The following is a 57,671-nucleotide window of genomic DNA, read 5'->3' on the forward strand; positions in this document are numbered from 1 at the left end:
CAGGCGCTACCGCAACCGCAACTCCAACGAGATCGAGAGCCCAGCCCAGGGTGGCAAGGCGATGCCGCACGCAGCGGCGCAGGTCGAGTTCATCGACCGCCACCCACACCTGATCGACAACACCATGAAGTGGCTCGTGCGCACGGTCACCGCCGCCGTGCTGGCCATGATGATTCCCGGCCTCTACACGGTCGTTGCCAGCCAGTACCCGCACCTGTGGCCGCTGTGGTTCCCGGCCTACTTCGGCATGGTGGGCTACATGCTGCGCGTGGGCGAGCAGGTCGGCGAAGCCCGCCACATCAAGTGGGTGCGGTACGCCGCATACTTCCTGATCCTCTCCGGGTGGTACGTCGCGCTAGGGACCGAACTGCACGGCTGGTCTCCGAATCGCACATTCTGCTGGGTCTTCGTGGTGGAGGTGCCGGTTCTCGCCCAGTTCGCCCTATTGAAGATCATGTTCTACCTGTACGCCCGGGAGAGGGCACGCCGTAGACGGCTCGCGGCAGCGTACGGTGATGCGGCCTGGGAGGCAGGGGCTGAGGGCTGAGGTCCGGCGTACGGCTCGGTCACTGTGTGCCGATGCTGATACCTGCCGCCATGGTTCACCCGCCGTTGGGGCGGGTGATCTCCGCGAGCAGTGCCGGGCCGGTCCACTGGCGGGCCTTGCCGGGGGGCTGTGTCTCCGCGTCCTGGACCAGGCTGATGAGCCGGCGGCTGGCCGGGGCGGGCAGGCCGTGCCGTTCGGCGAGGGAGAGGACTTCGCCCTGGAGGGAGTCGATCTCGGTGGGGCGCCCGCGCTGCAGGTCCTCCCACATCGAGGAGCGGGCCTGGCCGTCGATCCGCAGGGTGTTGCCGGCCACGCGCTGGAACAGGGAGTCGGGCAGCCGCAGGACGCGCGGCATCCAGGCGGCGGGGACCGGGCCGAGCTGGGCCGGCTCGATACCCGCGCCCCGGAACGCCGCGAGTGCCTCCTGCTGACACAGCGCCAGGCAACTGCGGTAGGCACGCTGTCCGAGCTGCTCGCGCAACGGCAGCCCGGACAGGGCGTTGACCGCGTTGTTGAGGTTCATCAGCAGCTTGGCGGCCTGCACGGTCGGCATGTCCCGGCGCAGCTCCAGCTTCAGACCGGCGGCCCGCGCCGCCTGGGCCAGGGTGTCGGCGCGGGGAGCGTCCTGGAGCATGAGCTGCCCGCCGCTGCCCTGGTGGAAGGAGGCCGTCCCGGTGCGCACCACGTTGTAGGGGACCATACCGGCGAGGACCACCTGGTTCGGCAGCGCGGCGCGCAGGACCCGCGGGTTGTGCAGGCCGTTCTGGAAGCTGACCACCACTGTCTCCGGAGTCAGGTGCGCGGCCAGCGCGAGGGCGGCGTCCGCCGTGTCACCGGACTTGACGCACACCAGCACGTAATCCGCGCCGGCCGCGGCCGCCGCGTCGGTGGCCAGCCCCACCCCTACGGCCTGGTGGCGCGCGGTGCCGGGCCCGGTCAGGGTCAGCCCGGCCTGCTCGATGGCGGCCATCGCGGCGGGGCGGCCGATCAAGGTGACGTCGGCGACCTGGGACAGCATGCCGCCCAGGTGGCAGCCGATGCTGCCGGCGCCGAGCACGGCGATGCGAAGGCGGGGGGTGGGGGTGCTGGACACGGTGGCTCCTGCGGGTGGTCCGGTCAGTGGAACAGGTCGGGGTCGGAGGCGGTGATCTGGTCCCACAGCGGGCGGGCCTGGAACCAGCCCGCGAGGTGGCTGCCGACCTGCTCACGGGTGATCAGCGCGGTCTCCCGGTCGATGAGTTGGGGCGTGCCCGCGGCCATCGCGAGCAGTTGGGCCTGGCAGGAGCGTTCCATGGTGATGAACCACCACACGGCCTCGGCCACCGACTCGCCGACGGTCAGCAGTCCGTGGTTCTTCAGGATGGCAGCCTTTGCGCCGCCGAGCGCGTCGGCGATCCGCTTGCCCTCCTCGATCTCGTTGGCCACGCCGCGGTAGTCGCTGTACAGGGCGTGGTCCTCGAAGAAGGCGCAGGCGTCCTGGGTGATCGGGTCCAGCAGGATGCCCAGGCTGGAGAACGCCTTGCCGTGCAGCGAGTGCGCGTGGGCTGCGGCAATGGCGTCCGGGCGTGCGGCGTGCACCTGCGAGTGGATGACGTAGGCGGCCTTGTTCACCGGGCGGTTGCCGTACAGCAGCGTGCCCTCGTGGTCCACCAGGATCAGGTCGGAGGCCTTGATCTGGCTGAAGCTCATGCCGAACGGGTTGACCCACAGCCACTCGGGGCGCTCCGGGTCGCGGACGGTGATGTGCCCGGCCACCCCCTCGGAGAAGCCGAGCTTCCCGAACAGGCGGAAGCCGGCGGCCAGTTGCTCCTTGCGGTACTGCCGTTCGGCCTCGACCGAGTCGAAGGTCGGCGGCATCGGCACGATCAGATCCGTCGGGGCGGGCCCGAGGGCGGCGGCGAGGGCGGGCGGCAGTGCGGTGGTCATGGCGTGCTCCAGGGTGGTGGTGGCATGCGGACAGTCAAAAGATACAGAGGTGAATCCGATACGTCTATGCATCTGATACGGGTAGGTATGCAGAGCGGTAGGGTGGGGGGTTCCGGTCGCACCACACACAGGAGAGACATCCCGATGCCCAAGGGAGTGACCAAGAGGCGCCCGCGTACCCGCACCGCCCTGCTGCAGGCGGCGCTGGAGTGCTTCGCCGAGCAGGGCTTCCGCGCCGCCTCGATCGAGCAGATCTGCGAGAGCGCCGGCTACACCCGCGGAGCGTTCTACTCCAACTTCAACAGCAAGGAAGAGCTGTTCCTCGCCCTGTTCGACGCGCACAGCGAACAACTCCTCGACCGGATGACCACACTGATCGACTCGACCGAACTCACCCTGCAGGGCCTGGTCGACGCCCTGGCCGACATCGAACCCGCCGAACGCGACTGGTACCTGGTCACCACCGAGTTCACCCTGCACGCCATCCGCGACCCGCAGGCCGCCGCGGCCCTGGCCCAGCACGACGCACAACTGCGCGCCGCCCTCGCCCGCGGTCTGACCCACTGCCTGGCCAGGGCAGGCCGCACCCTCACCGTGGACGCGGACGAACTCGCCCGGCTGCTCATCGCCGTCCGCGAGGGCGGACTGGCCCAGAGCTACGTGGAACCGGAGCAGCTGCCCCCCGGCCAGCTCGAACGCCGTTTCCTCCCAGGCGTGTTGACCGCATTCACCACCGAGGGGTGACCCGGAGGGACCACGCCGCCAGCCCGGTTCCTTCGGTGAGGGCAGCGTCATTGGTCCCGCCGGGAGTGGTGACCTGGTTGCACAGGTCGGACGGTGATGCGCCTGTGGCGTAGGAGGGTCGCCCGCCAGGCGCATTCCTTTGACTCGCTGGTCGTTGGACCGGTTGGGTGACCGGGACCGGGGTGCCGCATGGTGGTCACGGTGAGGGTGTCACTGCGCTCTGTAGTCCTCCAGACCGAAGCCGCCCTGCCCAAAAGCTGCCTAGGAAACGCTCAGCGTCCTACGGCCCAGGCGCAGCCGCGGGTGCGTCCGAGCAACTGGACCTGGGCATCTTCACCGACACGGCATGAGCCCCGGGCGGTGAGCTTGTCCGAGGCCATATGCCTGTGCATGGCGGTGAAGCTGGCCACGGCCCCCAAAAAGCAGGTGTGTTACGCCTGCTTCTTGGATGCCGTCGGTTCCCGCACGGCGTCGTAGAGCGCTGGCAGGCCCGACTCGGACGCCAGCTCGCCTAGGACGCGGTGCAGGGTTGCGCGGTCGGCTGCAGCCAGGTCCGCGAACATCGTCGCGTCCAGACCCTCCAGACCGGTGTTGGCTCGGGCAAGCAGGTCGGACCCGGCCGCAGTGATCTCGACGACGTACCTGCGCCGGTCCTGCCGGTCCCGCGCACGCGCCAGGTACCCGGTGTTCTCCAGGAAGTCCAGGCTGCTCGCCATCGTGGCGGGGTCGATGCGCAAGTACGCGCCGAGACCCAGCTGTGGCTGGGGGCCGTTGTCCGCGAGCGCCTGCAGAATGCTGTAGTGACGAACCCTGAGCCCCAGGGCGTCCAGTCGGTCCTCGCTCAACCGGAAGGCCACCTGGCCCAACTTGAGCAGCAGGCAGACCGTGTGGTCCGCCACCGACCCGGGCACCAAGGAAACCTCGGGCACCGTTCACCCACTTCACCGTTTGAGGTACGTACGATTTCGCTTGCCATCGTATGCGAGGTGCAGTCCGACGACGGCACGCTCGGGCCGACGATCCACATGTTCGACAGGACCGGCAGGGTCATGGGCACCTGCCCGATCCCCTGGCGGTCAAAGCTGTCTGACGAGGTTGGGATTAGACGCGGGCAGGCCCAGGGTAAGCCTCAAGTCTCTGTCTATTTGACAAGGAAAAATGTCATCTTGACAGCTAGGGGTGGCTGAGGAAGAGTGGCGCTCGATACCGATGCAACAGGTGTGTTCATGCGCCCGCCGTACTGACCAGGGGACGGTCTTCACCCGTGGGAGGTTGGCCGCTCCATGAGCAGGCTCAGCTCTGAGACCTCGCCCTATCTGCTTCAGCATGCGGCCAATCCGGTGGATTGGTGGCCCTGGGGCAAGGAGGCGATGGCGGAGGCGGTCAGGCGGGATGTACCCGTCCTGTTGTCAATCGGTTATTCGTCATGCCATTGGTGCCAGTGCAGGTGTAAAGGCCGGTAGTCCTGACCTGGACCTATGTCAAGAGGTGACAGCATGAGTACCGAACGTGATGAACTTGACGCGGAGATCGAAGCCTGGGCCGCAGCGCAGGTGGCGGAGTCACCTTCGTGGACGGCGGAGAAGTGGGAGAGCATCCTCGCCGGGTTGAGGCCGAGCAAGTCGGAGTAGCGCTAGGGGCTTTGAGGGCCTGGTCGGGGTGGTTCCGGCGTACCCGATCAGGCTGCCGCCAGTGCATGCTCAGAAGCAGTAGCGTCTCGCTCGCCTGCCATGCATCGACCTCACTTACCTGGAGCCAGCCGAGCGGGAACGGCTGTGGGGCCTGGACACGCCCGTGGAGTACAGCCACGCGCTCACCGAGCAGCTCGGCGGCCAGATCGCGGCGGGCCTGGCCATCACCGGCTTCGCCAAGGCGCCGCACCACTCGGACGCCACCGCAAGCTGCCTCTCCGGCTACTTCGCCACGAGAATGGTGAAGGCGGGCGCCGGTCATTGACCTCCGGCTACGCGATCCGTGCTAGGGACCGCAGGCGTGTTCATACTCTGCCCTAACGATCAAGGACAGCCGGAGTCGCAGTGCCTCATGAGGGCTCAGAGCCTGTCGGTCCCGACGGCCAGCAGCTGGATGGGACTCCAGGGAGTTGATCGGCCCTTGCCCAGTTCCCGGCAGGCTGAGACCCAGGTGCGAATCGCTGAAGCGCCGAGCGGGTCCGGTCGGGCGCCCTATCGATCGGCGCCTTCCGGCTTTGCCCGCTCCCATCCGCCTCCTCGGAGTCTGGCTCTCAGGCGCTGGGCCTGGCCGCTGTGGCCCGCAGGCGGGGCGCAGTTCTCTGGTCGTTCCCTGCTGTTCTTTGGGGAGGGCGGCATTGTCAGACCCGGCCGCTAGCCTTGGTCGGGGGTTCGCAGGAGGGAATGAGCGTTGGCCGGATTCCAGATCAATCATCGCGAGATCGACAACATGGTCCGCGAGATCAAGAAGAGTTTCGAACAGGCGTCTCGACGCCATCAGATCCGAGTTCCGGTTGGGGCTGACATTCCCGGCGGGTCCGGCGCGGACGAGGATCCGTACTTGCCGAAGGCACTGCTGTGGCTGGACGGGCAGGCATCAATGCAACCGGGGGCCCTGCAGGACATGAAGGAGTTCGCCGTCGGTGAGGGACTGCCCGACGAGGAGGCCAGTGGACTTGCCCTTCAACTGGAGCAGCACGGCTTCGTCCAGATCGCTCGTAGTCTCGCCGACGACACGGACGTCTATCTGACGGACGAAGGTCGTGTGGAGGTCCGGCGGCTGCGGAAGCTGGCCGGTGATCGTGTCGCGCGCGCCAACCACTCCTGCGACGGATTGCTGCGCTGGCTGCATGACCGGGACACCCCTGTTGAACCCGGGTACTTCGCCGACTCCCCGACCGCGTACTTCGCTGGCACAGCCCTCACCTCCCGAGAGATCGCTACTTCTGTCGCGGAGCTTGTCCGAGCCGGTCTCGCGGCAGAAGAGGTCGATCAAGCGAATGCCGACTCGTACCGCCTGAGCATTACCGCGGCCGGCGCGGACTGTGTCCGCAGCGGCCACACCGTTAGGAGTTACATGGACAGCAAGAGCACCGGATCAACCACGAACAACTATCACGGCAGTTCCGTCGTCCACGGGGCAGTCAGCGGCGGTGTCATTTCCACCGGCCACCACAACGCGATCAACGTGGGTAACGGGATTGATGCCCAGGCTCTCGCCGCTCTGGTGCAGGGCCTGCGCGACGCTGCACCGCAGCTTGGCCTTGAACCTGTCGATGCCGAAGACTACGCGGTCGAGGTCGAAGCCTTGGAGCGAGACGGTAGTGACGCTGTACAGGGTGGGCGAATCTGGCGGAGGATCACACGCCTGGCCGGGCCAGCGTTCACGACTGCCCTCGCTGCTGGTGCCGGTGAGCAGCTCGTTGAACTCGGTAGCAGGCTCTACAGCTGATCCAGAGAACCAGCAGTACGCCCTCAGGAGTCCGTCGCTGATCTGGAGGAGATGCTGCGTGCCTAGCGGGAGGTGACGCCGGGCGTGGCGGCGGACGACCCGGTCTGGGCGGGCCATCTGCCCGGACCGGTCGCGGGGCAGCTCGGCTGGGTGCACTCGACCTTGTTGGAGTCCTTCAGCCGCCAGATGGTTGCTGGCAGCCCGTCCGCCCAGGTTGCTGTGGAGGCGGCTGACCTGCTGGATCAGATGCGAGTGCGGCTCGGTGACGCCGTCCTCGGCTACGTTCGGCGCGCTGCGCGGTAGCGGTCTTCGCCGCAGGCGGGGTCCTCCCGCGGACTACCTGAACCGATACCGCGGTACCGCTCCCAGCTGGAAGTTCAGCCTGCGGTGCTGGGGGTGCGGGGTCGGCGCGAACCTACGGTGGGGATGTGGCCGGCGGTAGAGCCGTCGCCAGCACTCTCCCCCTGAGGTGTGCCGCACCGGAACCCGAGGACGCATCCCATGATCGAAATTCAGCAGCTGGTCAAGCGCTACGGCGCCAAGACGGCCGTCGACGGCCTCGACTTCACGGTGAAGCCCGGTGTGGTGACGGGTTTCCTGGGGCCCAACGGGGCGGGGAAGTCCACCACGATGCGCATGATCATCGGTTTGGACGCCCCGACCAGTGGATCGGTCACGGTCAACGGCCGCCGCTACGCGGAGCACCGTGCGCCGCTGCTGGAGGTGGGCGCCCTGCTGGAGGCCAGGTCCATCCACCCGGGCCGCTCCGCCTACAACCACCTCAACGCCCTGGCCCTGACCCACGGCATCCCGCGCCGCCGGGTTGACGAGGTCATCGAGATCACCGGTCTGACCAAGGTCGCCAAGAAGCGCGCCGGGGCATTCTCGCTGGGCATGGGCCAGCGCCTGGGGATCGCCGCGGCGCTGCTGGGCGACCCGCAGACGATCATGCTGGACGAGCCCGTCAACGGGCTGGACCCCGAGGGCGTGCTGTGGGTGCGCAACCTGCTCACCGGCCTCGCCGCTGAGGGCCGCACCGTCTTCATCTCCTCCCATCTGATGAGCGAGATGGCGCAGACCGCGACGAACCTGATCGTGGTCGGGCGAGGCAGGCTGCTGGCCGACACCACGGTCGAGCAGTTCGTGCGGGACGCCGGCGGCGACCGTGTCAAGGTCGTGTGCGAGGACCCGGCCCGGCTGCGCGAGCTGCTGGCCGGCCCCGACGTGGAGGTCACCGGCGCCCCCGGCTCCCGGGAGCTGACCGTCTCCGGTCTGACGACACACCACATCGGGACCACGGCCTTCGCGTACGGGATCCCGATCTACGAACTTACCCGGCAGTCGGTGTCCTTGGAGGAGGCGTTCATGTCGATGACCGAAGACTCCGTGGAGTACCACGGCACCACCGCCCCTGCGTCCCTGAGGAGCGCCGCATGAGCACCCTGACCGTTCGTCCCGCAGTCTCCCTGGACAGCTCGTCCTGCAAGGTGACCGGCCTGCGCGTGCTGCGCGCGGAGTGGGCCAAGATGTGGTCCCTTCGGTCCACCTGGATCACCCTGGGCGTGGCGTTGGTTCTGCTGCTGCTGGCCGGGACGCTTGCGGCTGCGAACTACTCGCCGACCGGGGGCACCGTCCGCGGGCCCGGAGCCGACGCCAAAGACGCGGTCGCGCTCGCACTGAGCGGCATCGACTTCGCGCAGTTGGCCATCGGCGTGCTCGGGGTGCTGATCGCGGCCGGCGAGTACTCGACCGGCATGATCCGCTCCACCCTGGCGGCGGTGCCGAGCCGACTGCCCGTGCTGTGGTCCAAGGCCGCCTGCTACGGAGCCGTCGCGGCAGTGGTGGCCACCGTCGGCGCGCTCGCCGCCTTCCTGGCCGGCGCACACTCCTTGAGCGGCGACGCGATCTCGCTGAGCCTGTCCTCCGACGGCGTGTTGCGCAGCCTGCTGGGTGCCGGGCTGTACCTGGGCCTGGTCGGCGTCTTCGCCGTCGCTCTGGGCACCCTGGTGCGTTCGGTCGCCGGCGGCATCGGGCTGCTGGTCGCCACGCTGATGCTACTGCCGGTCCTGACCGGCCTGCTGCCCTCCGGCCTGGGCGACGACATCAGCCCCTATCTCCCGGGCAACGCGGGAAGCTCGGTCTTCGCGCTGCACCAGGCGAGCAACACCCTCAGCCCCGGCGCCGGACTCGCGGTCTTCGCCGGCTGGGTCGTGCTGGCGCTGGCCGGGGCGGCGTGGCGGCTCAAGCGCTCCGACACGTAGGCCGGATCCGCTGTGCTGTTGCAACCCTGGACCCCTGCGGCCGCCCTACAGTGGCCGCGGGGGCCTTTGCGCAGGAACGGCCCGCCCTCGAAAGAACAGGTGCCAGGAACGTGAGGCATGGCAGCAGCGTCGGGCCCGAGGAGCTGTTTCCGCCCGAGTTCGAGCAGATGTGGCAGAGTCCACTGGCTCGTCGGCTGGTGCGCACCGCTCGACGGGTGCACCTGGGCAGCCGGAGCCACGCGCTGCCCCTGGACGCCGCCCTGGCTCTGGTGGCACTGGCGGCCGGCCTGGCCGGGGTCATCGTCCTTGACCGCGGCGGCCAGACCGTCGGGCCCGCGGAGACTGTGCTGCTGGTGGGGAGTGTCCTCGGCCAGGCGGTGCCGCTCGTATGGCGGCGGCGGGCCGCGCTGCCGGTTCTCGCAGTAGTCATGGTCTCCAGCACCGTGCAGTGGTGGATCAACCAACCCCAGCGAAGCGTCGTGGCCGTGCTGATCGCGATGTACTCGGCCTCCCGTTACGCGCGGCTGCGGTGGCTGCCATGGTCCATCCCGTTCCTTGCGGCGGCGCTGTCCGTGCCCGCGTTCCGGGTTGTCCCGTTCAGGGAGCACGTCTACTACAGCCTGTTCTTCCTGTACGCCACCGGCGTCGCGGCGGTCGCGCTGGGCTTGGTGGTTCGAGTGCGGCAGGCCCAGCTGGACGCTCTTGCCGACCGTGCCGCCCGGCTGGAGGTGGAGCGAGAACAGAGGGTCCAGCTGGCGACCCTCGCCGAACGCTCCCGCGTCTCCCGGGAGATGCACGACATCATCGGACACAACCTCGCTGTGATGATCGGCCTCGCCGACGGGGCGGCCTTTGCCGCCGCCAACGACCCCGCGCGCGGAGCCGAGGTCCTCCCGGTCATCGCCAGCACCGGTCGTCAGGCGCTCAGCGAACTGCGCCGCACCCTCAGCGCCCTGAACGAGCACCCCGACGATTCCGCAGACGGCCCCGCCCCCGGCTTCGAACTCGCGCCCCAGCCCGGCCTGGCGGACCTGGCCCCGCTACTGGAGCGCATCGGGGCGGCCGGGCCGCAGATCACCCACCGCACGGTCGGCGACCTCACCACGCTCGCCCCCGGAGTCCAGCTGACGGTCTACCGCATCGTCCAGGAGGCCCTGACGAACAGCCTCAAGCACGCCGGGCCGACGACCGGCATCCAGGTAGTGCTGCGCGTCCTCGGAGGGGTTGTCGATGTGCGCGTTCAAGACAGCGGCCGCCCCGAGGAAGCGTCAGCCGCTCCGCGATCCGGGCACGCGGAACAGGGCCTGGTGGGCATCCATGAGCGGGCCGTGCTCGCCGGCGGCACCGCGTCCGCCGGGCCGACCCGCGAAGGAGGCTGGCTCGTCCACGCCGTCGTGCCCCTGACCACACCGCCCACCCGGGAGGAAGACCAGCCGTGACTACCGTGCTCATCGTCGACGACCAGCCGCTGCAACGGCTGGGCTTTCGCATGCTGTTGGAGAACAACCCCGACACCAGCGTCGTTGGGGAGGCGTCCCACGGAGCCGAAGCCGTTCGGCAGACAGCCGAGCTGCGCCCCGATGTGGTGCTGATGGACATCCGGATGCCCGGCATGGACGGCATCGAGGCCACCCGGCTCATCGTGGCCTCGGGCAGCCGCTCGAAGGTGCTGGTCCTGACGACCTTCGACGGGGACGCCTACGCCTACAACGCCCTACGCGCTGGGGCGAGCGGATTCCTGCTCAAGGACGCCCTACCGCAGGATCTCCTGGCCGGGATCCGCGCCGTAGCCGCTGGGGACTCTGTCGCCGCGCCGGCTTTGACCCGGCGCCTGCTGGCCGCCTTCGTCCAACAGCCCCCGCCCGGCAGCGAAACGGACGATGAAACGCTGGCGGACCCACGGCTGGAGGTCCTGACCAAACGCGAGCACGAAGTCCTGGAAGCTCTGGCCCAGGGGCAGACCAACAGCGAGATCGCCGAACGCCTGGTCCTCTCGGAGTCGACCATCAAGACGCATGTCAGCCGGATCCTCGGGAAGATCGGGGCCCGGGACCGCGTCCACGCCGTGATCATCGCCTACGAGACCGGGCTGGTCCGACCGGACGTCCCGCCGCACAACTGACCCACGCCGAGCAACTCGGGCTTTCCCCCTAGTGGCCAGGTGATGCCCAACAGCGCCCCCGCGCATCCCCTGTGTCGCTACACCCTGGTCCGCCCGGGGTGGTGTTCGCCGACGCCGAGTCGCAGATTGTGCGCGTCGAGGTCAAGTGGGCCTGGAGTCCGGCCAGATCACGCGCCGACACCAGGTTCTCTCGCCGACCGGATGCGGCCCTTGGGGAGGAATTTCGTTTGCAGGACCGGCCCGGCCCATCCGGCCAGTGCGCCCATCAGCAACGCCGCTGTGATCGTCCACAGGACGTTGTCGCTCACCCCGGCCCGTATGCCGCCCATCTGCATGCCGAACAGGCCAAGGCTGAGATGGACCTGGCCGGCGGCCATCCACGCTACCGCTCCCAGAACGGCAGCGGTGGTCACACTGAACTTGATCGGCAGCCCGAGGGGACCGGCGAGGAGATCCTGGCGGGGCTTGCGCGGGCGGGTCGTCGAGCCGGTGCGAGCCGCGACCGCGGCGCAGCCCAGGAGTGCAACGAGGGCAACCGCGAGGGCGGCCAGCCACAGCGGCCATCCGGCTGTGGTCAGGGAGTCCAGGTGCAGGGTGCGGTCGTGCTGCCCTGCGAACGGGCTGCCTCCCGTGCCGCCCATCATGCCAGCCATCGGGTTGCCGCCCTGGGGGCTGGCGGGGTGCGTGCTGGCTGTCCACGGGGAGCCGAGGCCGAGCGTCAGGAGCACGATCACGGCGTTCGGAGCGAGCAGCAGAGCGGCTCCAGCCGCGGTCTGCACCCGGCCGCCGGCCACGATTCCGACGAGGGTGAAGACGAGCAACGGAGCGGCTCCCAGGATGAGAAGGGTGCGCAGCAGAGCGGAAAGCCCAGGCGCCCAGTGGGGTCGGAGCCGGTCCAGTAGACCGCCCAGTTGCAGCCTGACGCGGCGGCTGATCAGACATCCCACGGTGAGAACGACTGTCAACCACAGGACGCTGCCGAACATGGCCGATACCGGGTCCACGTGGTAGCCCACGGCGAGGCCGTTCGCTCCGCTGCCGAGGAGGCCGCTGAGGGGGCTTCCGCCACCGGTAGTTCCTGTTGCGGAACCACCGGCGCCCAGTCCGCTCATCGCCGACTTGGGGAGCTTGAGCGTGCCCGAAGCGAGGCCGGCGACGATGGTGAGGCTGATGCTCGCCGCGGTCACTGTCCCTGCGATGCGCACCGCCAGCTCATTTTCGCTGAGCTGAGGTAGCCGCCGGGAGAACACGAACCAGAGCACGAGTGTGCCGAGCAGCGTCACTCCCAGCGGCATCAGGTCGACGGCTCCGCTCACCGTCGGGCTCATCCCCCCGCCGAACATGCCCCCCATCCCGGTGGCCTGTGAAGCTGTGCTCGACGCGGTGGAGTGAGCGCTAACGGCGCCTCCGACGGCCATGGCGGTCACGGCCAGGGCAAGGGACCGGGTCGAGCCCACAGATCCCGCGTTGACCAGGGACAGGGCGAGGGCGGAGAGGAACAACATGGCGGTGACCGCGCACAAGGACGCGGCCGCGCCCTCCAGGGCGCTGCGCCACAACAGGGCCGGGGCCGGCCTGCGGCGTGGGGGTGTGCGGCGCGCCTGGGACCGGGGGCGGGGTCGGGAGGCTGGAGTGCCTGCAGGGTGAGGACGGGATGCGGCGGGGGACATGGAGGGCACTCCGCTTCGAGGGGTACTGGGCGGCTTTCAACGGTCGTGAGGGCGGCGGGGCCCGGTGCGTTGCCGGGCCCCGCCGCGGGCCTCTTGGCTGAGGCGGTTGGGCCGGCTGCCGAGGTCGCGTCCGGCAGAGAAGCAGGGGGCTCCTTGCCGGACGCGACGTCGTAGGTGCGCGTCGGTGGTCAGCTGTGCGCGGGCTCGGCCTCGGGGGCTGGTGTCGCCTGGCGGTGGACCAGCTTGGAGGGCCACCAGTTCCATCGGCCCAGCAGCAGCACGGCGGAGGGCACCAGCAGGGTGCGGACCAGGAAGGTGTCCATGAGGATGCCGAGCGCCAGCCCGGTGCCGACGTCGCGCAGCTGGTTGTTGCCGTTGTTGGCGCCGTTGATGGCCAGGACCGCGAACGTGCCGGCCAGGACCAGTCCGGCGGAGGTGACGGTGGTGCCGGTGGCGTTCAGGGCCTTGCGTACGGCCTCGCGCAGCGGGAGGTGGTGGGCCTCCTCGCGGATGCGGGTCATCACCAGGATGTTGTAGTCCTCGCCGAGGGCGAGCAGGAAGACGAACATCAGGAAGGGGAGGATGAAGACCAGGCCGCCGGAGTGGTCGAGCTTGATGAACAGCAGCACCGCCAGGCCCAGCGAGGAGAAGTAGGACAGTGCGACCGACGCGATCAGGTAGAGCGGGGCCACGAGGCTGCGCATGACCAGGATCAGCAGCAGGCCGATGACGGCGATGGCGATCGGGATGACGCTTCCCAGGTCGTTGCTGGAGGTGTCGCTGACGTCGTAGAGGCCGGCCGCCTGTCCGAGGACACCGCTGTCGGTGGCACCGATCTTCTGGGCGACGGCGGTGGTCTTCGCGCGGAGGTCGGGGACGGCGTTCATGGCTGCCGAGGTGTCCGGGGAGCCGGCGGTCAGTTCCACGCGGAACTGGACGGTCGTGCCGTCAGGGCTGACGTACTGGGCGGTGGAGCGGTACGCCTGGTACTGGGCCACGGTGAACTTGCCGTCGATCAGCGCGGCCCCCGTGCCCGTGCCGCCTGCGGCCTTCGTTCCCGCTCCGGCCTTCGTGTGGGCGGGTGAGCTGTTGCCGCCGGCCGGGTTCGCCGCTGCCGAGCGGGTTGGGAGCGGGGGTGTGGGGGAGAGTTTGTCCGCGGGGCCGAGCGCGGTGTGCATGTCGGTGTAGTCGGCGGCGGTCAGGTTGACGCCGTTGGGGGAGAGCGGTCCGGTGACGTTCTTGAACTGCGAGGCCGACTGCAGCTGCTGCTGGGCGTCGGCGAGCGCGGTGGTGTCCGCCCAGGCGGATTGCGGCAGTTGGAAGACCAGCATGGTCGGGTTGGCCGTGGTCCGTGGGAAGTGCTCGGTGAGCAGAGCCTGGCCTTGGGCGGAGTCGGTGCCGGCGGGCGCGCTGGTGCCGCCGCTGAAGCCTGCGGGGGTGTAGCCGGTGGAGGCGGCCGCGAGGGCGCCGAAGAAGGCGAGGCCGATGCAGAGGGTCGCCACCGGGCGCTGCACGATGCTCCCCGAGATCCGGCCCCACAGGCCTGTCTTGGGGATGCCGGGCCGGATCCGGCTGGGCCAGAACACCGCCCGGCCCAGGATCGCCAGTAGCGCGGGCAGCAGGGTCAGCCCGGCGAGCAGCATCAGGCCGATGCCGATGGCGAGCGGGATGCCGAGGTTGGAGTAGACCCCGAAGCTGGCTGCCAGCAGTGACAGCAGGGCGGCGATCACCGTGCCCGCGGAGAAGGTGATGGACTCGCCGACCTTCTCCACCGCCGAGACCACGGCCTCCTTGGGCGCGGTGCCGGCGCGCAGCTCCTCGCGGACTCGGAAGACCAGGAAGAGCCCGTAGTCGGTGCCGGCTCCCAGGACCAGGACCACCAGCAGCACCGAGGCGAGCGAGGAGATGCTCAGGCCGTGTACCGCCGCTTCCGCGATCAGCGGGCCGGACATCAGCACGACCAGCAGCGCGGGCAGCAGGGTGACCAGCGGGGCCAGAACGGCCCGGAACACGAAGGCGAGTACGACGATGATCAGCAGCAGGGACAGGCCCTGGGTCTGGCTGCTGCTGTTGCCGGACTGCTTGCTGTTGTCCACGTCGGTGGCCACGGGGCCAGCCAGGTGCGCCTGCAGGCCGCTGGGCAGGGAGGTCGCCGACACCGCGGACCGCAGGTCTGCGACGATCGTGGTCTCCTCCTGCTGCTTCTGCCCCCCGGTGGCGGAGAGGTTGGCCAGCACCTGGAGCTGTTCGGCCTTACCGTCCGCGGACCTGCCGGTGTCCTTGACCTGGTGGACCGACGGCTCCTTACCCAGCTTCTGCTGGAGGCCGGCGATGGCGCTCTCGTCCGCTGCGGTCAGCTGGCCGTCGCGGGCCACGATCACGGTGATCGAGGTCAGGTTGCTGGGCTGGAGGTTCGAGGCGAGTGTGGCGGCGTGCTGGCTGGGGGCGTTGGCGGGCAGGAAGCTGGTGTTGTCGTTCTGGGTGACGCTGGACAGCGACGGCAGCAGGTGGACCACCGCGATGGCCGCGCCGACCCACAGGGCCACCAGCGGCCATCGGAACCGGACCGAGAACCGGCCGATCGCGCGGAAGACGGAATGCAAGGTGTTTCTCCTCGTCGTGAATCCCCCAGGGCGGGGCGTCGCCGCTGCGGTCGCGGCGGTACGCCTGCACGCCCGCGCAACCGGACGGACCAAGGAGGCGGAGCGCAGGCGTGCAGGCTGTGCTCAACCCTGCCCGGGCGCTGACGGGGCCCGCGTCCCGCTCAGGTCGGTTTGCCCGTACCGCGACCGCGGTATCGGGTCCTGTCACGCGCTACCCCCACCGTGGTGCCGTGACCGGTACCACGGCATGAGGCCCGGGGCTCGCCGGCCGTTTAGCGTGGGTGCCATGGACGGTTCCACCCGCAGGCCACTTGCTCCCCCCGCCGCTGGCTGCGCCCGGCAGCGAAGCCGGGACATCGCCGGGGCGGCGGGAGTCGCCTGCCTGCTCCTGGTCAGTGCCCTCGCCGCGAAGGCCACCGGTGGAGCCGAAGCCCTCGGCCCGACCCGTCAGGCGACGCACCTGACCGGGTGGCTGCTGGCCGTCATCCTGGTCACCTGCGTCGCGCTGCCCTGGCGGCGGCGCCGACCGCTGACTGTGGTCGCCGTGACCACCGCTGGCGCGGCCGTCTACCTGGCGGGACGCGGCTCTCCGCCCACCCTGCTGATCGCCCCCATGATCGCCCTCTACCACCTCGCGGCCACCTTCGACCGCCGCAGCGCCCTGCTCTACGGGCTGCCGGCGGTGGCCGTCCTAGTGGGCTCGGTCGGGCTGCTGCGTCCCGGTGTCTGGTACGACCCGATCATCCTGGCGGTGACCGCGCTGACGCTGCTGGCCCTCGCCGCAGGGGACGCCACGCGTAGCCGTCGGGCCGTGCTGGCCGCGGCCCAGGAGCGGGCCCACCGCGCCGAACACGAGCGGGACCTGGAGTCACGCCGCCTACTCATCGAGGAGCGGCTGCGGATCTCCCGCGACCTGCACGACCAGGTCGGCCACCAACTGGCCCTGATCCACGTGCACGCCGGAGCGGCCGACTACGTCCTGGACGAGCAGCCCGCCCAGGTCCGCGCCTCCCTCGCGCACATCCGCTACGCGGCCAAGACCGCGCTTGAGGAGCTCAAGGACACCGTCGGCCTGCTCCGGGAGCCCACCGACGGCATCCGGCCCACCGAGCCCACGGTCGGTCTCGACGCCCTCGACGAGCTTGTGGAGACCTTTCAGGCATCCGGCCTGCCGGTGGAGTGCCGCCGCGAGGGCCGGCCGGGACCGCTGGCATCGGCTGCGGACGTGACGGCCTACCGAATCGTCCAGGAGGCGCTGACCAACGTGTGCAAGCACGCCGGGTCCGTCCGCACCACCATCGGCCTGACCTACGAGCCCGGACGGCTGCGCATCGTCGTCGACAACGAGGGCCAGCGGCTCGGGCCGCTGAGCGACCAGAGTGACGAGGGACGTGGCCACGGCCTGCGCGGCATGCGTGAACGCACGCAGATCATCGGCGGCAGCCTCGACGCCGGCCCCCGCGACGCAGGCGGGTTCCGCGTCAGCGCCACGCTCCCGCTCTCCCCGGCGCCCGACCCGGCCGAGCAGTTCGCGTCGGCCGGGGGCCGCTCATGAGCATCCGCGTGCTGCTGGCCGACGACCAGGCCCTACTGCGGGCCGGTTTCAAAGTCCTCATCGACGCCACTGCGGGCATGGATGTCGTCGCCGAGGCCGCCAACGGCCACGAGGCCGTCCGGCTCACCCGGCAGAGCAGGCCGGATGTGGTCCTGATGGACATCCGCATGCCCGAACTGGACGGGATCGCCGCCACCCGCATGATCACCGGGGACCCGGACCTGGCCGACGTCCACGTCCTGGTCCTGACCACCTTCGAGACCGACGATTACGTCTACCAGGCCCTGCGCAGCGGAGCGAGCGGCTTCCTGGGCAAGAGCGTAGGACACCGCGAACTCATCGACGGCATCCACACCGTCGCCCTGGGCGACGCGCTGCTGACACCGGTCGCGCTCAGATCGCTCATCACCCGGCTGCTGCCCCGACAGGAGCTGCAACAGACCCCGCACCCGGCCTTGGAGCGTCTGGCGACGCTCACCGAACGCGAGCGCCAGATCCTGGTCCTGGTCGCCGCGGGCCTGTCCAACGACGACATCGCCACCCGACTCGACGTCAGTCCGCAGACCGCCAAGACGCACGTGAACCGGGCCATGGCCAAGCTCCAGGCCCACGACCGCGCCCAACTCGTGGTCATCGCCTACGAGACCGGACTGGTTCGGCCCACGCACCTCACGCAGTGAGGTGCGTGCCGCACCTGGCGGACGTGCACCGCCCGCGGTACGCCGCAGAGTCCGGCATACCGCGGGCGCGGTATGCGGGTGGCGACCGGAGGTGGACGCGCGCGGCATCGGTGGCGGGCAGGCTGGTGCGCAATTCGCAGTTCCATTCCTCCACAGCGTCACCAACACACCCTGTTCGGGAATTCCCACAGGAATTGAGCCCGTCGCTCTTTCTGGCATGCCGGAAAACCGCCCGGTCGGTGACGCCCTGACGACATGGCCAATAAGCGCCAGTCACAGCCGTTGCCCCGAAAAGTCAGCCGTCCCTACCGTCCTCCGGTACCGGTGCACGACGTGTACCGCGTCCCCCCACGGAGGTTCCACACGTGCGTGCAAGAAGAACCCTGCGCGCAGTGGCCACAGCCGCTGCCGCACTGGCAGCGCTCATAGTGCCGCTGTCATCCGCAACTCCCGCCGCAGCCACCCCCGCGGCTGGTTCCCCGTACTCGGCAGCCCAAGGCCAGACCCCGGCGCAGACCACTGCCGACCAAGGCATCACCCAGCACCCTGTGCGCAACGCGTGCGACACCGCGCCGAAGACCGGATTCGCACGCTGCTTCGCCGAGGTCCGCACCGACGTCAAGGGACACATCGGCCCGTCGGCCGCCACGGACAGCGTCGCCGGCTACGGCCCGGCCGATCTGGTCAGCGCCTACAAGCTGCCCTCGTCATCGACGGCCGGCACCGGGCAGACGGTCGCGGTCGTGGACGCCTACGACGACCCGAACGCCGCCGCGGACCTGGCCACCTACCGGTCCCAGTACGGCCTGCCTCCCTGCACGACGGACAGCGGCTGCTTCACCAAGGTCGCGCAGGACGGCAGCAAGCACTACCCGGCCCCGAACTCCGGTTGGGCGATGGAGATCTCCCTGGACCTGGACATGGTCTCGGCCACCTGCCCGAACTGCCACATCCTGCTGGTCGAGGCGAACGACAGCTGGCTGCCGAGCCTGGGCGCCGCCGTCGACGAGGCCGTGGCACTGGGCGCCAAGTACGTGTCCAACAGCTACGGAGGCAACGAGGACCCCGCGGAGGTCACCGCGGAGAACAGCTACTACAACCACCCGGGCATCGCGCTCACCGTGAGCAGCGGCGACAACGCCTACGGCGTCGAATACCCGGCCGCCTCGCAGTACGTGACCGCGGTCGGCGGCACCTCGCTGACCCCCGACACCTCGGCCGCCCGGGGCTGGCACGAATCAGCCTGGTCAGGCAGCGGCAGCGGATGCTCTGAATACGTGACCAAGCCCTCTTGGCAGAAGGACACCGGCTGTCCCGGCAGGACCGTGGCGGACGTGTCGGCCGTCGCAGACCCGAACACCGGCGTGGCGATCTACGACAGCTTCTACACCAGCGGCTGGGCCGTCGTGGGCGGAACCAGCGTCTCCGCCCCGATCGTCGCGGGAGCCTACGCGCTGGCGGGAACCCCCGTCGCCGGCACCTACCCCGCCTCCTACCCGTACGCGAACACCAAGGCCCTGTTCGACGTCACCGGTGGCACCAACGGCACCTGCACCCCGGCCTACCTGTGCACCGCGGGCGCCGGCTACGACGGTCCGACCGGCCTGGGCACCCCCAACGGCGTCGCCGCGCTCACCACCGGGCCGCACGGCAGCGTCACCGGGACGGTCACCAACGCGGCCACAGGCAAACCGATCACTGGCGCGGTGGTCGACGCGGGGCAGCAGTCCGCGGTCACCGACGCCGCCGGAAAGTACACCCTCACCCTGCCAGCGGGCAGCTACAGCCTGACGGTCAAGGACTTCGGGTACGCCACCTCGACCGTCGGCGGCGTGGTGGTCAAGAACGGCGCGGCCACCACTCGGAACATCACGGTCAGCGCCGTCAAGAGCACCACGCTGACCGGCAAGGTCACCGACGGATCCGGGCACGGCTGGCCGCTGTCAGCCAAGGTGAGCGTCCAGGGCACCCCGGCCTCCACCTACACCGACCCGGCGACCGGCCGCTACACCCTGACCCTCCCGGACAACGCCGCCTACAAGATCGTCGTGGATCCGGCCTACACCGGCTACCAGCAGACGACCACGGACGTGACGGTCGGTACTGCCGGCGTGGCAAGGGACATCAGCGTGCCGGTGGACGCGTACACGTGCAGCGCCGCGGGCTACCAGTTGTCCTACGACGGGGCCACGCAGACCTTCGACTCCACCTCGACGCCGTCCGGCTGGTCGGTGGCCAACGCGGCCGGCACCACCTATGGCTGGGAGTTCGACAACCCGGAGAAGAACCAGAACAACACCGGCGGATCAGGAAACTTCGCGATCGCCACCAGCCTCAACTACGGCCCCGCCGGCAATGAGGACACCGAGTTGACCACACCGGTGACCGACCTGAGCAAGGACTCCTCGCCCTACCTGCAGTTCGACTCCAACCTGCTCGGCGGCTTCTACGACCAGCAGTCAGCCGACCTCAGCGTGGACGGCGGCGCCACCTGGACCAGCGTGTGGTCCAAGACCGGCGACGCAGGCGCCCCGGGCCCGAACCAGGTGGTGATCCCGCTGCCAACGGCCGCAGGCAAGAGCCAGGTGCAGGTCAGGTTCCACTACTACAGCATCAATGGCGTGTACTGGGAGCTCGACAACGTGTTCCTGGGCAACCGGACGTGCACCCCGACGGCGGGCGGCCTGGCCGAGGGAACCGTGCACGACGGCAACACCGGGGCCGGCGTCAACGGCGCCACCGTGACGGCCGCCGGACAGAGCACGACCACCGGAGCCGGACCCGCGGCCGGATCGTTCTCCCTGTTCCTCCCGGCCACCGGCAGCCAGAAATTCACCGCCGCGAAGACGAACTACGTCACCGGCAAGGCGACCGGCACCCTGGCCGCGGACAAGGCGACCTCGGTCAGCCTCACGATGCAGGCCGGACGCCTGACCGTCTCCGGACCGGTCACCGCCACGGTCGCCATGGGCGGCACCACCACCAAGACGATCAAGCTCACCGACACCGGCAAAACCCCGGTCCACGTCAAGCTCTACCAGGCGCCCGGCTCCGTCACCGTCCTCGGTGCCAAGCCCGACGTGGAGGGCGCGCCGGTCCAACGCATCAACGGGACGTTCAGCCCGCTGCCCGCATCCCGCCTCAAGAAGACCCCCGCCGCGTCAGCATCCGCGGCGCAGCCCTACAACGCGCCGTGGGTCCCGGTCGGCAACTACCCCACCACCATCATGGACAACGCGGTGGCCACCGACCCGGCCACCGGGCTGGTGTACTCCGTCGGCGGCTACGACGGCATGTTCATCACCGACACCGCCTACCTGTACAACCCGGCCACCAAGGCATGGAAGACCCTCCCGCCGATGCCGCACACCAGGGAGGCCGCCCAGACCGCGTTCATCAACGGGAAGCTGTACGTCGTCGGCGGCTGGAGCGTGGTCGGCGGCTGGGACATCCACACCATCACCGTCCCCCAGGTCGACATCTACGACCCGTCCACCAACACCTGGTCCACCGGCGCGAACAACCCCAAGCCCTACGCCGGCGCGGCGGCCGCGGTGGTGGGCGCCAAGCTGTATGTCTTCGGCGGCTGCGACCCAGACAACTGCGGCCACACCGACGTGCAGGTCTACGACCCGCTGTCGAACAAGTGGGGCAGCGCGGCCAGCTACCCCGAGTCCATCGCCTGGGAGGGATGCGGCCCCATCAGCGGCCAGATCTACTGCGCAGGCGGCTCGAACACCACCGCGGACACCCCGGACGCCTACGTCTACAAGCCCGCCACCGACAGCTGGTCGGCCATCGCCCCGCTGCCCATGGACCTGTGGGCGATGAACTACACCGCGGCCGACGGCAAACTGCTGCTGTCCGGCGGTGTGACCAACGGATTCTCGACCGTCACCAACCAGGGCTACGCCTACGACGCCGCCCTGGGCGAATGGACGGCCCTGCCGAACGCGAACACCACCGTCTACCGCGGCGGCGGCGCGTGCGGCTTCTACCGGATCGGCGGCTCCCTGGGCGGCATGGCCCCGGTGAACACCGCACAGCAACTCCCCGGCTATGCCGACTGCGGGACCTCCCAGGTCTCGTGGCTGACGCAGAGCAAGGACGGCTTCACCGTCAACCCAGGCGCGTCCGTCACGGTCACCCTCAAGCTGAACGCAGCCGGCAAGTCGGTGTCCCAACCGGGCGCCTACACGGCGCAGCTGCTCGTCACCGACGACACGCCCTACGCCGGCCAGCGAGTCAAGGTGACGATGAACGCCACCCCGCCCAAGACCTGGGGCAAGATCACCGGCACCATCACCGGACTCGCCTGCGCCGGAACCACGCCCCTGACAGGAGCCACCGTCCAGATCACCTCCGGAACGACCAGCTACACCCTCAAGACGGACGCCAACGGGACGTACGCTCTCTGGCTCCCCGCCAGCAAGAACCCGCTGACCGTCATCGCCTCGCGAGACGGCTGGCAGCCGCAGGCTGCCAGCCTCACCGTCCGGCAACAGCAGACCCTCGTCAAGAACCTCGCCTTGAAGCCGAACGTGGCGTGCTGACGAGCAAGCCCACCACCGCATGAACCGGTGGCCGAGGCGCACTCCAGCGCCCCGGCCACCGGCAGCACAGCACTCTGGACCGGGAACCCGGGCGAGGGGACGCATGAACAAGCCGTCGCTGCTTTCTCCGCTGGCACATGGAAGTTGGATCATGCTCGAAGCTCTGGGACTGAGCACGGCAGAGGAGGCCGCATACTCCTGGCTCCTGGACCGGGGCCCCACCGCGGAGGAGGAGTTCATCGAGCGGCCCACCGGTCTCGGGCCCACCGACGGCGAAGACGGTACCCTCGCGACGCTGGTGGCGAAGGGGCTGGTGACCCGCCTCCCCGGGATTCCCCGACAGGTCACAGCCTCCCCACCTGAGATCACACTCGAACATCTCGCCCACGCACGCGAGACAGAACTGCACCGGGCCAGGCGAGCGATCGTCGACCTGCAGAACCGCTACCGGCTCAGCTCGGCCAGGGACTCCTCCCATGAACTGGTCGAGATCCTGCACGGCTCCGAGGCCATCGCCAGCAGAGCAGAGGTCATGGTGAGCAGCACGCGCACGGAGTTCTTCGGCATCGACGCACCACCGCACCACGCCAACACCTCAGTGCCGAACCCCCACGAGCTCCAACTGCTCGCCCAGGGCGTCAGATGCCGGTCCATCTACGACAGCAGGAGCCTGGAAATACCTGGCTACCTGGAGGTCGTCGAAGAAATGATCAGCTCCGGCGAAGAGGCCCGAGTGATTGACCGTGCCCCATTGAAGCTCGCGATCTCCGACCGCACCTTCGCCCTCGCACCCCTGGAGAGCGACATGACCAAGAGGGCCGGCATGCTCTTCATCCGCAAATGCGGACTGCTCGACGCCCTGGCCGAACTGTTCGAGTCCGTCTGGGCCCGCGCGATCCCGCTGAACCTGACCGGCACCTTCGACACCGGCTACGGCGCCGACGGCCGACCGGGAGACGACGACCGCAGGCTGCTGGCCATGCTCGCCTCCGGCCTGCCCGACGACAGCATCAGCCGCGCCCTGGGAATCAGCCACCGCACGATGCAGCGCCGCCTGCACCGGCTGCAGCAGCAGCTCCACGCCCCCACCAGGTTCCAGCTGGCCATGCAAGCCTGCCGCCGAGGCTGGCTGTGATCCCCCCACTGGACGCTCAGCCGGAGTCAGGGCGGACCAGCACACCTACCCCCGCTAGGCCATACGGGCGTCCGCGACTGCGGCCCCTGCGCGAGGTACCTATCATGACAATCAGGTGGAAGTCAGTGACTCTATGTCATCGGTTCTGATCACCGAATCGACCGAACAGACGGCAGCGTGGACGCGAGGGAGCGGATACGACATGCAACCAGGCGTACTCACGCTTGCCCTGATCAGCATCGCCGGCCTCGTTGGCTACCTGGGACTATTCGTCGCGCTGCACCGTCTGCCCACCGGATACAGCCCCGTCCGGCATGCCGTCAGCGACTACGCCGTAGGCGATTCCAAGCCCCTGTTCGGCAAGGCCCTGCTGCTGTCCTCCCTCGCCGTCCTCGCACTCGCCCTCGGCCTCACCTGGGAACCCGGCGCTCCGCCGCTCGCCACGAGCAGCCTCGTCTTCCTCTACCTCGTGCCCGCCATGCGTGTCGGCATGATCCTCTTCCCCACCGACCTCGAAGGCGAGAAACTCACCCCCACCGGCCGCCTGCACTACCTCTTCGCCATCGCGGCCTTCGGCTTCACCTACGCTGCGATCTCCGGCATGACCTCGGACCTGACTCGACTCTCGCCCTGGCAGTCCGCGCACGTCCTCCTCGACGTGCTCCAGTGGGTCTGTCTGGTCTCGCTCGTCCTCCTCGTCGTGACCCTGCTCCCACGCTTGCGGAGCATCTTCGGACTCTTTGAACGAGCATTCCTGGTCAGTACGAATCTCTGGCTGCTCACCGTCGGCGTCTGCCTGGCGGTCAAAGCTGCCTGACGAGGTCGGGATTAGACGCGGGTAGGCCCAGGGTGAGCCTCAAGTCTCTGTCTATATGACAAGGAAAGATGTCATCTTGACAGCTTGGGGTGGCTGAGGAAGAGTGGCGCTCGATACCGATGCAACAGGTGTGTTCATGCGCCCACCGTACTGACCAGGGGACGGTCTTCACCCGTGGGAGGTTGGCCGCTCCATGAACAGGCTCAGCTCTGAGACCTCGCCCTATCTGCTTCAGCATGCGGCCAATCCGGTGGATTGGTGGCCCTGGGGCAAGGAGGCGATGGCGGAGGCGGTCAGACGGGATGTACCCGTCCTGTTGTCAATCGGTTATTCGTCATGCCATTGGTGCCATGTGATGGCCCATGAGAGTTTTGAGGACGCCGGGTTGGCCGGGTACCTCAATGAGCGCTTCGTGCCGGTGAAGGTGGACCGGGAGGAGCGGCCCGATGTCGACGCCGTGTACATGGAGGCGGTGCAGGCGGCGACCGGGCAGGGTGGGTGGCCGATGACGGTGTTCCTGACGCCGGGGGGCGAGCCGTTCTATTTCGGGACGTACTTCCCGCCGCAGCCCCGGCACGGGATGCCCTCGTTCCGGCAGGTGCTGGAGGGCGTCTCGGCGGCGTGGCTGGAGCGGCGCGACGAGGTGGCCGAGGTGTCGGCGCGGATCGTCGCCGACCTGGCCGGGCGGGGCGATGTGTACGGCGCCGCCGCGCAGCGGCCGCCGACCGAGGCGGAGCTGCACCAGGCCGCCGTCGCGCTCGGACGGGAGTACGACGACAAGCGCGGCGGCTTCGGTGGCGCGCCCAAGTTCCCGCCGTCGATGGCATTGGAGTTCCTGCTGCGGCACCACGCGGCGACCGGCTCCGCCGAGGCGCTGCGGATGGTGGAGGGCAGCTGCGCGGCGATGGCCCGCGGCGGGATCCACGACCAGCTCGGCGGCGGGTTCGCCCGCTACGCGGTGGACGCCGAGTGGGTGGTGCCGCACTTCGAGAAGATGCTCTACGACAACGCCCTGCTGCTGAGGGTGTACCTGCACCTGTGGCGGGCCGACGGATCCGAGCTCGCGCGCCGGGTCGCGCTGTCCACCGCCGACTTCCTGCTCGCCGAACTCCGCACCCCCGAGGGCGGGTTCGCCTCCGCCCTGGACGCCGACAGTGCGGGACCGGACGGGCACAACCACGAGGGCGCTTTCTACGCCTGGACGCCGGCCCAGCTAGACGAGGCGCTCGGCCCGCAGGACGGGGCGCGGGCCGCCGCGCTGTTCGCCGTCACCGCCGCCGGGACCTTCGAGGGCGGGGCGTCGGTGCTCCAGCTCCCGGAGGACCCCGACGACGCCGAGTGGTTCGCCTCGGTGCGGTCCCGGCTGCTCGCCGCCCGCGCCGGGCGCCCGCGTCCGGCCCGCGACGACAAGGTGGTCGCCGCCTGGAACGGACTGGCGATCGCCGCCCTCGCCGAGACCGGCGCCCTGCTGGAACGCCCCGAGTACCTGGAGGCCGCCCTCGCCGCCGCCGACCTGCTGGTCGCCGTCCACCTCACGCCGGAGCCGGAGGGACGGCTGCTGCGCACCTCGCGCGACGGCCGCCCCGGCGCCAACGCCGGAGTGCTGGAGGACTACGCCGACACCGCGGAGGGCTTCCTCGCGCTCTACTCGGTGACCGGGGACGACAGTTGGCTGACCCTGGCCGGAGTGCTGCTGGACACCGTGCTGGCCAGGTTCACCGACGAGGAGTCAGGAGCGCTGTACGACACGGCGTCCGACGCCGAACGGCTGATCCGCCGCCCGCAGGACCCGACCGACAACGCCGTACCCTCCGGCTGGACCGCCGCGGCCGGAGCGCTGCTCGGCTACGCCGCCCTCACCGGGTCCGAACGGCACCGCACCGCGGCCGAACGGGCGCTCGGCGTGGTCAGCGCGCTGGGGCCGCGCGCCCCGCGCTTCATCGGCTGGGGCCTGGCCGTGGCCGAGGCACTGGTCGACGGCCCGCGTGAGATCGCCGTGGTGGGCCCGGCCGACGACCCCGGGACGGCGGCCCTGCGCCGCACTGCGCTGCTCGCCACCGCGCCGGGCGCGGTGCTCGCGGTGGGCGAGCCTGGGGCGACGACGGTGCCGCTGCTGGCCGACCGTCCGCTCCGGGACGGGCTGCCCACGGCGTACGTCTGTCGCCGTTTCAGCTGCGACGCCCCGGTCACCAATCCCGTGGCGCTGGCGGAGAAGCTGTAAGAAGATCGACCGCATGGCTTGGGAGATAACGCACGACGTCGATGCCTTCCACAGCGCCGCGGCCGCGTACCTGGCGGCGGATCCGGTGCGCAACACCGTGCTGCTGACCGTCGCCGACACGGTTCGGTCGCGCGGGCCGCACGCCTACGGCGGCGACCTGCCGGCCCGGTTCGGGTGGTGGCGGGGCCAGGACAGCACGGTGCAGGGGGCGTACGTCCACACACCGCCGTTCCGGCCGACGCTGGGGCCGATGCCCGACGAGGCGGCGCGGGCGCTGGTGCGGAAGTGGCGCAGCAGCGGCGCGACCGCCCCCGGGGTGTCGGGCGGTGTCGGACTGGTCCGGACGGTCGGCGAGGAGTGGGCCGCCACCGGCGGCGGCTGGACCGTGTTCCGGGACCAGCGACTTTTCCGTCTCGGTGAGTTGACGCCGCCTCAGCCGGAGTCGCCCGGCTCCGCACGGCTGGCCGACGCCGCCGACGTCCCGCTGGTGGTGCGCTGGTTCGAGGAGTTCTCCGAGTCGATCGGTGAGGGCAGCGGGAACATCCCCACCCAGGCGCAGCGCCGGGTCGCGGCGGGGAACCTGGTGCTCTGGGTGCTGGACGGGGCGCCGGTGAGCATGGCCGGCTTCTCCCGGGTGATCGCCGGTCAGGGCCGGGTCGCCCCCGTCTACACCCCGTCGGAGCTGCGCGGACGCGGCTACGCCGGGATGGCCACGGTCGCGGCGAGCCGCGCGCTGAGGGCGGCGGGCGCCGCGGAGGTGCTGCTCTACACCGACCTGGCCAACCCCACCAGCAACGCCCTGTACCAGCGCCTCGGCTACCGTCCGGTCGAGGACGTCACCGTGCTGGACCTGCACGACTGACGGAGGCACGACTGACGGAGGCTCAGCTCCAGGCTGCGCCGCTGAAGCCCTCGGCCACCGCGTTCAGCGCCAGTTCGCACAGGTCGGCCACGTCCCCCTGGCCGTCCCGGTCGGCCCAGTACGCGACCGCCTCGCTGCAGGCGGCGAGTATGGCCGAGACCAGGGCGCGCAGCCCGAGGTCGTCGTCCGGGCGGCCGGTGCGCTCGGCGAGGACGGCGACGATCAGGTCCCGGGAACGGATCATCTCCAGGGCGCTGCGGCTGCGGATCGCCGGGACCTCGTTGAGCAGCTTCATCCGCAGCAGCATGTCACCGCCCTCGGTCCCGGTGATCTGGCGCAGGGCCGGCACGAGCGCCTGCCGCAGGGACTCCGTCAGCGGCTCGTCCAGCGGCCTGGCGCGCAGTCCCGCCACCATCACCGGATCGTAGTCGTCGCTGACGATCAGGTCTTCCTTGGTGGGGAAGTACCGGAAGAAGGTGCTGGGCGAGACCTCGGCGTCGGCCGCGATCTGATCCACCGTGGTGGCGTCGTAGCCCTGGGTGGTGAACAGGCGGAAGGCCGCCGTGCGGATCGCACGGCGGGTCTTCAGCTTCTTGCGCTCCCGCAGCCCCAGCGGGGCGGCGAGGAGTTCCTCGAGTGCGTCCTGATCGGTCGTGTCCTGATCGGTCGCGTTCGGCGGTGCGGGGGTCATGCCACTGATTGTGCGTGATCCGCCGCACCGTTGGCGATGTCCCGACCCTCCTGCCGGGCCGCGCGCCCGGCGGCACCCGGCATCCGCAGGGCGATCAGCGCCGCGGAGAGCACCGCGGTGATGCCGCAGACCAGCAGCACGGTGGTCATCCCGTGCAGGAAGGCGCTGTGCGCGGAGGCGGCCAGTGCGGTGGAGTGCAGCTGGTCGGCGACGGCCTGGGCGGCGGAGACGGAGCCGCGCGCGGTGTGGGCCAGCGGGCCGGGGAGGCCGGAGGTGTCGAGCCGGCCGGTGTAGATCCCGGCGAGCAGCGCGCCGAGCAGGGCGACGCCGATGGCGCCGGCGGACTGGCGGAGGGTCTGCAGCAGACCGGAGCCGACGCCGGAGCGGTCGGCCGGCAGCGCCGTCATGGCTGCGCCCATCGCGGGCACCATGGTGAGGCCCATGCCCAGGCCCAGCACGGTGAGCCAGATCGCGGTCCAGCCGTAGCCGTCGGTGGATCCGGTCAGGCTGCCGAGGAACATGGCGGCGGCGACCAGCAGCAACCCGGAGCTGATCACCCAGCGGGCGGAGACCGCGGCGACCAGCCGCTCGGACAGCCGGGCGGCCACGATCAGGCCGAGCATCAGCGGCATCAGCCGGACCCCGGTGCCCAGCGCGTCGTAGCCGAGCACCGACTGCAGGTACTGCGGCAGCACGAACAGCGCGCCCATCAGCACGGCGGTGACCAGCACGGTGGCGATGGTGCTCCAGCGGAACACCCGGTCGGCGAGCAGGGTGAGGTCCAGCATCGGGTGCTCCTCGGAGCGTTCGCGCAGGACCAGGCCGCCGAGCAGCAGGACCGAGGCGACCAGCATGCCGACGATCAGCGGGGAGCCCCAGCCGTCGCTGGGGGCCTGGATGAACCCGAAAGTGAGGGCGGCCAGGCCGGCGGTGCCGAGCAGGGCGCTGACCGGGTCCACCCGGGGGACGGCGGGGTTGCGGGACTCGGGGACCAGCAGCACCAGGGCGAGGATGCCGACGGCGATCAGCGGCACGTTGATCAGGAAGATCGAGCCCCACCAGAAGTGGTTGAGCAGCAGCCCGCCGATGATCGGCCCGAGCGGCAGGCCGAGGGCCGTGCCGGTGGTCATCACGGCGACGGCGCGGCCGCGCTCGTCCGAGGGGAACAGGTTCGGCACGATCGACATGGCCAGCGGCATGATCAGTGCTCCGCCGAGGCCCATCCCGGCGCGGACGGCGATCAGGGTGGCGGGCGAGTCGGCGAAGGTGCCGACCAGGGAGGCCGCGAGGAAGAGGGTGAGGCCGGCGATGAGCAGCCTGCGCCGCCCGAAGCGGTCGCCGAGCAGTCCGGCCGGCAGCATCGCCGCGGCGAAGACCACCAGGTAGGCGTCGACGATCCACTGGAGCTGGCCGGTGCCGGCGTGCAGCTGGACGGCGATGTCGGGCAGGGCGACGTTGAGGACGGTGCTGTCGAAGCCGATGACCAGGACGGCCAGGCAGAGGGCGCCCAGTGCCCACCAGCGGCGCGGGACGGCGGCTGGTGCGCTGGCTGGTGCGGCGGGGGGCTCGGACGAGGAGGACATGGCAGGCTCCATCAGTTGAGTGAAACTGTCTTATGACAGTAACTCTCAAAAGATTGGAGCAGTCAATATGCGGTTGTATGAAGCTGTGCGGGAGCGACGGTTTCAGGCCACGGCCGAGTACGCCACCAGTGAGACGCCGACGTACTGGACGATGAAGGCTGCCAGCGTGCAGAGGTGGAACACCTCGTGGAAGCCGAACCAGCGCGGTGACGGGTTTGGCCGCTTCAGGCCGTAGATGACGCCGCCGGCGCTGTAGAGCAGTCCGCCGACGACCAGCAGCACGACCACGGCGATCCCGCCGGTGCGTAGGAAGTCCGGCAGGAAGAACACCGCCGCCCAGCCCAGGGCGATGTAGCAGGGGGTGTAGAGCCAGCGCGGCGCGCCGACCCAGAAGACCCGGAAGGCGATCCCGGCCAGGGCGCCGGCCCAGACCAGCCAGAGCAGCAGCTCCCGGCGGCCGCCGCTCAGCAGCAGGATGGTGAAGGGGGTGTAGCTGCCGGCGATGATCAGGAAGATGTTGCTGTGGTCGAGCCGGCGCAGCACCGCCTCGCCGCGCGGGCCCCAGTTGAAGCGGTGGTAGAGCCCGCTGATACCGAAGAGCATCCAGGCCGAGGCCGAGTAGACCGCGCAGGCGATCCTCGCCTGGGTGGAGTCGGCCAGGCAGATGAGGACGATCCCGGCGGCGATCGAGGCGGGGAACATCCCGGCGTGCAGCCAGCCGCGCAGTTTCGGCTTGAGGGTCTCGAGGGTCTCGAGGGACTCGAGGGGCGCGGGAGCTGCGGCGTCACTGGTGGCGCTGGTGGCGTCGGTCATGGGGCAACCATACCTACGGAACCGTAGGTTACCTGTCAGTAGAGGGTGTGAATCCTCACTCATAGGTTTCCGGAAGTCCTGTTTCGGCGCCGTGGATGCGACGGATTTCCGGATTCGTCTCCCAGGAAGGCGAGATCTTTGTGCGCTGGGTCACATTGAGCGGACAGGGGCGGTATGTCGCATTCGGAATATCGGCGTTACGCTGCGAGAACCCTCAACCCCGTCACCGAATCAAGGACGATTCGGTGCGAAACGGAGCGATCGTGCCGTACGAGAACTCTGCCCTGGCCACCTCCGCGCCCACGCAGCACAAACCGCTGCTCGCCTGGGTCCAGGAGATCGCAGAGCTCACCCAGCCCGACCGAATCGAGTGGTGCGACGGCTCTGAAGCCGAGTACCAGCGCCTGTGTGACCTCCTGGTCGACAAGGGGACATTCACCAGGCTCAACCCCGAGAAGCGGCCCAACTCCTACTACGCAGCCTCCGACCCCAGCGACGTCGCCCGGGTCGAGGACCGTACCTTCATCTGCTCCGAGCGGGAGCAGGACGCCGGACCCACCAACAACTGGAAGGCCCCCGCCGAGATGCGGGCGGTCTTCGGCGAGCTGTTCGAGGGTTCGATGCGCGGCCGGACGATGTACGTCGTGCCCTTCAGTATGGGCCCGGTCGGATCCCCTCTCGCCGCGTGCGGCGTCGAGATCACGGACTCCGCGTACGTCGCCGTCTCCATGCGCACCATGACCCGGATGGGACGGGCCGTCCTGGACCACCTCGGCGAGGACGGCGAGTTCGTCCGGGCCGTGCACAGCCTGGGCGCCCCGCTGGCCGAGGGGCAGGCGGACGTCGCCTGGCCCTGCAACTCGACCAAGTACATCTCGCACTTCCCGGAGACCCGCGAGATCTGGTCCTACGGTTCCGGCTACGGCGGCAACGCGCTGCTCGGCAAGAAGTGTTACGCCCTGCGGATCGCGTCGACCATGGCGCGGGACGAGGGCTGGCTGGCCGAGCACATGCTGATCCTCAAGCTCACGCCGCCCAACACGGCCTCCGGCAAGGGCGAGCCGGTCTACCTCACTGCGGCCTTCCCGAGCGCCTGCGGCAAGACCAACCTGGCGATGCTCCAGCCCACGATCCCGGGCTGGACGGTCGAGACCATCGGCGACGACATCGCCTGGATGCGCTTCGGCGCCGACGGCCGGCTCTACGCGATCAACCCCGAGTTCGGCTTCTTCGGCGTCGCCCCCGGTACCGGCGCGGACACCAACGCCAATGCGGTGGAGTCGATGTGGGGCAACACCGTCTTCACCAACGTCGCGCTGACCGACGACGGCGACGTGTGGTGGGAGGGCCTCACCGAGGAGCCCCCGGCGCACCTCACCGACTGGCGCGGCAACAGCTGGACGCCGGAGAGCCCGACCCCGGCCGCGCACCCCAACGCGCGGTTCACCGTGCCGGCCTCGCAGTGCCCGATCATCGCCCCCGAGTGGGAGGACCCGGCCGGGGTGCCGATCTCGGCGATCCTCTTCGGCGGACGCCGCGCCAGTGCGGTCCCGCTGGTCACCGAGTCCTTCGACTGGCAGCACGGCGTCTTCCTCGGCGCCAACGTCGCCAGCGAGAAGACCGCGGCGGCCGAGGGCACCGTCGGCGAGCTGCGTCGCGACCCCTTCGCGATGCTGCCGTTCTGCGGCTACAACATGGGCGACTACTTCGCCCACTGGGTGAAGCTGGGCAGGCAGGCCGACGCCGCCAAACTGCCGAAGATCTACTACGTGAACTGGTTCCGCAAGAACGCCGACGGCAAGTTCGTCTGGCCGGGCTTCGGCGAGAACAGCCGCGTGCTCAAGTGGATCGTCGAACGGCTGCAGGGCGGCGCGGACGGGGTGACCACCCCGATCGGGGTGCTGCCCACCCGCGCGGCGCTGGACCTGGACGGGCTCGACATCGACGAGGCCGACCTGGAGCTGCTGCTGAGCGTGGACCCGGAGATCTGGCGGCAGGAAGCCGCGCTGATCCCCGAGCACCTGGAGCTCTTCGGCGAGCACACGCCGAAGGAGCTGTGGGCCGAGTACGACCGGCTGGTCGAGCGGCTGGGCTAGCCCACCGCAAGGGTCGACAGTGCCGTCGCATGGGCGTCCATGCGGCGGCACGCCAGCATCGCGGTGGCGGTGTCCTGCTGTGCGGCGGCGACCACCAGCAGCCGCCCGGCCAGTGCGTGGGCCTGCTGGTGCAGCTCGCGGAGCGGGCGGCCACCGGCGGACGGGACTGACGGCAGGACGCCGGCGGCCCGGTCCGAGACGGCCGAGACCTCGTGGATCCTGGTGCCGATCTGCTTGAGCGCGGCATCCAGCTCGGCCTGCTGCGTCCGGTCCTCGGCGGCCTGCCGGACCGCCTCGGTGGCGGAGCGCAGCGCGGCGAGGTGGCCGACCAGCCGGGTGTCGCGCTGCGGGGCCGGGACGGTGCTGCTGTGCGCGCTGCTGTTGTGGACCGGCGTCTGTCCGGGTTGGACCCGGGTCGGTGCGCGCCGGTAGGCGGGAAGGGTCTTGGGCTGCTCGTACATGGGGCGCCCTCGGGGCATGCTGGTGACGATGTGCGGGACACCATCCTAACTTGGACTCAGTCCAAACTGGATCGCATTTCGCCCCGATCCCCGTCCCCGGCCCGGCGCCGCCCCGGTTCAGGGCTGGCTGTAGCCGTCCAGGAAGTGGCCGATCCGGGTGACCGCCTCGGCCAGGTCCTCCGCGCGGGGCAGGGTGACCAGGCGGAAGTGGTCCGGGTCGGGCCAGTTGAAGCCGGTGCCCTGGACCACGTAGATGTGCTCCTGCTTCAGCAGGTCCAGCACCAGCTGGGCGTCGTCCTTGACCCGGTAGACCTTGGGGTCGAGCTTGGGGAAGGCGTAGAGCGCGCCCTTGGGCTTGACGCAGGAGACGCCGGGGATGTCGTTGAGCAGCTTCCAGGCCACGTCCCGCTGCTCCAGCAGCCGGCCGCCGGGGAGGACCAGGTCCTTGATGGACTGCCGGCCGCCGAGGGCGGCGGCGATGGCGTGCTGGGCCGGCATGTTGGCGCAGAGCCGCATGGTGGCCAGCACGTTCAGGCCCTCGATGTAGCTGCGGGCGTGGTCCCTGGGGCCGGAGACGGTCATCCAGCCGGAGCGGAAGCCGGCCACCCGGTAGGCCTTGGACAGCCCGTTGAAGGTGAAGCACAGCAGGTCCGGGGCGAGCAGCGCGGTGGGGGTGTGCGTGACGTCGTCGTAGAGGATCTTGTCGTAGATCTCGTCCGAGTAGATGATCAGGTTGTTGCGGCGGGCGATCTCGGTGAGGCCGCGCAGCAGCTCGTCGTCGTAGACGGCGCCGGTGGGGTTGTTCGGGTTGATGATCACGATGCCGCGAGTGCGGTCGGTGATCTTGGCCTCGATGTCGGCCAGGTCCGGGTACCAGTCGGCCTGCTCGTCGCAGCGGTAGTGCACGGCGGTGCCGCCGGACAGGCTCACCGAGGCGGTCCACAGCGGGTAGTCCGGCGCCGGGACGAGCACCTCGTCGCCGTCGTCCAGCAGCGCCTGCATGGCCATCTGGATCAGCTCGGAGACGCCGTTGCCGATGTAGACGTCATCGACCGTCAGATCCTCGAAGCCGAGGTCCTCGTAGTGCATCACCACGGCGCGGCGGGCCGCCAGCAGCCCCTTGGAGTCGCCGTACCCGTGTGCGTTGGCGAGGTTGCGCAGGATGTCCTGCAGGATCTCGGGCGGTGCCTCGAAGCCGAAGGGTGCCGGGTTCCCGGTGTTCAGCTTGAGGATCCGGTGACCCTGCTCCTCGAGGCGCATGGCCTCGTCGAGGATCGGTCCGCGGATGTCGTAGCAGACATTGGCGAGCTTGCTGGACTGGATCACCTGCATGGCTCGGTACTCTACGGGGCCTGGGTGCTGGATGCCTTGTGGTTTTCGTCATGCGGACTGGTGTCGTCACCGCTGCCGGTGCGTTGACGTGGGAACTTCACCGGCAGTCTGACCCCGGACGGGAGCTTCGGCCGGCTCGGCAGCTTCACCTTGGCGGGGAGCCTCACCTTGGCGGGGAGCTTGACCTTCGCGGGCAGCTTCAGCCTCGCGGACAGCCCGGCCTTCGACGGGAGCTTCAGCCCGCTCGGCAGGTTCAGCCGGGCCGTCAGTTTCTTACCCGCCGTGAGCGCCGCCGCCAGCTTCAGCCCCAGGCCCAGCCGCAGCTTCGCGACCCGCGCCGGTCCGCTCCCGGCCCGCCAGCGGCGGGCCGCCCGGCCGCCCAGTTCCCTGGTCGGCTCGACCAGGTAGACCAGCACCAGCCGGCCGCTCTCGGCCCACCACTCGCGGGCGCGTTCCACCGCCGCGGCCGGGACCACGGCGAACACCGCGGCCAGGCCCGGGATCCAGCCCAGCGCCACGCACCAGACCAGGCTGACCAGCGCGCCCAGTGCGGGGTAGCCGAAGTAGGCCAGCGGTCCGCCGGCCACCTCCCGGGCCACGACCAGGCCGCGGAAGAAGCCGGAGAGCAGTCCGCCGGCCATCAGCGCGCCCCAGCCGACGAAGAACCGGTGCAGCCGCCCCGAGCTGGGGTAGTTGCGGCGGTGCCGGGCGAGCAGCCGGACCACCGTGCCGACCAGCAGCAGCGCGGCGAAGTCCTCGCAGCCCAGCGCGGTCCAGCTCTCCTGGGCGAAGCGGGTGAAGCGCAGCCCGGGCAGCAGTACGGGCACGCCCAGGGAGCCGGGTATCAGCAGGTCGCCGTAGTTCTGGGTGAACCAGAAGAGCAGCGAGTCCGTCCCGAACAGCAGCACCAGAAGCAGCGTCACCAGGCCGCCGGCGTAGGCGACCTTCCGTCCCGTCAGCGCGCGCGACACGGCCGCACGCAGGAGGGAGGGACGCTGCTCGATCATGGCCATGCGCCGGACTCTAGTGCCGGACGATCCGTCTGGACAGCCGTTCCCCGACAATCTCAACCTGCGAATACGCCGTGACATCTTGGTACTGAATCAGGACATTGCCAGAGTGGGATGTATGGTTCCGGCGATCTAGGATCACCGGATCGGTACTTCGGGGCGGGCGGGGTGTGGGGCTAGTGGCGCGGCTGCGGCGATGGCTGGTGAACCTGGTGGTTCTGGCCTGCGCGATAGGACTACTGGGGGCGGTGGGGGCGAAGCCCTCCGGGCACGGTGCGTGGCAGGAGCGATTCATCACGGATTCGCAGGGCCGCGCTCTGATCCTCTACGGACTGAACACCTCCAGCAGCTCCAAGTACTCGGCCGACGGAATGCCCTGGATCAAACAGGCCGACGTGGCCGCGGAATACAACACTCTGGGCACGGATTTCGTGCGCTACCTGATCCAGTGGAGCGATGTCGAGCCCGAGCCCGGGGTGTACGACGACCACTACCTGGCCGAGGTCAGGCAGCGCATCGGCTGGTACCAGGCGCAGGGCTACCAGGTGCTGCTGGACATGCACCAGGACGTGTACGGGGCCGCGGTCGGCGGCAACGGCGCCCCCGGCTGGGTCACCGACAGCGGCGGCCTCGCCGCCACCGTGCAGAGCCCCTGGGAGATGACCTACGTCCAGCCCGGGGTGACCCACGCCTACGACGAGTTCTGGGGGACCCGGACCGACCACCCGGAGTACCAGCAGCAGTACGTCGCGGCCTGGACCCATGTCGCCTCGTACTTCGCCAGGAACAACACCGTGCTCGGCTACGACCTGATGAACGAGCCCTGGGGCGGCTCGGTGCAGGGCCCGGCCTTCGAGACGGGGCCGCTGGCGCACCTGTACCAGAACGCCATCGACGCCATCAGGACCGTGGACCCGAACCACTGGATCTTCGTCGAGCCCGAGGCGGCCACCACCAACTACGGCCTGCCCAGCGCCCTGCCCAAGCTGGACGACCCGAGGACGGCCACTCCGGGCGCCGAGGCCAGGATCGGCTACGCGCCGCACCTCTACCCGGCCCCCATCGACTCCGGCGGCACCTACAGCGGCACCGACCAGTACCTGACGGACCGTACGCTGGCCTCCTGGCAGACCCAGGTGCAGCGGACCGCGGCGCGGATGGACGCGCCGGTGCTGATGGGCGAGTGGGGCCTGGACGCCACCCAGGACGGGGCGCACCTCTACGTCGACCACGTCCAGACGCTGCTGGACACCATGATGATCGGATCGGCCTACTGGTCCAGCGATCCGGGCAGCTGGTCGCCGTGGAAGGCGCCGGGCAAGCCCTCCGACATCGCCGACGTGCTGGCCACCGCCTATCCGCGGGCCATCGCCGGGCAGCCGGTGGACTTCAGCTACGACAAGTCCACGCTGGAGCTGACCATGGACTGGAACGACAAGGTCGGCGTCACCGGCAGCACCGACGTCTACCTGCCGCCGGGCGACTTCCCGGACGGCGGCGACGTCCAGCTCAACGGGGACTACAAGGCGAAGTGGGACGCGAGCCGGCACATCCTGTCGCTGACGGTGAAGGCGACGCCGGGGGTGACGCACCATCTGGTGATCACCCCGACGGTGCCGGGCGTCAACGAGAGCTCGATCGGCTGACGCCCCGTCTGACGCTGCGTCCGGGGGTGGCGGCGGTGCGCCGGTGGTCGTCGACCACCGGGACGCCGTCCACCAGGACGTAGGGGATGCCGGACGGCGCGGCGCGCGGCTGCTCGTAGGTCGCCCCGGCCGCCACCGTCTGCGGGTCCAGCAGCACCAGGTCGGCCCGGAAGCCCTCGCGGACCAGGCCGCGGTCGGTCAGGCCGAGCCGCCGGGCCGGGCCGGCGGAGAGGTGCCGCACGCACTCGGCCAGCCCGAGCACCCCCTCGGTGCGCACGTAGTGGCCGAGGTAGCGCGGGAAGGTGCCCCAGGCCCGGGGGTGCGGCCGGTCGCCGACCAGCAGCCCGTCGCTGCCGCCGGTGTGCGCGGGGTGCCGCATGATCGCCCGGACGTTCTCCTCGTGGCCGACGTGCTGCAAGACGGTGGTCCCCAGTCCGTCCGCGCGCAGCAGGTCGACATAGGCGGTGAAGGGGTCGACGCCGTCCCTGGCCGCGAGTTGGCTGACCGTCAGGCCCACGGCGGACCGCAGCTCGGCCCGGCGCACCCCGCTGACCTGCACGGTGTCCCAGTCGGCGACCACGCCGTGGCAGCCGTCCGAGCCGTGCAGCTCCAGGTCGGCGCGGATCCGGGCGAGCACGGCCGGCGACGCCAGCCGGCGCAGCGTCTCCTCGGGGCCGCCGGCGGTGGCCCAGCCGGGCAGCAGTGCGGCCAGGGTGGTGGACCCGGGCAGGTAGGGGTAGCTGTCCAGGGTCAGGTCCACGCCGTCGGCGAGCGCGGCGTCCAGCAGGTGCAGCAGCTCGCCCGCCCGGCCCGCGTTGACCTGGAAGTTCATGGTGGCGTGGGCCAGGTGCAGGGCGCAGCCGGACTGCCGGGCCACCTCGGTCATCTCGGCGTAGGCCGCCAGGGCGTGGGCGCCGTAGGAGCGGTGGTGCGGGCAGAAGTAGCCGCCGTGGGCGGCCACCGTCCGGCACAGCGCCACCAGTTCGGCGGTGTCGGCGTACATGCCGGGGGAGTAGCTGAGCCCTGCGGACAGGCCCATGGCGCCCTCGGCCAGGGCCCGGTCCAGGTGGCGGTCCATCAGCTCCAGCTCGGCCGCGGTGGCGGCGCGGTCCTCCCAGCCCAGCACCAGGGCGCGCAGGGTGCCGTGCGGGACCAGGTAGGCGGCGTTGACGGCCAGTCCGCCGCCCAGCGGTCCGGCGTCCAGCCGGTCCAGGTACTCGCCGACGCTGCGCCAGGACCAGTCCAGGCCTTCTGGATCGCCGTTCCAGCCGGCGAGTTGGACCCGCAGCCCGGCCAGGGTGGCGTCGTCGACCGGGGCGTAGGAGAGGCCGTCCTGGCCGAGCACCTCCAGGGTGACGCCCTGGGCGGCCTTGGCCTCGTGCCCGGGGTCGGTGAGCAGGGCCAGGTCGGAGTGGGCGTGCATGTCGATGAAGCCGGGGGTGAGCGCCAGGCCGTCGGCGTCCACGGTGCGGCCGGTGGTGCCGGGTCTGCCGACGGCGGGACGCCGGCCCGGGTCGGTCTCGCGGTGGATCGCGGTGACCACCCCGTCGCGGACCAGCGTGTCGGCCCGGTACGGGGTCCCGCCGGAGCCGTCCACCACCAGCGCGCCGCGGAGCAGGAGGTCCTGACGGGCCCCCTGACTCGTCGTCGCAGGCATCAGAAGAAGGTCCGGATCAGGTCGACCACGGTGCCGTCCGCCTCGACCTCGGGGATCAGCTGCCACTTCTCGAAGGCCGTGCAGGGGTGCGAGAGGCCCAGCGCGACCCAGTCGCCGACGTTGACCTCGGCGCCCTGGGCGACCGTCACGAAGGCGTGCTGGTCGGCGAGCTTGTCGACGGTCAGTCCGGTGGCCGGGCGCTGCGCGCCGGTGCCGGGGTCGCGGACCAGCTCCGGCAGCGGCAGGCCGAGGTCGTAGGGGAGGTCCCGCTTGCCCGCGTTGAGCAGGGCCAGCCCGGGCTCGGGCCGGGAGACGACCTGGGCCCACAGCCGCAGCGCGGGCCGCAGCCGCTCCGCCTCGGCGGCGTCGCGCAGCGGCGAGATCCCGGCGTAGTGCAGCGCGTCGTGGGTGACGTAGGCGCCGCTGCGCAGCAGCCGCAGCACCGGCCGGGAGAGCCGCAGCGCCGGCTCGGTCAGCGCCTCGGCGACCAGGTCGAAGTGCTCGCTGCCGCCGGCGCTGACGATGATCTCCTCGGTGCCGGCGAACAGCCCGGCGGCGTCCACCCGGTGGGCCGTCTCCACCAGGTCGGCCAGCCAGGCCCGGACCAGGGCACGGTCGTCGACGGTGGCGATGGTTCCCTCGTAGCCGGCCACCCCGACCAGCCGCAGCCGCTGGCTCGCGGCGGCGCGCCGGGCCAGCTCGACGGCGGCCGCGACTCCGCGCACGCCGGTGCGGGCGCCGTCCGCGCCCAGCTCGACGACCACGTCCACCGGCCGGACGCCGGTCGGCAGGGCCGCCTCCATCAGTTCCACGCCGCGCACCGAGTCGACGTAGCAGACGAAGCGGAACCCGGGATCGGCGTCCAGCTCGGCGGCCAGCCAGGCCAGCGCGGCCGGGTCGACCAGCTCATTGGCCAGGAACACCTGCGGCACCCCGAAGGCCCGGTACATCCGCAGGTGGGAGGGCATGGCGGCGGTGATCCCCCAGGCGCCCAGCTCCAGCTGGCGCCGGTAGAGCTGCGGGGCCAGCGGGGTCTTGCCGTGCGGGGCGAAGGCCAGTCCGTGGGCCGCGGTCCAACGGGCCATCAGGGCCAGGTTGTGGCGCAGCGCGTCCGCGTCCAGGGTGAGCACCGGGGTGGTGAAGCCGTCCTCGAAGAGGCTGGGCTCGGCCGCCACCAGCTCGGCGACGGTGCCGCCCGCGCGGGCGGGCGGCATGCCCTTGAACCGCCAGTCGAGGAGGGTGCTGCCGAGCTGCTCCAGCGCGAGGTGGTCCACGATGCTCCTGACAGGGTGTTGCGGCAGACGCAATGCTGGTTGCATATCCTGCCGCACGGCAGTTCGTCCGTACAGATCCGCCCGTACAGATCCGCCCGTGCCCGTCCGTCCGTTCCAGCGCCGAGGAGTACCACCGCCATGAGCAAGAGCGTCGTCCGCACCGACCAGGCCCCGACCCCGATCGCGAGCTTCTCCCAGGGCGTCGCCAAGGGCGGGCTGCTCCAGGTCGCCGGCCAGGTCGGCTTCGACCCGGCGACCGGGACCCCGGTCGGCCCCGGCCTGACCGAGCAGATCGAGCAGACCCTCCGCAACGTCCAGTCCGTGCTGGAGGCGGGCGGCGCCGGCTGGGACGACGTGCTGATGATGCGGGTCTACCTGACCGACACCGCGCACTTCGCCGAGCTGAACGCGGTCTACGACGCCTGGTTCGCCAAGGCCCTGCCCGAGGGCGGCTTCCCGGCCCGGACCACGGTGTACGTGGGCCTCCCGGCCGGCCTGCTGGTCGAGATCGACGCCCTCGCCGTCACCGGCTGAGGTTAGTCTGAGGGCCTCCGGGGGAGAGGGGGCGACCGTGCTGGGTCCGTATGCGTTCACCGCGGTGGCCGGCGGCCTGGTCGGTGTGGCTGTCCATGGCCCGGTCCGGCGCGAGGCCGCCCGGTACACCGCGCAACTGCCCTCTCCCACCCAGGTCATGGGCCTGTGCGTGGCGGCCCTGGGGGCCACCGCGGCGGCCACCGGCTACCACTGGCACGTCCTGGCGCTGCTCTGGGCGGCCGCCTGCGCCGTGCCGCTGGCGCTGGTGGACGTCACCGAGCACCGGCTGCCGCGCCGGCTCACCCACCCCTCGGCGGCCGGGACGCTGCTGCTGCTCGGCGCCGCCCGGCTGGCCGGCGACCGCACCGGCTCCGCGCTGCACGCCCTCTACGGGGCCGCCGCGCTGGGCGCGGTGTTCTGGCTGATGGCGCTGGCACTGCCGTTCGGCCTCGGCGACGCCGCGCTGGGGCTGACCGTGGGCGCCGTGCTCGGCTGGTACGGCTTCGGGGCGGTCTTCGAGGGGGTGCTGCTCGGCTTCCTGCTGGCGGCGGTCTACGGCACGGCGAAGCTCGCCGCGCGCCGTGCCGGGCGTCGCGACGAGCTTCCCTTCGGACCGTTCCTGCTGCTGGGGGCGCTGGTGGCGGTGGCGCTCAGCCACTAGCGCCCCGGCCGCCGCCGACTACGCCATCGCGTGGACGAAGACGCCCTCGTTGTTGGCGAACTGGTTGCCGTTGCTGGCGTCCCAGTTGGTCGACCAGGTCATCACCCCACCGATGGCCGGCCAGGTGGTGCTGGGCTTGAAGGTGCCGCAGTTGGTGCCCTTGGCCAGGCAGTTGAGGGCGTTCTCGACCACGCTGGGTGCCACGTAGCCGCTGCCGGCCGCGCTGGTCGAGGCCGGGACGCCGATGCCGACCTGGCTGGGGCTGAGCCCGGCCTGGATGGCGGTGCAGGCCATCGAGGTGATGAAGTCCACGGTGCCCTCGGAGTAGACGCCGCCGTCGCAGCCGTTCATCGAACCCGAGTTGTAGTACTGGGTGTTGACGATGGTGAGGACGTCCTTGACCGCCAGCGCCGTGGCCAGGTAGTCGGAGCTGGAGTTCAGCATGTCGATGGTCTGCGGGGCCATGGTGAGCACGAAGCCGGAGCCGGCCTTGCTCGCCAGCGAGTGCAGCGCCTGCGCCATGTAGGTCGGGTTGAGGCCGTTCTCCAGGTCGATGTCGACCCCGTCGAAGCCGTACGTCTGCATCAGCGAGTAGGCGCTGTTGGCGAAGTTGGTGGCGGCGGCGGAGCTGGCGACGGAGATGGTGCCGTTCTGGCCGCCGACCGAGAGCACGACCTTCTTGCCGGCCGCGTGCTTGGCCGCGATGTCGGCCTTGAACTGGGCGTCGGTGTAGCCGCCGAGCTTGCTCTGCAGGGTGGAGTCCAGCGAGAAGGTGATGCCGCCGGTGTTGCTGGGGTCGGCGGTGGCGAAGGAGACCGCGATGATGTCGTACTGCGAGCTGACGTCGCTGATCTTCTGGTCGGTGGCGCCGTTGTCGAAGTCCTGCCAGTAGCCGGTGACCAGGTGCTTCCCGGTGCCGGTGCTGCCGGTCGAGGTGGCGGTGGGGGTCGGCGAGGCGGTGGTCGCGGTCGGCGTGGGGGAGGCGGAGGCGCTGGCGCTGGCGCTCGCGGAGGCCGACGCGCTGGCGGTCGGGCTCGCCGAGGTGGTCGCGCCCGCGGCGCCGCTCAGCACCACGTCGTCGGCGTAGTACGCCGCCTGCCCGTACCAGCCGTGCAGGTAGATGGTGACGCTGGTGGTCGAGGCGCCGGTCTTGAAGGTGGTGCTCAGCTGGTTCCAGGAACTGCTGTTGGACCAGGTGCTGACGTCCGTCGTGCCGTCGCCGCTGGTGCCCAGGTAGACGTACGGGCCCTGGACCCAGGAGCTGAGCGAGTACGAGGAGTTGGGCTGGACGCTGATGGTCTGGGTGCACTGCGCGTCGTCGCCGCTGGTGGGGGTGGCGACCAGGGCGTGGGTGCCGGAGTGCACCGTGGCCGTGGTGACGGCGCCGCCGCTGCAGGTCCAGTTGGAGAGGGTGCCGGTCTCGAAGCCGGGGTTGGCCACCAGGTTGGTGGTGTCGGCGCTGGCGCCGCCGGTGAAGGCGACCAGGCCGGTCAGACCGAGTCCGACGGCCGTTGCACAGGCGGTAATTGCGCCGATGGCGCGGCGAGGGGAAGCCATGGATCTGTCCTCAGGGTGTGGGGGAGGGAAGACAGCAAGTGAAGCTTGACCCACAAGTTGGACTAGACCAGTTGGCATGTCAAGACCCCCAACTGCTGCTTAAGGTTCCGTTGAGACAACTCCGAGCAGGCGGTCGGGAGAGCAAAAAGGTACAGACCACATCCGGAGGGGATCCCCCCGAATGCGGTCTGTACCAAGTCGTGCCTTTTCAGCCCTGGCTGGAGGCCGACCAGATGTTGATGTCGGCGTCGGTCGCGTAGCGGTCGATCTCGGCCAGTTCCTCCATGGTCAGGGCCGGGCCCTGGATTGCGGCGATGTTGGTCTCCAGCTGCGCCACCGAGGAGGCCCCGATCAGCGCCGAGGTCATCCGCGGGTCCCGCAGCAGCCAGGTCAGCGCCAGCTGGGCCAGCGACTGGCCGCGCTTGGCGGCGATGTCGTTGAGCGCGCGCAGCTTGAACAGGGTCTGCTCGTTCAGCGCGCCCGGGTCCAGCGACTTGCCCTGTGCGGCCCGTGAGTCCTCCGGGATGCCGTGCAGGTAGCGGTCGGTGAGCAGGCCCTGCGCCAGCGGCGCGAAGCCGATGCAGCCCGCCCCCTCCTGCTCCAGGGTGTCCAGCAGCCCGTCCTCCTCGGTCCAGCGGTTCAGCATGGAGTAGGAGGGCTGGTGGATCAGCAGCGGAACGCCCAGGTCGCGCAGGATCGCCGCGGCCTTGCGGGTGTTCTCGGCGTTGTACGAGGAGATGCCGACGTACAGCGCCTTGCCCTGCTGGACCGCGGACGCCAGCGCGCCCATCGTCTCCTCCAGCGGGGTCTCCGGGTCGAACCGGTGCGAGTAGAAGATGTCGACGTAGTCCAGGCCCATCCGCTGCAGCGACTGGTCCAGGCTGGCGGTGAGGTACTTGCGCGAGCCCCACTCACCGTAGGGGCCCGGCCACATGTCGTAGCCGGCCTTGGTGGAGATCACCAGCTCGTCCCGGAACGGACGGAAGTCCGCGGCCAGGTGCCGGCCGAAGTTGGCCTCGGCGGCCCCGTACGGCGGGCCGTAGTTGTTGGCCAGGTCGAAGTGGGTGACGCCGAGGTCGAAGGCCCGTCGCAGGATCGCCCGCTGGGTCTCCAGCGGCTTGTCGTCGCCGAAGTTGTGCCACAGGCCGAGCGAGATCTCCGGCAGCTTCAGCCCGCTGCGGCCGGTCCTGCGGTAGTTCATCGAACCCTGGTAGCGGGTTTCGGCCGGCTGGTAAGGAGCTGGGATCATGGGGTGGATGCCTCTCCGGATGGCGCATTTTGTCAGACCACTGAACAATAGTCCGCCGATCCCACCGGCACGATTCCATGACGCTCAGGTGCCGGGAGTATGGTGACCCCCCGGGGACGGGCTGCTGCTGACGCCCGCCTGCCCGGAAGGTCGCAGCCGACCGGAGGGTCGCAGTAGAGGGGCGCAACAACCATGGACCTCGGGCTGGTCATCCGCCGCACACCGGTACTCCGCAAGCTGACCTACGGGCTCTACGGCCGCCGGGTCGAGGCCCACCTGGACCGCACCGCGGTGCCGCGCCACGTCGGGGTGATGCTCGACGGGAACCGCCGCTGGGCCCGCGCCGCCGGGATGTCCACCGTGGACGGGCACCAGAGCGGCGCCGACAAGATCCCGGACTTCCTCAGCTGGTGCGAGGAGGTCGGCGTCGAGGTGGTCACCCTGTGGATGCTGTCCACCGACAACCTCAGCCGGCCCAAGGAGGAGCTGGTCCCGCTGCTCGGCATCATCGAGCAGGCGGTGCGCGACCTCGCTGCCACCGGCCACTGGCGGGTCCACCCGGTCGGTGCCCTGGACCTGCTGCCGACCGGCACCGCAGCCGTGCTCAAGGAGGCCGAGCAGGCCACCGCGCACCACACCGGGATACTCGTCAACGTCGCCGTCGGATACGGCGGCCGGCACGAGATCGCCGACGCGGTCCGCAAACTGCTGCAGGAGCAGGCCGCACTCGGCACCTCGGTCGAACAGCTGGCCGAGATGATCGACGTCGAGCACATCGCCCGCCACCTCTACACCAGCGGCCAGCCCGACCCCGACCTGGTCATCCGCACCTCCGGCGAGCAGCGGCTGTCCGGCTTCCTGCTCTGGCAGAGCGCGCACTCCGAGTTCTACTTCTGCGAGGCCTACTGGCCGGCCTTCCGCAAGGTCGACTTCCTCCGGGCGCTGCGCGACTACGCCAACCGCCAGCGCCGCTTCGGCGGCTGACCCGCGGTCCGGTTCCTTGTCCAACAGCCGAAGAACGGCTGATGACGATGGGGCGTCAGTTCGTTTCCATCGGCATGGGTTCGGGCGAGCCGGGGAATAACCGGGTCAGACCGTGACCTCGGCCATCGGGGCCCGAGGGTCCGGCGAACCGCGGATGACAGCAGGTCGTCCGCCCGGGAGGCCCTGTGGTCAGCTCCAAGAGCCGCCGGAGTGAGCAAGACCGGCGCACGTACGTCCTCGACACCAGCGTTCTGCTGGCCGACCCGAACGCGATGACGCGATTCGAGGAGCACGAGGTCGTGCTCCCCGTGGTCGTGGTCACGGAGTTGGAGGCCAAGCGGCACCACCCGGAACTCGGCTACTTCGCCCGCCAGGCGCTGCGCCTGCTGGACGACTACCGGGTCCGCTACGGACGGCTCGACGCCCCCATTCCCGTGGGCGACGTCGGCGGAACGATCCGGGTCGAGCTGAACCACACCGATCCGTCCGTCCTCCCGGCCGGCTACCGGCTCGGGGACAGCGACAGCCGCATCCTGGCGGTCGCCCGCAATCTGCAGGCCGAGGGCTACGACGTCACCGTCGTCTCCAAGGACCTGCCGATGCGGGTCAAGGCCAGCTCGGTCGGCCTGCTCGCGGAGGAGTACCGCGCCGAACTGGCGATCACCTCCGGCTGGACCGGTATGCACGAGCAGGCAGTCTCCGGCGAACAGGTCGACGCCCTGTTCGAGGCCGGGAGCGCCGACACCGTCGACATCCCCGAGGTGCGCGAGCTGCCGGTGCACACCGGCCTGGTGCTGACCTCGGAGCGCGGCAAGGCCCTGGGACGGGTCACGCCGGACGGCAGGGTGCGCCTGGTGCGCGGGGACCGCGACGTCTTCGGGCTGCGCGGCCGCAGCGCGGAGCAGCGGATCGCGCTGGACCTGCTCCAGGACCCGGACATCGGCATCATCTCGATGGGCGGACGGGCCGGCACCGGCAAGTCGGCGCTGGCGCTGTGCGCCGGGCTGGACGCCGTGCTGGAGCGCCGGCAGCACCGCAAGGTGATGGTCTTCCGGCCGCTGTACGCGGTGGGCGGGCAGGAACTGGGATACCTGCCCGGTTCCGAGTCGGAGAAGATGAGCCCCTGGGCCCAGGCGGTCTTCGACACCCTCTCCGCGGTGACCACGCCGGACGTGATCGAGGAGGTGCTGTCCCGGGGGATGCTGGAGGTCCTCCCGCTCACCCACATCCGCGGGCGCTCGCTGCACGACGCCTTCGTGATCGTGGACGAGGCGCAGTCGCTGGAGCGGAACGTCCTGCTGACGGTGCTGTCCCGGATCGGCCAGGGGTCGCGGGTGGTGCTCACCCACGACGTGGCGCAGCGGGACAACCTGCGGGTGGGGCGGTACGACGGGGTCGTCGCGGTGGTGGAGAAGCTGAAGGGGCATCCGCTGTTCGCACATGTGACCTTGAACCGGTCGGAGAGGTCGCCGATCGCCGCGTTGGTCACGGAGTTGCTGGAGGACATCCACAGCTGAGGCCTGTGCCGGGGCGCGGGGTGCTGTCCGTCGGGTGGTGCACGGGAGTGCATGGCCGGGCGCGCAGTTCCTCGCGCCCCTTGTTGTGGTTCGGCGCGGAGGCAAAGTTGTCCGATCGTAACCATGGCACCAGCTGTCCCACAGGGGTTCGGCCGAACTTCCTGCCCCATCCGCCATGTGAGCTTCACCACGCAACCGGGAATTGCGCCGGGCCGTCCGAGTCGGGCAAGGTGTGGGTTCTGTCAGGCCCCGCGTGGGACAGGACTGACCACTCGTCAGAGTGAAAAGTCCGGTCGTACGCCGCCCGAGTTCGTTGGCGCCCCGTTCCCTTCGAGGCGCTCCGGGCCCGTGTCTCCCGTGACCATCGCAGCGGGGAGGCCAGCGTCAGGGGTGGGGTTCGTCCGTGCGGTCACCACACGGACGACGCTGGAAGGAAACCGTGTGAACCGGATTTCGGTTCGGGGTGTGGCTGTGGCCTCCGCCACCGCCGTCACTGCCGTCGGAGCCGTGGTCGGCGTCGCCTCCGGCGACACCAAGCCCACCGTTCAGACAGCCGATGTCGCAGGATCCACTCTTCTCGCCGAGATCCCGTCCGGCGAGCAGGCCCAGACGGTGAGCGAGAACATCGCCATGCAGGCCGACGCCCAGCAGGCGTCCGCCACCGCAGCCGCGCAGAAGGCCGCCGCCGAAGCCGCCCGGATCAAGGCCGCCCAGGTCGCCAAGGCCAAGTCCGACGCGGACAAGGCCGCCGCCGCTGCGAAGGCCGCCAAGGCCCGCGCCGACGCGGAGGCCGCGGCCAGCCGTGCCGCCGCCCGCGAGGCCGTCACCAAGACCTACACCGCCGGTTCGTCGCAGGCGATAGCCCAGTCGATCGTCCCGGCCTCGCAGTTCACCTGCTTCAGCAACATCGTCGAGCGCGAGAGCGGCTGGGACTACACCGCCACCAACGCCAGCTCCGGCGCGTACGGCCTGGTCCAGGCCCTGCCGGGGAGCAAGATGGCCTCGGCGGGATCGGACTGGCGCACCAACCCGGCGACCCAGATCAAGTGGGGCCTGAGCTACATGGACTCGCGCTACGGCAGCCCGTGCGACGCCTGGGCCTACTGGCAGGTCCACCAGTCGTACTGACGAGTAGCCCCGAGGCCGTGCAGAGCGCGGCCGCGCGGACATGTTGAAGCCCCCGATCCCTGTCCGATCGGGGGCTTCGATACATCTCCCACGGAACGGCCGCCGTGTGCGGAGCGGCCTTGATGCTGGTCGTCCCCCGATCCCTGTCCGGCTAAACCCATAAAGCCAAGAATGACCGGATTTTCCGATCAGCTGTCGAAGGATGACCGGCTCAGCTTTCCGGTGGGCCGCCCCGGTGACCGCTGTGAGCACCGGGTAGCGTTCGGGGCGCGGACTTCATCTGGTTCACGGGGCTATCGGGTGTGAAGGGGGCGGGGCGGCGATGCCAGGCGAGCAGCACAGCGGACCGGTGGCTTGGGGGGCGTCGCTGCTCTCACGGATCGCCTCGCGGCTGGAGCACCGGCGCCGCGAGGTCGAGGCCGACGTCAAGGTCGCCGAACACCGTAACGACCCGCCGCCGGTCCCGGCCCTCCCCGCGGTGGAGAACGGCCTGTCGCACTATCCCGCCAGGCCCAGCAGCCCGACCGAGGCCGTGCCCTGGTCGCTCAGGGTCACCGCCGAGCTGATGTGGCGGCTGCTGATCGTCGGCGCCGGCGTCTACGTGCTGTTCCGCGTGGTCCAGACGCTGCGCATCGTCGCCTTCGCCTTCATCGCGGCGCTGCTGATCAGCGCGCTGCTGCAGCCCACCGTGGCCTGGCTGCGGCGGCACGGGGTGCCCAGGGGGCTGGCCGCCGCGATGACCTTCATCGGGGGCCTGATCGGCATCGGCCTGGTCGGCTGGTTCGTCGGCTGGCAGGTGACCACCAACCTCAACGAGGTCACCGGCAAGGTCCAGAACGGCATCTCGCAGATCCGCACCTGGCTCACCCACGGGCCGATGCATCTGACCGACAAGCAGATCAACGAGTTCGCGGGGCAGCTGTCCAAGGCGATCGGCACCAACAGCGACCAGATCACCTCCTTCGGCTTCTCCACCGTCGGCATCGTGATCGAGATCCTGACCGGGGTGTTCCTCGCGGCGTTCTGCACCTTCTTCCTGATCTACGACGGCGAGCGGATCTGGGGCTGGCTGCTGCGGCTGTTCCCGCCGAGCGCCCGGCGCGGGATGGCCGGGGCCGGGCCGCGGGCCTGGTCCACGCTGACCGCCTACGTCCGGGGCACGGTGCTGGTGGCGTTCATCGACTCGGCGTCGATCGGCATCGGCATCTATCTGCTCGGGGTGCCGCTGGCCCTGCCGATCTCGGTGCTGATCTTCCTCGGTGCCTTCGTCCCGCTGGTCGGGGCCCTGGTCACCGGCACCGTCGCGGTGCTGATCGGGCTGGTGACCAACGGGGTGTTCACCGCGGCGATGGTGCTGGCGGTGCTGCTGGCGGTGCAGCAGATCGAGGGCCACCTGCTGCAGCCGCTGATCCTGGGCCGCGCGGTCCGGGTGCACCCCATCGCGGTGGTGCTGTCGGTGACCATCGGATCGGTGATCGGCGGCATCGGCGGCGCGGTGGTCGCCGTCCCCCTGGTCGCCGTCACCAACACCACGGTCGGCTACCTGAAGACCCGCCAGCACGTGGACGAGGACGTCCGGGCCGCACTGATCGCCGCCGAGGCCGACGCCGCGGCGGGCGTGCACGACCAGCCGCCGCAGACCTAGGACCCGGCGCCGCGGGACGCTCGTCGCGCTGCCGGTCCGGCTAGTCTCGTCACAGCGGCCCGTGACGGCCGGCGGCACGGAAGGGGAGACCACGGGTGTACGTGTCGAGAGTCCAGATCGACGGGATCCGCGGGTTCCACGGAGCCCGCTCGGTCGATCTGGTGCTCACCCGCCCCGATGGGACCCACGCCGGCTGGACGGTTCTGGCCGGCCGCAACGGTTCCGGGAAGTCGACCCTGCTCAAGGCGCTCGCAATAGCTCTGTGCACCCCGTCCGTGGCCTATCCGCTCGCCCCCGACCTGCACGCGTGGCCGACGGCGACGCCCAGCCGGATCCGGCTGACCATGGACGCCGACCCGGACGACATCGAGTTCCTGCTGGGCGGCAGGCCCGGCAGCGGCAGGCCGGCGGACGGGGCCGGGCACGGGGAGATCCGCACCGAGTGCGTCTGGGTCGACGCCAGGAGCCGTTCCGGCAAGCGCCCTCCGCAGCCGGTCTGGAACCGCAGGCTCACCCTGCGGTCCACCGGCGGCCGGGGCCGGAAACCGGTGCGCGTCGCGATCGCCGACCCGGAGTGGGACAGCCTGACCGACGGGATGTTCGTCGGCTACGGTCCGTTCCGGCGCCTGGCCAGGGACGGCGGGCAGGACGCCGCCACCTTCGCCACCCTCTTCGACAACGACGCCGCCCTCGCCGAAGGGGTGGCCTGGCTGGTCGGTGAGCACCACCGCAGCCTGGAGGGGCGGGCGGGCTCGGCCGAGATCATCGACGCGGTGCTGGCCCTGCTCGGCGACGGACTGCTCCCGGACGGGTTCCGGGTCTCCCGGGTCGACTCGCAAGGTCTGTGGGTCGAGCGCGGCGGGCGGGAGTTCGCGCTGCAGGAGATGAGCGACGGCTACCGGACGGCCGTCGCCATGGTGGTCAACCTGGTCTGGGACACGCTCGGCCCGCTGCACCCGGCCGAACCGGTGGTGGAGCGCAAGGACGGGCGGGTGGTCGTCCCCAGGGCCGGGGTGGTGCTCATCGACGAGGTCGACGCGCATCTGCACGTCACCTGGCAGCAGCGGGTCGGTGACTGGCTGAGGACGCACTTCCCCCGGATCCAGTTCATCGTCACCACCCACAGCCCCTACGTCTGCCAGGCGGCGGACCCCGGCGGCCTGATCCGCCTGGCTGCGCCGGACGAGGACGCCGCTCCGGAGGTCGTCGACGACGACCTCTACAGCCGGGTGGTCTACGGGAGCGGGGACGACGCCGTGCTCTCCGAGCTGTTCGGGCTGGAGAGCCCGTACTCCGCCGTGGCCGAGCGGGCGCGCCGGCGGATCGGCGATCTGGAGGGCCGGGTGCTCAACGGCGCGGCCTCCGAGGCGGAGCTCGCCGAGTACGAGGAACTGAGCAGCAAGCTCAACAGCTCGCTCAGCGCCCGGGTGATCGAGGTGTCCGCCCGCCTGGCCCGGCGCTGATGATCCCACTGGGGAGGCCGGCCCTGGAGGAGCGGCTGGACCGCCGGCTGGTGTCGCGCACCGCCGCCCTGGTCCGCAGCGGTGCCACCGCCGAGCAGGCGCGCCGGGCCTGGTCGGGGGCGGCCGCGTTACGCAGGCAGTTGCGCGAGGCGCTGGAGCGGATGGCTCCCGGTGTCCAGCGGTGCATGTACTGCGGGGACAGCCACGGTGCGTCCATCGACCACTTCGAGCCGCTGGCCCGGAACCCGCTGAAGGCGTTCGTCTGGGTCAACCACCTGCTGGCCTGCACGCACTGCAACAGCAACCACAAGCGCGACCGCTTCCCCGTGGACGCCTCCGGCGACTGCCTCCTGGTCGATCCCACCCAGGAGGATCCGGCGGACCACCTCCAACTGGTGCTGCGGTCCGGGGAGTACCGGCCGCGTTCGGAGAAGGGCGCGGTCACCATCGACGTCTTCGGCCTGAACCGGAGGGCGCTGGTGGACGGGAGGGCGGCGGCCTTCGTCCGCTGCCGGTCCATGCTGCGCGACATCCACCACCAGCTCGGTTCCGCGCAGGGTGCGGAGGCCGACCAGGTGGCGGACGCGCTGGCCATCCAGCCCTTCGCCGACGTGCTCCATGCGATGCAGGCGCTGCGCGAGCAGCCCGGTGCCGCCCTGGTCATGGGAGAGCCCGAACGGGAGAGCCTGCGTTGGCTGGCCCGCCGTTCCGGCTAAGGTGCGATGGTATGAGCAACCTGGAGACCGCGCCGCAGGCGCGGGTGTGCGGTGGGCGTGAGGACGTTGCGGCGGAGCCGGTGCACGAGCTGCTGACGGGCCGGCAGGTGCCGCTGGGCGGCAGCACCGTGGTGCGGCGACTGCTGCCGAACCTGGGCCGGCGGATGGTCGGCGCCTGGTGCTTCGTGGACCACTACGGGCCCGACGACATCGCCAGCGAGCCGGGGATGCAGGTGGCCCCGCACCCGCACATCGGCCTGCAGACCGTCAGCTGGCTGCACGACGGCGAGGTGCAGCACCGGGACAGCCTCGGCAGCCTGGCCACCGTCCGGCCGCGCGAGCTGGGGCTGATGACGGCGGGTCGGGCCATCGCGCACTCCGAGCAGTCCCCGTCCCCGCACTCCCCGCTGCTGCACGGCGCGCAGCTCTGGGTGGCCCTCCCCGACGCGGACCGGCACACCGAGCCGCACTTCGAGCACCACCCGGTGCTGCCCGAGGTCACCGCGCCCGGGCTGCACGCCACCGTGATCATGGGCGAGCTCGACGGCGCCCGCTCGCCGGGCCGGACCTACTCGCCGCTGGTCGGCGCCGACCTCACGCTGGCCGCCGGCGCCTCGGTGCGACTGCCGCTGCAGCCCGACTTCGAGTACGCGGTGCTGGTGATGTCGGGCGACGCCGAGGTGGACGGGGTGCCGGTGCAGCGCGGCTCGATGCTCTACCTGGGCTGCGGACGCCGCGAGCTGCCGCTGCGCGCCGCGGCCGACAGCGGCCTGCTGCTGCTCGGCGGCGAGCCGTTCGAGGAGAAGCTGGTGATGTGGTGGAACTTCGTGGCCAGGACCCAAGACGATATCACCCAGGCCCGCGAGGACTGGATGAACGGTGATCGTTTCGGCACAGTGCATGGCTACGACGGCGCACCGATCCCTGCTCCCACATTGCCCCCAGTGCCCCTGAAACCCCGAGGGCGAGTGCGCTGACCTGTGTATTTACCAGGACCTGGTCGCCCGCATCCAGGGCGACTCTGGGATGGGCGACGGCCTCCGTAGTCGTGCAGTGGGAGCGCTACAGGCCCGGGGGCTCTCAGGACGGCAGTGCGGCAGTTCGTGACCTTGTTTGACCGGGTCTGCCAAGACGGATGCTGACCTTTTGCTGACCTGGCTGACGGGGTATCAGGTAACTGGCGTGCCGCCAGGCTCTTCGGAGCTGTCATTCGTCTGAGTCATGGCGCGAGGCCGAGGAGGAAACTCGGGCGGTAGGGGAAGAACTACGATGGGATACCCCTCTGCATGAGATGCTCGGGTGCGGTTGTCGGAGGCCGCCGCTAGCTTGACAGCACGAGTCGCCGAAGGAGGCGCAGACCATGACCGCGAGCGCCGACCACCTGAAAGCCTTGCTCAGTGCGCATGCCGCAGGGGACGACGACCAGTTCTACAGCATCGCGCTACAGGTAGCGGCCAAGTCGGCTCGACAAGGGCATGGGAGACTTGCTGTTGAACTTCGCGAGTTGATCGACTCATCTCGTGGTCAGAGAATTACTCGCCGCGCCGCACCGACGCCGGTTGTGCAACCTCGCGGCGAACTTGGGAGCTTGCTAAGCGCTGATTACCCCGATGTCCGCCTTTCGGATATGACGCTCGCCGAGGGTCCAAATGCGCTGTTGGAAAAGGTCTTGCACGAGCAGCGGCAGCGCGGACAACTGGAGAAATTCGGTTTCACGCCCGTGCATCGAGTTCTCCTGTCTGGTCCGCCTGGGACCGGGAAAAGCATGACGGCAGCGGTGCTGGCCGGAGAGCTGGGCCTGCCCTTGTTCACAATCCGACTGGATGGCTTGATCAGCCGATTCATGGGCGAGACGGCCTCGAAGCTTAGGTTGGTCTTCGAAGCCGCGGCCGAGACAAGGGCCGTTTATCTCTTCGATGAATTCGATGCCCTGGGTGCTGATCGGGCCGCAGGAAATGACGTCGGCGAGGCTCGCCGTATTCTGAATTCTTTTCTTCTTTTCTTGGATCAAGCGCCTCCGGAGTCGTTGGTGGTTGCCGCCACCAATCATGGCCAATTGCTCGACGGTGCACTCTTTCGTCGCTTCGATCTAGCGATCATGTACGCACCACCTTCGGCCGAGCAGGCGATCGAGGTTCTTCAGCGAAGGCTCTCCGCGATGGATACCGCAGCTGTAGCGTGGTCTGACCTGGCTGCTCTCACGGATCGACTGAGCCATGCGGAACTGGTCAAGGCGGCCGAGTCGGCGGCCAAACGGGCGATTCTCGGGGGGAATGACATGATCGACGCGGAACACCTGAGGAACGCATTGAACGAAAGGCATTCCCTGCGTCATGCCTGAGGGCCCCGCGCCAAGCGCTTCGCATCTCTTCGTCCCGTGGGCCGCGCGAACCCTCATCCCACGGCCCCCCAAGGGGGGTGGTGGTGGCACCCCCGTTGATCGCTCCGGCAATCGGGCAGGGCACGCTCAACGGCTCCACGACGAACTCTCCACGGTGCAGCAAGCGGCCCACACCGCTGGTGCCTCTGTGGATCCCCGGCTGCGAGCTGACGGCTTCGCGGTACGCGTTGAAGCTTCGCCCAACCATGAGCTCAAGCTCGACTCACTGGACAGCTCCGGCCTCTCTCTGATGAGCGTGCGCCCTGCCACCGACGATCGTCCGCAAGACGCGGTTGTGTGGATCCCAGAAGGCGCTGTCACCACGCTGCTGAAGAAGATTGACGAATTTACCCAAAGTACCCCCGGTGGCAAACCCAAAAACAACGCACTGGTCGCCAACATCGAGCAGATCGAACAGGCTACGATCGAGAACCTATGGCAAGAGGATCAGCCGCTCCCGGACATGGATACACAGGCATGGTGGGAGCTATGGCTCGACGACGCACTGACCTCGGCTGATCAGGTCGCCACCCTTCGAGCGCTCGCTGAGGCCCACAGTTGGACCATGCTGCCGCGCACCATGGGCATTGGACAGTTCCGTGTTGCCCAGATCAGCACCACCCGCCGCCAGCTTGCTCAGGTCTTGCGCACCAACGCATGCCCGTCCGAGATCCGCAAGCCCACCTTCGCCGAGGATCTCCACAGCCCTCCACTGCGAGAGCTGCATCGCGAGTTGGTAACCGACCTCGCAGACCGGATGCGTCCGGCTGCATCTGGTGCGCCCGCCGTCACTCTTTTGGATACCGGCATCGATCAGCAGCATCCCCTGCTGCGGGCTTGCATCATCGGTGCCCACAGCGCCTTGACTGCTGAAGGTCCCGACGACAACCGCGGCCATGGCACGCAAATGGGCGGCCTCTCTCTGTTCGGCGACACCCTCGACCGAGAACTGGCCTCAAACAGCGTGGTGCAGCTGAGCCATCATCTGGAGTCGGTGAAGATTCTTCCGCGTCCGGGCAGAGAGCATCGTCGCCCCAATGGTGAAGTCACGGCAGTAGCCATCACTACCGCCGAGACAGCAGCCCCCGACGAACCTCGCACCCGAGTCTTTGCCATGGCAGTAACCCTCGAATCCGGAAACGGAATCAATGGTACTGATGGCACAGCCACGCTGTGGTCCGCCGCGTTGGACGCCATGGCTGCCGGCACCGACATTAACGTCACCGACGAGCGCATCGACCTTCTAGGACCGCCCGACCCCGATCAGGCCCGCCTGATTCTCGTATCAGCTGGTAACGTCCGCGACCATCAACCAGCCGACCTCATCAACCCCGATAGTGGCGCCATCGACCATTTCGGGCTGTGCGACACCTCGCGCATTGAGGACCCTGCACAGGCCTGGAACGTACTCACCGTCGGAGCTCACACCGACGTTGACCACGTACCCACCGACTCAGGCCATGAGGGATACCAGCCGATCGCGGCCAGAGGTCAACTGTCGCCGCACAGCCGTACCTCAGTTGCCTTCAGCGAAGCAGCCCCGACCAAGCCCGACTTGGTCATGGAGGGTGGCAACCTCCTCATCGACGAGGCCCGAACCTGGGTCGTCGAACACCCCTCCGTCAACCTGACTACTACAGATCGCACCTACCACGGGCGCTTGCTCACCACCATGTCGGCCACCAGTCCTGCCACCGCGCAAGCAGCACGCCTTGCTGCTCTCGCCTACGCTCGTTATCCCCAGCTCCGCCCAGAAGCCGTCCGCGGCCTGCTCGTTCACGAAGCCGAGTGGACCCCGGCCATGCTCGAAGGCGTCTACAACCGCAATGACCGTCGCAAGATCAGCGCCCAACAACTCGCCCGCACTGTCCTGCGCCGCTATGGCTGGGGGGTGCCCACCGAGGACCGGGTCCTCGCGAGTACCGCGAGCGCCGTGACCTTGATCGTTCAGGACGAACTGAAGCCCTTCATCCGAGATGGCAAGCAGGTCCGCCTGGGTGAACTGAAACTCCACGAACTGCCTTGGCCCCGGGAACAGTTGCTGGATCTCCATGCGGCGAAGGTCAAACTGCGCGTCACCTTGTCCTACTTCGTCGAGCCCAATCCCGGCCGGCGAGGAATGTTCGGCCAACACACGTACGCCTCGCACCGCTTGCGGTTCGCCCTCAAGGGCCCCAACGAATCAGTCGCTGCCTTCGAACAGCGCATCGCCATCAACGCCCAAGCCGAGGACGACTCTCGTACCACTGGCAAGCCGTTCGACACCGATAGGGACTGGCTCCTGGGGCCCACCAACCGTGACCGCGGCTCCCTACATTCAGATGTGTGGCGCGGCAGCGCGCGTGAGCTTGCCGACTGTGGAGTACTTGCCGTCTACCCCGCTGGCGGATGGTGGAAATACCACAACAGTGCCGACCGCGTTGGCCGCCTTGCCCCGTACGCCCTACTGATTTCAATGGCCACCCCCGAGATCGCAGCAGACCTTTACACTCCTACGGCCATCCAACTCGGCGTCCCTATTCCAACCGAGATCAGCAATGCGGGCCCCATCGAAACGCGCCTTTTCTAGCTGCGGCTCGCTGGCGACGCACCTGACAGGTTGTGGGCTGGGCGGGGGTGATTCGGGCAGACTGGCGTGATGAGCTTCGGGGCGGGGCAGAACGAGGGTGGCTGGGACGATGGCGGGGTCCTCCGGGCTGTGTTGAGGCGTACGGCCGAGGAACTCGGGCTCGCCCTGCCCGAGTCGGACAGGAAGTGGGGTCGCCTCGCGGAGTACGTCGACGCGGGGAGCGGCCGGCGCGTGATGGTCTACCCGCCCGACGAGGGGCGGCAGACCTTCCAAGTGAACCTTCAGGACAACGGCACGCGCCTGGCCTGTGGGTGGACCACGGACCTGACCAAGGTTGCCAGGGCGACGGCGGCGTGGACGGGCGGCGCGGGGCTTGAGGAGACCCGGGCGGGCGCCTCGTTCGTCCGGTTCAGGCCCTGGGCCCTCACCCACGAGCGGGAGCCATTCGGTGCCGTCGAGTTGACGTGGTGGGCCAAGCTCGACCGTATCCACATGCCGCCCTACGACCGGCACCCGCGTGCCCACGCCCTGCTGGCGGCGGCGTACGCCCAGCCGGTGCTGCGCGTGCTGATGCCGGTCAACAGCCACTTCAACCTCTGGTTCTCCACCAGTGTCGAGGAATTCTGGAAGGGTCGGGTCGGGTACGTCATCTGCCCCTACGACGATGGGTTTTACGGGTTGCGGAAAGACAGCGAGTTGGTCGCACGCACCGAGACGCCGGAGGAAGCCGTCGCCCTCATGGTGGCCGCCCTCCCGGAGGGGCTCGGGCCGGCAAGCTGAGGCGACGTAGAGGATCGTGGGCAGCACGCGGGGCTTTGCAGCACGGGAGTCGGACCGGCCTCCTTCAGGTGCTGAGGGCGAGATCCGTAAGGCACGCCCCAGTTCCCAATCAAGGAAGCCCAGTTGCGTCTCGGTATCGTCCAACTGGCGGGTTGCAGCCGTACGGTTGCTACTCGTCTTCAGCATGCAGGCGGACCTAACGGCCCAAACGCGGAGATTCCCGGCCTCGACAGATCCGGCGAGATGCTGACTTTTGCTGACTTGAGCAGCTGGATATTCCTCTGACCTGCGGAAATGTCAGCAAATGAAGATGTGGTGGAACTTCGTGGCCCGCAGCGGCGACGAGATCGCCGAGGCCCGCGAGGCCTGGATGACCGGCTCCCGCTTCGGCGAGGTGCACGGCTACGACGGCGCCCCCATCCCCGCCCCGGCCCTTCCCGACCTGCCGCTGAAGCCGCGCGGCCGAGTGCGCTGAGCTGAACCCCGGGGATCAGGGCTTGCGGGCGATCAGCAGGTAGGCGTCGTCGACGGCCGGGTCGTCGGCGTAGGGGAGTTCGGCGTCCCCGGCGAAGGCGGGCCACCAGGTGGTGGGCGTGGCGACGCCGGGGGCGAGCAGCTCCAGGCCGTCCGCGAAGGCCTCGACCTCGGCGCGGTCGCGGGTCTGGAAGCGGACGCCCGCCGCGCGGTAGGTGTCCGCGCCCCGGTTGACCGCCTCCGGGTTGCTGTCGGCGGTGGCGTGCGACAGCACCAGGTAGCTGCCGGGGGCCAGCGGCTTCAGCAACTCCCGGACCAGGGCGTACGGTTCGTCC

At 69.8% G+C, this 57,671-nt stretch carries 47 protein-coding genes and 2 pseudogenes (2 of these 49 running past the window's edge); 33 read left to right on the forward strand and 16 right to left on the reverse strand.

The window, feature by feature from the left end; translation table 11 throughout:
- Positions 1-547 carry the 3' portion of a DUF4365 domain-containing protein gene (locus tag ABUW04_RS29635; RefSeq protein ID WP_380567483.1) on the forward strand. It extends 509 nt beyond the left edge of the window, so 547 of the gene's 1,056 nt are visible here — the last part of the coding sequence; its start codon lies beyond the left edge, outside the window; it ends in the stop codon at positions 545-547.
- A gap of 55 nt (positions 548-602) precedes the next feature.
- Here ABUW04_RS29635 and ABUW04_RS29640 read toward each other — a convergent pair whose 3' ends face one another.
- Positions 603-1,640, reverse strand: coding sequence for a 2-dehydropantoate 2-reductase (locus ABUW04_RS29640; protein ID WP_380567484.1), 1,038 nt, complete (start codon positions 1,638-1,640; stop codon positions 603-605).
- Positions 1,641-1,663: 23 nt separating this feature from the next.
- On the reverse strand, positions 1,664-2,473 hold the full coding sequence (locus tag ABUW04_RS29645) for a class II aldolase/adducin family protein (protein WP_380567485.1): 810 nt from the start codon (positions 2,471-2,473) through the stop codon (positions 1,664-1,666).
- 144 nt (positions 2,474-2,617) lie between these two features.
- Here ABUW04_RS29645 and ABUW04_RS29650 point away from each other — a divergent pair, with 144 nt between their 5' ends.
- Positions 2,618-3,217, forward strand: a complete 600-nt coding sequence (locus ABUW04_RS29650) for a TetR/AcrR family transcriptional regulator (RefSeq protein WP_380567487.1) — start codon at positions 2,618-2,620, stop codon at positions 3,215-3,217.
- Positions 3,218-3,648: 431 nt separating this feature from the next.
- Here ABUW04_RS29650 and ABUW04_RS29655 read toward each other — a convergent pair whose 3' ends face one another.
- Positions 3,649-4,128, reverse strand: a complete 480-nt coding sequence (locus ABUW04_RS29655; RefSeq protein ID WP_380567489.1) for a MarR family winged helix-turn-helix transcriptional regulator — start codon at positions 4,126-4,128, stop codon at positions 3,649-3,651.
- 372 nt (positions 4,129-4,500) lie between these two features.
- Here ABUW04_RS29655 and ABUW04_RS29660 point away from each other — a divergent pair.
- The 9 genes and pseudogenes from ABUW04_RS29660 to ABUW04_RS29700 form a co-directional block, all read left to right on the forward strand.
- Positions 4,501-4,656 (forward strand): annotated as a pseudogene (locus ABUW04_RS29660) (DUF255 domain-containing protein); the annotation flags it as partial.
- Positions 4,657-4,713: 57 nt separating this feature from the next.
- Positions 4,714-4,848 carry a hypothetical protein gene (locus tag ABUW04_RS29665; RefSeq protein WP_380567491.1) on the forward strand — a complete coding sequence of 45 codons (135 nt, stop codon included), beginning with the start codon at positions 4,714-4,716 and terminating at the stop codon, positions 4,846-4,848.
- Between the two features lie 163 nt (positions 4,849-5,011).
- Positions 5,012-5,173 carry a hypothetical protein gene (locus tag ABUW04_RS29670; RefSeq protein WP_380567492.1) on the forward strand — a complete coding sequence of 54 codons (162 nt, stop codon included), beginning with the start codon at positions 5,012-5,014 and terminating at the stop codon, positions 5,171-5,173.
- 423 nt (positions 5,174-5,596) lie between these two features.
- Positions 5,597-6,637, forward strand: a complete 1,041-nt coding sequence (locus ABUW04_RS29675) for a hypothetical protein (RefSeq protein WP_380567493.1) — start codon at positions 5,597-5,599, stop codon at positions 6,635-6,637.
- Between the two features lie 84 nt (positions 6,638-6,721).
- Positions 6,722-6,940: a hypothetical protein gene (locus ABUW04_RS29680; RefSeq protein ID WP_380567495.1), complete on the forward strand. Its 219-nt coding sequence runs from the start codon at positions 6,722-6,724 to the stop codon at positions 6,938-6,940.
- A gap of 198 nt (positions 6,941-7,138) precedes the next feature.
- Entirely contained in the window at positions 7,139-8,074 is a 936-nt protein-coding gene (locus ABUW04_RS29685) for an ABC transporter ATP-binding protein (RefSeq protein WP_380567497.1), read from the forward strand.
- Positions 8,071-8,898, forward strand: coding sequence for an ABC transporter permease (locus ABUW04_RS29690; RefSeq protein ID WP_380567499.1), 828 nt, complete (start codon positions 8,071-8,073; stop codon positions 8,896-8,898). The genes ABUW04_RS29685 and ABUW04_RS29690 overlap by 4 nt, the downstream gene beginning before the upstream one ends.
- A gap of 110 nt (positions 8,899-9,008) precedes the next feature.
- A complete protein-coding gene (locus ABUW04_RS29695; protein WP_380567501.1) occupies positions 9,009-10,337 on the forward strand; it encodes a sensor histidine kinase in 1,329 nt (442 codons plus the stop codon).
- The gene (locus ABUW04_RS29700) at positions 10,334-11,020 is read left to right on the forward strand and encodes a response regulator (protein ID WP_380567503.1); all 687 of its coding nucleotides are present in this window, start codon (positions 10,334-10,336) and stop codon (positions 11,018-11,020) included. Before ABUW04_RS29695 ends, ABUW04_RS29700 begins: the two co-directional genes overlap by 4 nt.
- A gap of 167 nt (positions 11,021-11,187) precedes the next feature.
- Here ABUW04_RS29700 and ABUW04_RS29705 read toward each other — a convergent pair whose 3' ends face one another.
- Both ABUW04_RS29705 and ABUW04_RS29710 read right to left on the reverse strand, forming a co-directional pair.
- A complete protein-coding gene (locus ABUW04_RS29705) occupies positions 11,188-12,690 on the reverse strand; it encodes a streptophobe family protein (protein WP_380567506.1) in 1,503 nt (500 codons plus the stop codon).
- 188 nt (positions 12,691-12,878) lie between these two features.
- Complete coding sequence (locus ABUW04_RS29710) at positions 12,879-15,293, reverse strand: MMPL family transporter (RefSeq protein WP_380567508.1); 2,415 nt, start codon at positions 15,291-15,293, stop codon at positions 12,879-12,881.
- 286 nt (positions 15,294-15,579) lie between these two features.
- On the opposite strand from ABUW04_RS29710, the gene ABUW04_RS29715 reads away from it, so the two are divergent.
- The 7 genes from ABUW04_RS29715 to ABUW04_RS29745 all read left to right on the forward strand — a co-directional run bounded on the left by ABUW04_RS29715 (position 15,580) and on the right by ABUW04_RS29745 (position 27,116).
- Complete coding sequence (locus ABUW04_RS29715) at positions 15,580-16,848, forward strand: sensor histidine kinase (RefSeq protein ID WP_380567510.1); 1,269 nt, start codon at positions 15,580-15,582, stop codon at positions 16,846-16,848.
- A complete protein-coding gene (locus ABUW04_RS29720; protein ID WP_380567512.1) occupies positions 16,845-17,528 on the forward strand; it encodes a response regulator transcription factor in 684 nt (227 codons plus the stop codon). Before ABUW04_RS29715 ends, ABUW04_RS29720 begins: the two co-directional genes overlap by 4 nt.
- Positions 17,529-18,076: 548 nt before the next feature.
- The gene (locus tag ABUW04_RS29725; RefSeq protein ID WP_380567513.1) at positions 18,077-22,081 is read left to right on the forward strand and encodes a carboxypeptidase regulatory-like domain-containing protein; all 4,005 of its coding nucleotides are present in this window, start codon (positions 18,077-18,079) and stop codon (positions 22,079-22,081) included.
- A gap of 151 nt (positions 22,082-22,232) precedes the next feature.
- Positions 22,233-23,216: a hypothetical protein gene (locus ABUW04_RS29730; RefSeq protein WP_380567515.1), complete on the forward strand. Its 984-nt coding sequence runs from the start codon at positions 22,233-22,235 to the stop codon at positions 23,214-23,216.
- Between the two features lie 115 nt (positions 23,217-23,331).
- Positions 23,332-24,033 (forward strand): DUF998 domain-containing protein, encoded by a 702-nt coding sequence (locus ABUW04_RS29735; RefSeq protein ID WP_380567517.1) that lies wholly within the window; start codon positions 23,332-23,334, stop codon positions 24,031-24,033.
- A 193-nt stretch (positions 24,034-24,226) separates the two neighbouring features.
- On the forward strand, positions 24,227-26,254 hold the full coding sequence (locus tag ABUW04_RS29740; RefSeq protein WP_380567519.1) for a thioredoxin domain-containing protein: 2,028 nt from the start codon (positions 24,227-24,229) through the stop codon (positions 26,252-26,254).
- A gap of 13 nt (positions 26,255-26,267) precedes the next feature.
- The gene (locus tag ABUW04_RS29745) at positions 26,268-27,116 is read left to right on the forward strand and encodes a GNAT family N-acetyltransferase (protein WP_380567520.1); all 849 of its coding nucleotides are present in this window, start codon (positions 26,268-26,270) and stop codon (positions 27,114-27,116) included.
- 22 nt (positions 27,117-27,138) lie between these two features.
- Here ABUW04_RS29745 and ABUW04_RS29750 read toward each other — a convergent pair whose 3' ends face one another.
- The 3 genes from ABUW04_RS29750 to trhA form a co-directional block, all read right to left on the reverse strand.
- Entirely contained in the window at positions 27,139-27,807 is a 669-nt protein-coding gene (locus ABUW04_RS29750; RefSeq protein WP_380567521.1) for an acyl-CoA-like ligand-binding transcription factor, read from the reverse strand.
- A complete protein-coding gene (locus ABUW04_RS29755; protein ID WP_380567522.1) occupies positions 27,804-29,390 on the reverse strand; it encodes an MFS transporter in 1,587 nt (528 codons plus the stop codon). Before ABUW04_RS29755 ends, ABUW04_RS29750 begins: the two co-directional genes overlap by 4 nt.
- Before the next feature lie 102 nt (positions 29,391-29,492).
- On the reverse strand, positions 29,493-30,203 hold the full coding sequence (gene trhA / locus ABUW04_RS29760) for a PAQR family membrane homeostasis protein TrhA (RefSeq protein WP_380567524.1): 711 nt from the start codon (positions 30,201-30,203) through the stop codon (positions 29,493-29,495).
- Between the two features lie 263 nt (positions 30,204-30,466).
- Here trhA and ABUW04_RS29765 point away from each other — a divergent pair, with 263 nt between their 5' ends.
- Positions 30,467-32,299, forward strand: coding sequence for a phosphoenolpyruvate carboxykinase (GTP) (locus tag ABUW04_RS29765; protein ID WP_380567526.1), 1,833 nt, complete (start codon positions 30,467-30,469; stop codon positions 32,297-32,299).
- On the opposite strand, the gene ABUW04_RS29770 is transcribed toward ABUW04_RS29765, so the two are convergent.
- From ABUW04_RS29770 to ABUW04_RS29780, 3 genes are all read right to left on the reverse strand, one after another.
- The gene (locus ABUW04_RS29770) at positions 32,296-32,778 is read right to left on the reverse strand and encodes an SCO4983 family protein (RefSeq protein ID WP_380567528.1); all 483 of its coding nucleotides are present in this window, start codon (positions 32,776-32,778) and stop codon (positions 32,296-32,298) included. The two genes, ABUW04_RS29765 and ABUW04_RS29770, sit on opposite strands and share 4 nt — an antisense overlap.
- Before the next feature lie 99 nt (positions 32,779-32,877).
- The gene (locus ABUW04_RS29775; RefSeq protein ID WP_030257861.1) at positions 32,878-34,092 is read right to left on the reverse strand and encodes a pyridoxal phosphate-dependent aminotransferase; all 1,215 of its coding nucleotides are present in this window, start codon (positions 34,090-34,092) and stop codon (positions 32,878-32,880) included.
- 11 nt (positions 34,093-34,103) lie between these two features.
- Positions 34,104-35,105 (reverse strand): hypothetical protein, encoded by a 1,002-nt coding sequence (locus ABUW04_RS29780; protein ID WP_380567530.1) that lies wholly within the window; start codon positions 35,103-35,105, stop codon positions 34,104-34,106.
- A gap of 200 nt (positions 35,106-35,305) precedes the next feature.
- Here ABUW04_RS29780 and ABUW04_RS29785 point away from each other — a divergent pair, with 200 nt between their 5' ends.
- Positions 35,306-36,748, forward strand: a complete 1,443-nt coding sequence (locus ABUW04_RS29785; protein WP_380567532.1) for a cellulase family glycosylhydrolase — start codon at positions 35,306-35,308, stop codon at positions 36,746-36,748.
- Here the strand turns inward: ABUW04_RS29785 and ABUW04_RS29790 are convergent.
- Both ABUW04_RS29790 and ABUW04_RS29795 read right to left on the reverse strand, forming a co-directional pair.
- Positions 36,726-38,405: an N-acyl-D-amino-acid deacylase family protein gene (locus ABUW04_RS29790; protein ID WP_380567534.1), complete on the reverse strand. Its 1,680-nt coding sequence runs from the start codon at positions 38,403-38,405 to the stop codon at positions 36,726-36,728. The genes ABUW04_RS29785 and ABUW04_RS29790 overlap by 23 nt on opposite strands.
- Complete coding sequence (locus ABUW04_RS29795; protein ID WP_380567535.1) at positions 38,405-39,724, reverse strand: alanine racemase; 1,320 nt, start codon at positions 39,722-39,724, stop codon at positions 38,405-38,407. The genes ABUW04_RS29790 and ABUW04_RS29795 overlap by 1 nt, the downstream gene beginning before the upstream one ends.
- Before the next feature lie 93 nt (positions 39,725-39,817).
- On the opposite strand from ABUW04_RS29795, the gene ABUW04_RS29800 reads away from it, so the two are divergent.
- Together ABUW04_RS29800 and ABUW04_RS29805 are read left to right on the forward strand one after the other, a co-directional pair.
- A complete protein-coding gene (locus ABUW04_RS29800) occupies positions 39,818-40,213 on the forward strand; it encodes a RidA family protein (protein ID WP_030257851.1) in 396 nt (131 codons plus the stop codon).
- 37 nt (positions 40,214-40,250) lie between these two features.
- Complete coding sequence (locus ABUW04_RS29805; protein ID WP_380567537.1) at positions 40,251-40,874, forward strand: prepilin peptidase; 624 nt, start codon at positions 40,251-40,253, stop codon at positions 40,872-40,874.
- An 18-nt stretch (positions 40,875-40,892) separates the two neighbouring features.
- Here ABUW04_RS29805 and ABUW04_RS29810 read toward each other — a convergent pair whose 3' ends face one another.
- Positions 40,893-42,431 carry a chitinase gene (locus ABUW04_RS29810; RefSeq protein WP_380567538.1) on the reverse strand — a complete coding sequence of 513 codons (1,539 nt, stop codon included), beginning with the start codon at positions 42,429-42,431 and terminating at the stop codon, positions 40,893-40,895.
- Between the two features lie 208 nt (positions 42,432-42,639).
- Positions 42,640-43,680, reverse strand: coding sequence for an L-glyceraldehyde 3-phosphate reductase (mgrA, locus tag ABUW04_RS29815; RefSeq protein WP_380567539.1), 1,041 nt, complete (start codon positions 43,678-43,680; stop codon positions 42,640-42,642).
- 192 nt (positions 43,681-43,872) lie between these two features.
- Here mgrA and ABUW04_RS29820 point away from each other — a divergent pair, with 192 nt between their 5' ends.
- The 11 genes and pseudogenes from ABUW04_RS29820 to ABUW04_RS29870 all read left to right on the forward strand — a co-directional run.
- Positions 43,873-44,664, forward strand: coding sequence for an isoprenyl transferase (locus tag ABUW04_RS29820; RefSeq protein WP_380567541.1), 792 nt, complete (start codon positions 43,873-43,875; stop codon positions 44,662-44,664).
- Between the two features lie 185 nt (positions 44,665-44,849).
- Positions 44,850-46,181, forward strand: a complete 1,332-nt coding sequence (locus ABUW04_RS29825; RefSeq protein WP_030257839.1) for a PhoH family protein — start codon at positions 44,850-44,852, stop codon at positions 46,179-46,181.
- Between the two features lie 441 nt (positions 46,182-46,622).
- A complete protein-coding gene (locus tag ABUW04_RS29830; protein WP_449341758.1) occupies positions 46,623-47,309 on the forward strand; it encodes an aggregation-promoting factor C-terminal-like domain-containing protein in 687 nt (228 codons plus the stop codon).
- A gap of 322 nt (positions 47,310-47,631) precedes the next feature.
- A complete protein-coding gene (locus ABUW04_RS29835) occupies positions 47,632-48,954 on the forward strand; it encodes an AI-2E family transporter (RefSeq protein WP_380567545.1) in 1,323 nt (440 codons plus the stop codon).
- A gap of 95 nt (positions 48,955-49,049) precedes the next feature.
- On the forward strand, positions 49,050-50,417 hold the full coding sequence (locus ABUW04_RS29840) for an AAA family ATPase (RefSeq protein ID WP_380567548.1): 1,368 nt from the start codon (positions 49,050-49,052) through the stop codon (positions 50,415-50,417).
- Positions 50,417-51,133: an HNH endonuclease gene (locus tag ABUW04_RS29845; protein WP_380567550.1), complete on the forward strand. Its 717-nt coding sequence runs from the start codon at positions 50,417-50,419 to the stop codon at positions 51,131-51,133. Before ABUW04_RS29840 ends, ABUW04_RS29845 begins: the two co-directional genes overlap by 1 nt.
- Positions 51,134-51,144: 11 nt before the next feature.
- Entirely contained in the window at positions 51,145-52,110 is a 966-nt protein-coding gene (locus tag ABUW04_RS29850) for a pirin family protein (RefSeq protein WP_380567551.1), read from the forward strand.
- Between the two features lie 383 nt (positions 52,111-52,493).
- On the forward strand, positions 52,494-53,474 hold the full coding sequence (locus tag ABUW04_RS29855; protein ID WP_380567553.1) for an AAA family ATPase: 981 nt from the start codon (positions 52,494-52,496) through the stop codon (positions 53,472-53,474).
- A 187-nt stretch (positions 53,475-53,661) separates the two neighbouring features.
- The gene (locus tag ABUW04_RS29860) at positions 53,662-56,082 is read left to right on the forward strand and encodes a S8 family peptidase (RefSeq protein WP_380567555.1); all 2,421 of its coding nucleotides are present in this window, start codon (positions 53,662-53,664) and stop codon (positions 56,080-56,082) included.
- Positions 56,083-56,151: 69 nt separating this feature from the next.
- Positions 56,152-56,862, forward strand: coding sequence for a DUF6193 family natural product biosynthesis protein (locus ABUW04_RS29865; RefSeq protein WP_380567557.1), 711 nt, complete (start codon positions 56,152-56,154; stop codon positions 56,860-56,862).
- A gap of 298 nt (positions 56,863-57,160) precedes the next feature.
- Positions 57,161-57,337 (forward strand): annotated as a pseudogene (locus ABUW04_RS29870) (pirin family protein); the annotation flags it as partial.
- A gap of 15 nt (positions 57,338-57,352) precedes the next feature.
- Here ABUW04_RS29870 and ABUW04_RS29875 read toward each other — a convergent pair.
- Positions 57,353-57,671: the final stretch of an SAM-dependent methyltransferase gene (locus ABUW04_RS29875; RefSeq protein ID WP_380567559.1), read on the reverse strand. Its footprint extends 518 nt past the window's final position; only the last 319 of its 837 coding nucleotides appear in the window; its start codon lies off the right edge, out of view; its stop codon occupies positions 57,353-57,355.

Source organism: Streptacidiphilus jeojiensis (assembly GCF_042510965.1).
Lineage (GTDB): Bacteria > Actinomycetota > Actinomycetes > Streptomycetales > Streptomycetaceae > Streptacidiphilus > Streptacidiphilus jeojiensis.

What these genes read in the sequence shown, in the direction of transcription:
- ABUW04_RS29645 (WP_380567485.1), bottom strand. Translation starts at nt 2,473, where the DNA reads ATGACCACCGCACTGCCGCCCGCCCTCGCCGCCGCCCTCGGGCCCGCC.
- ABUW04_RS29650 (WP_380567487.1), top strand. Translation starts at nt 2,618, where the DNA reads ATGCCCAAGGGAGTGACCAAGAGGCGCCCGCGTACCCGCACCGCCCTG.
- ABUW04_RS29665 (WP_380567491.1), top strand. Translation starts at nt 4,714, where the DNA reads ATGAGTACCGAACGTGATGAACTTGACGCGGAGATCGAAGCCTGGGCC.
- ABUW04_RS29685 (WP_380567497.1), top strand. Translation starts at nt 7,139, where the DNA reads ATGATCGAAATTCAGCAGCTGGTCAAGCGCTACGGCGCCAAGACGGCC.
- ABUW04_RS29690 (WP_380567499.1), top strand. Translation starts at nt 8,071, where the DNA reads ATGAGCACCCTGACCGTTCGTCCCGCAGTCTCCCTGGACAGCTCGTCC.
- ABUW04_RS29705 (WP_380567506.1), bottom strand. Translation starts at nt 12,690, where the DNA reads ATGTCCCCCGCCGCATCCCGTCCTCACCCTGCAGGCACTCCAGCCTCC.
- ABUW04_RS29715 (WP_380567510.1), top strand. Translation starts at nt 15,580, where the DNA reads ATGGACGGTTCCACCCGCAGGCCACTTGCTCCCCCCGCCGCTGGCTGC.
- ABUW04_RS29720 (WP_380567512.1), top strand. Translation starts at nt 16,845, where the DNA reads ATGAGCATCCGCGTGCTGCTGGCCGACGACCAGGCCCTACTGCGGGCC.
- ABUW04_RS29730 (WP_380567515.1), top strand. Translation starts at nt 22,233, where the DNA reads ATGCTCGAAGCTCTGGGACTGAGCACGGCAGAGGAGGCCGCATACTCC.
- ABUW04_RS29740 (WP_380567519.1), top strand. Translation starts at nt 24,227, where the DNA reads ATGAACAGGCTCAGCTCTGAGACCTCGCCCTATCTGCTTCAGCATGCG.
- ABUW04_RS29745 (WP_380567520.1), top strand. Translation starts at nt 26,268, where the DNA reads ATGGCTTGGGAGATAACGCACGACGTCGATGCCTTCCACAGCGCCGCG.
- ABUW04_RS29750 (WP_380567521.1), bottom strand. Translation starts at nt 27,807, where the DNA reads ATGACCCCCGCACCGCCGAACGCGACCGATCAGGACACGACCGATCAG.
- ABUW04_RS29755 (WP_380567522.1), bottom strand. Translation starts at nt 29,390, where the DNA reads ATGTCCTCCTCGTCCGAGCCCCCCGCCGCACCAGCCAGCGCACCAGCC.
- trhA (WP_380567524.1), bottom strand. Translation starts at nt 30,203, where the DNA reads ATGACCGACGCCACCAGCGCCACCAGTGACGCCGCAGCTCCCGCGCCC.
- ABUW04_RS29770 (WP_380567528.1), bottom strand. Translation starts at nt 32,778, where the DNA reads ATGCCCCGAGGGCGCCCCATGTACGAGCAGCCCAAGACCCTTCCCGCC.
- ABUW04_RS29775 (WP_030257861.1), bottom strand. Translation starts at nt 34,092, where the DNA reads ATGCAGGTGATCCAGTCCAGCAAGCTCGCCAATGTCTGCTACGACATC.
- ABUW04_RS29780 (WP_380567530.1), bottom strand. Translation starts at nt 35,105, where the DNA reads ATGGCCATGATCGAGCAGCGTCCCTCCCTCCTGCGTGCGGCCGTGTCG.
- ABUW04_RS29790 (WP_380567534.1), bottom strand. Translation starts at nt 38,405, where the DNA reads ATGCCTGCGACGACGAGTCAGGGGGCCCGTCAGGACCTCCTGCTCCGC.
- ABUW04_RS29795 (WP_380567535.1), bottom strand. Translation starts at nt 39,724, where the DNA reads ATGCAACCAGCATTGCGTCTGCCGCAACACCCTGTCAGGAGCATCGTG.
- ABUW04_RS29800 (WP_030257851.1), top strand. Translation starts at nt 39,818, where the DNA reads ATGAGCAAGAGCGTCGTCCGCACCGACCAGGCCCCGACCCCGATCGCG.
- ABUW04_RS29810 (WP_380567538.1), bottom strand. Translation starts at nt 42,431, where the DNA reads ATGGCTTCCCCTCGCCGCGCCATCGGCGCAATTACCGCCTGTGCAACG.
- mgrA (WP_380567539.1), bottom strand. Translation starts at nt 43,680, where the DNA reads ATGATCCCAGCTCCTTACCAGCCGGCCGAAACCCGCTACCAGGGTTCG.
- ABUW04_RS29820 (WP_380567541.1), top strand. Translation starts at nt 43,873, where the DNA reads ATGGACCTCGGGCTGGTCATCCGCCGCACACCGGTACTCCGCAAGCTG.
- ABUW04_RS29835 (WP_380567545.1), top strand. Translation starts at nt 47,632, where the DNA reads ATGCCAGGCGAGCAGCACAGCGGACCGGTGGCTTGGGGGGCGTCGCTG.
- ABUW04_RS29845 (WP_380567550.1), top strand. Translation starts at nt 50,417, where the DNA reads ATGATCCCACTGGGGAGGCCGGCCCTGGAGGAGCGGCTGGACCGCCGG.
- ABUW04_RS29850 (WP_380567551.1), top strand. Translation starts at nt 51,145, where the DNA reads ATGAGCAACCTGGAGACCGCGCCGCAGGCGCGGGTGTGCGGTGGGCGT.
- ABUW04_RS29855 (WP_380567553.1), top strand. Translation starts at nt 52,494, where the DNA reads ATGACCGCGAGCGCCGACCACCTGAAAGCCTTGCTCAGTGCGCATGCC.
- ABUW04_RS29865 (WP_380567557.1), top strand. Translation starts at nt 56,152, where the DNA reads ATGAGCTTCGGGGCGGGGCAGAACGAGGGTGGCTGGGACGATGGCGGG.